We start from the raw sequence: 57,671 nt of genomic DNA, 5'->3' as shown, positions 1-57,671 counted from the left end.
AACGCCTGGTACTTCTAATGCAATTTGCTGCATTTGAGAAAGTACATCTTCAGTACGATCAAGGCTTGATGCATCAGGTAACTGCGCAATAGCCACTAAATACTGTTTATCTTGCTGTGGAATAAAGCCACCCGGTACGGTATCAAATAACTTAATTGTGCCACCAACAAGTGCTATGTAAGCCACCATAACAACAACGGTCATACGAATTAGTTTTTGTACCAGTTTTTCGTAACCTTTAGCACCACGATTAAATACGCGGTTAAATGGTTTAAATAACCAACGACCAAACAATTTATTAAGTAAACGCGTGAACGCATCTGGTTTTGCATCGTGCGATTTTAATAACAATGCAGCAAGCGCAGGCGATAACGTTAATGAGTTAAACGCTGAGATAATAGTCGAAATAGTAATTGTAAGTGCAAATTGCTTATAAAATTGACCTGATAAACCGGTAATAAACGCAGTAGGAATAAATACAGCACTTAGTACTAGCGCAATGGCAATAATAGGGCCTGTTACTTCACTCATTGCAACGCGGGTTGCTTCAAGTGGCGATAAGCCTTTTTCGATATTACGCTCTACGTTTTCAACAACTACAATCGCATCATCTACAACAATACCTATGGCCAATACTAAGCCAAACAACGATAAGGTATTAATTGAGACACCTAACCACTGCATTACGGCAAACGTACCAATAAGTGAAATAGGCACAGCAATTAGCGGAATAATTGATGCACGCCATGTTTGTAAAAATACAATAACAACAATAACTACCAATACAATTGCTTCAAGCAAAGTGGCAATTACCGCGTCAATTGAGCCGCGAACAAATACCGTTGGATCGTACACAATGTCGTATTCAACACCGGTAGGAAAATCTTTAGATAAGCGCGCCATTGTTTCGCGTACTTGATCAGATAGCTCAATAGCGTTAGAACCAGGGCGTTGAAATATTGGCATTGCAAGTGCTGGTTGATTATCAAGCTCTGCTCGAAGTGAGTAAGTGTCTTGACCTAAATCAACACGGGCTATATCAGATAAACGCGTTAACTGACCTTCATCGCCCACTTTAATAATAACTTGTTCAAATTCTTCAATACTGTTTAAACGACCTTTAACGTTTAACAATATTTGAAATTGACTGTCGTTTGAAATTGGTTGCGCGCCTAAGCTACCTGCAGCAACTTGCTGGTTTTGCGAGCGAAGTGCTGTTACTACATCTGTTGCTGTTAATTCGCGTGCAGCAAGTGCATCTGGGTTTAGCCATACTCGCATTGAGTATTTGCCGGCACCAAACATGCGAATATCACCTACACCCGGTAAACGTGCAATTTCATCTTTAATGTTTAAATCGGCATAGTTAGATAAGTACGCTGTGTCGTGCGTTTTTTCAGGTGAATATAAATGCACTACCATGGTTAAATCTGGTGATGACTTTTCAGCTACAACACCTAAACGTTGTACTTCTTCTGGCAAGCGCGGAAGCGCACTGTTTACACGGTTTTGTACTTGTACTTGAGCACGGTCTAAATCGGTACCTAATGCAAATGTCACCGTTAGTGTCATGCGGCCATCACTGGTACCTTGCGAGAACATATATAACATGTTTTCAGTACCGTTAATTTCTTGCTCCAGCGGTGTTGCCACTGTTTGCGCAATAACGGTCGGGTTAGCACCCGGGTAGTTAGCGGTTACAACCACTGTTGGAGGAACTACTTCTGGGTATTCACTTACTGGTAGTTGGAATAGTGATATACCACCAGCAATTAAAATAACCAATGACAGCATGGCCGCAAATATTGGGCGCTGTATAAATAAATGCGAAAATTTCATCAATAAACCTTATTGCTTAGCCACAAGTTGTGCGCTGTCATTTGACAAAGTAAATGCCACACCACTTGTATCAATTGTTACTGTTTGCGGAGAGATTGGCATACCTGGGCCTACGCGAGCGGGGCCATTTACAGCAATAACATCACCTTCATTAAGGCCCGATGTAACCGCACGTAATGCACCGTAACGCTCACCTGTAGTAATTAGTTTGTATTCAAGTACGTTGTTTTCACCAACCGTTAATACGAAGCGGTTTTTTAAATCGGTACCAATTGCACGTTCTGGGATAATAATCGCGTCGCTAATAGAATTTGCAGCCAGCTTTATACGTGCAAACGAGCCTGCGCGTAACTGGTTACTGTCTTCATTAAATACTGCACGTACACGTAATGTACCTGTTGATGAATTAATTTGGTTATCAATAAAGTTAATGTAACCTTTGTATGCAAAATCGCTTTGACCCACTTTTTGCATTACAACAGTTTGTTGACTCGCAGCAGTAACATCATTAAAAGAGTGATTCCATGTGCGTTCATCAACATCAAAATAAGCGTACATAGCTTGGTTTGAAACAATTGACGTTAATACGCTTTGGCCCGCAAGTATGTTATTACCTTTAGTAATATTTGCGCGAGAAATAATGCCATCAATTGGTGATACTACTGACGTAAATTCTAAATCAAGTTCTGCCGATGTAAGCTGTGCTTGAAGTGCAGAAAGCTGTGCTTCGCGTTGGCGTAGTGTTGAAGTACGCGCTTGTGCTTGCTCAGTAGAAATTGCTTTACGGTCTAATAATCGTACCGCACGTTTGTCTTCACTTTTAGCTTGCTCTAAGGCAGCTTGTGCGCTGTTGATTTGCGCTTTTAAACTAGCAACCACAGCAGCAAATGGACGAGAATCTAGTTGAAATAAAACATCGCCTTCTTTAACCACGTCGCCTTCTTTAAATTCAATGCTATCGATTATTCCCGACACACGCGGCATTAAAGCAACTTCTTGTGGAGACTCTAAACGAGTTGTATATGTGTGCCAGCTTTGTACTGGTTTAACAAGCACCTGTGCTACATCAATTGGTTGAAGTTGCTGTGCAGGTGCTGATTGAGCTGTGCTCTCATCGGCACAACCTGCTAGTGTTAAAGATGCCGCAGTAAGTGCTGCAGCAATTAGATGTTTGTTCATGAAGACGCTCCATTATTGATTAGCCTCGCATAATACGGATTTAACCCGTGTGTAAAAACCATAGATTTTTAAATTCATTAATGCCAAAATGGCATCAATGAATTAGTTAAGGTGTAATAATGGATACAACAAGTCGACTTTTAATGTTACTTGAAGTGGTTGAGCAAGGCTCTTTTGCAAAAGCTGCAGAATTACGCAACATAGATCGCTCTGTTATATCCAAGCAAATTAGCCGTTTAGAGGATGAACTAGGCGTTAGGTTACTTAACCGTACCACTCGCTCGTTTTCGCTCACAGCGGCGGGCGCAGAAATGATCAAAAAAGCCGCTGAGCTTAGAGAGTTGCTCGGCGAAACAGTACGCATGGCTGAAAACTACCATTTAGAGCCACGCGGGGTGTTAAAAATCACGTCATCAACATTGATTGGCAGGCGTTATTTGCAACCTGTACTTAATGATTTCCAAAAACGCTTTCCGCAAGTAGAAGTTGAACTGCGCTTAGACGATAGATTAGTAGATATAGTTTCTGAAGGGTTTGATTTAGCATTTAGAGTGGGTGAACCCAAAGATTCATCTCTTATTGCACGTAAAATAGCGCGTAATCGCTTACTCATTGTTGCAGCACCAGAGTATATAGACACTTATGGTATGCCCAAAACAATGGAAGATTTAGCACAATTGCCAGCAGCAAGCTACGCCAGTAACTCTATTCGGATAGATGCAATAGATTACTACAACAGTAAAGGTGAGCCCTGCGAGCAAAAAATAAAAAGTGTGTTTAGAGCAAACGATGCAGAGTCATTACTGATGAAAACATTATCGGGCACCACTTATTTTGTCGCCCCTGCATTTATTATTGGTGATGAAATATCACAGGGTAAACTAGTGCCTTTATTAACTGATGTGAAACTAATGGAGTTTAGTGCGATGTATGCCGTGTATCCGCATCGAGATTTACCGGTAAGAACTCGGTTATTTTTTGATGCTGTACGCGAACATATAGGAAAAGATAAACCAATTTGGGAAAACGGGATCCCTAACTTCGAGCAAATGTACTAGGTAATGTATTAGGTAAGGTAACTTAAGCAACTACCGCCTCACAGTCGTGCTCTTTTTTAAGCTTACAATACACTTTATTACGACCAAATTGTTTTGCTTTGTATAACTGTTTATCCGCTTGGTTTACAAAGCTTTCCAATGAATTAGTACTTTTAAATTTTGCGATTCCAATACTCGTTGTAATATTGATAGCAAGGCCATCAATATCAAAAGTTGTATTTTCAAAACGTGCTCTTATTTGTTCAGCGGCGTCTAGTGCAGCCTCTTCATTTGCAAAAGAGCTAAATAAAGCAAACTCTTCACCGCCAACTCTAAATACGTACCCTCTGCCAAGTGCAACCCTTAGTAAAGTGGCCACTTCGACAAGTACTTGGTCACCCACGCCATGTCCGTGCTCGTCATTTACTTGTTTAAAAAAGTCTAAATCGAGTAAAAACAAATATAACTGTGACTTATCTTGTAGTTCTACTTCAAAGTAGTGGCTCATTGAAAGCCGATTACCTGCACCCGTTAATGGGTCTAGCAACGCTAAGTTTTTAAGTCGCTTTGAAAAATTCGAACGACTCCCTTCAAAAACATGAGATATCGCCCAAATACTAAAATAAGCACAAATTAAATTTAGGGATAAGTTAAAGGTTTCAAAGGGTGAAAGAGTAGATTTACTCCCTAAAATAAACACTTGGATAGCTAATAAAGTTGCAGAGAAAATTACACCATATTGTTTACCTAACAACAGGTAGTACAAAATAGGTAATGCAAACGACCATACAAATACACCGTTACGAGGAGATGCTAAAGCGGTAGCTAAAATAACAATAAACGTTACAAGTGCACACATCACAACGGATTGCCAAAACTGTAGTGGACAACGTGTAAGTGAAATATAAGTAAATATACAATAAATGGAAAAACAGATTTCGATATAGCCAAGCAGTGGAAAGTTATTTACGGTTAAATTAAGCCCCGCAAATCCAGCTGATAAAAAACCAAAACAAAGACACATCCCTCTAAGAACGTCCTTCCTTAATGATTTAGTGCTATTAAGAGCTGCGATATCCATTCTAATCACTTAACAAAAAATAAAAATTAAGTTTAACGGGAAAATATAATTTAACAAGCCTTGTCGATATAAAACCATGTAGATAAACCCTGTTATTACCTTTTTTTAGGATAATGTTATGCATTTTAGGGGCATGTTTGGTATTTTAGCTTCATCAAGCAACCTTAATAACTAGCCACCTAACATTGATAAATTAGTCGTAATACCTGTATTACCTTGATGTAAAAGATGAGTTGGTTTTTTAGTTTTAATATAACGCGATAGCAATGCCATTAACTCACTGTTTGAACTATCGTTCATATATTCTCTTAATGAAATACCCTCTTCAGAGAATAAACATAAATGCAGATTCCCTTTGGCTGTTACTCTTAGCCTATTACAGGTACTACAAAAGTCATTACTGTAAGGCATAATCAAACCAATTCTGCCTTGATAATCAGGATGTGCAAACTCTTGCGCAGGACCTGCTGATGCACTACGCGCAACTTGCTGCCAACCCGTTTGTAATAACTGAGTTTTTAAAACTTGCCCAGAAACATGGTTAGCATCAAAAAAGGCTTTGTTATCGTTTGTTTGCATCAACTCAATAAAGCGAATAGTAACGGGGCGATGTTTAACCCAATTTAAAAATGTATCAAACTCTTTTGCGTTGTATTGCTTCATCAGCACGCTGTTTATTTTTACCGAATCAATCCCTGTTTCAAGCGCGGTATCAATACCTTTCATTACTGAGGTAAATTTATCGTGCCCAGTAATAGTGTTAAACATGCGTGGGTCTAAGGTATCAATGCTTACATTAATTGCATTTAAGCCGGCATCTACCCAGTTGTGAATGTTTTTATGAAGAGAAAAGCCATTGGTGGTCATTGCAATTTTTTTGATACCTGCAATATCTTTTGCGGCGCGAATAACATCTATAAAATCTTTACGTAAGGTGGGCTCTCCGCCAGTGATCCTTACTTTTTCAATACCATGGTGAGCGAATGCTTTAAGCGTATTGCTAATTTCATTCACACTTAAAAAACCACGGTCACTCCCGCCTTGATAACCGTCGGGTAAACAATAAACACACTTAAAATTGCATACGTCAGTAATAGACAAACGCAAGTAACTAAACTCTCGCCCTGTTGGGTCGATTAGCATAAACAAACCTTAACTAATATCAATAAGCCATCGCTACCTAAACTGCTTTAGTTATTAATATATAATAATAATTACAAAAATACGTGTAATAGCTAAAGGAACCTTCTAAAACAGGCCCCTTTAACTATTTTAATTATGCTTTACGCATCCAAGCCTTTTTTAACTGCACTTGGCTTCATTGGTAGATCACGTAAACGCACACCTACAGCATTAAATACGGCATTACCTATGGCTGGTGCAACGCCTATAACCCCAGGCTCACCTAAACCAACCGGAAACTCATCACTTTGTAAAAATTCAATGTCTATATCTGGTACATCTTGCATTCTTAGCGGTAAATAAGTATTAAAGTTAGTAGCCGATACTTGCCCATCTTTATACGTATTTGACTCGTGTAAAGCAAGGCTGCTGCCCCATAATAATGAGCCTTCAATTTGCGCCAATGCCCCATCAGGATGAACAATTAAGCCTGCATCTACAACAACATAAAGCTTTTTAAGCGTTATTTTACCACTATCACGGTTAACATGAACATGTGCTGCGGTTGCAAGCCAAGCTGGCATTGTGCGCTCTTGCCCCGAACTCACTGAAAAACCAATGCCTTCATCTTTCGCTAATTTAACAGAAGCGACTTTATCAGACACTGTTTTAAGTACGTTACGTAAACGTAGCGCTCCGCCAACACTCTCAGGTGCTTTACCTGCTTGCTTGCCTTTACCATCTAACATTTCGATTCTAAATTGAACCGGATCTTTGCCTTGCTTATGGGCAACTTCGTCAATAAACGACTCAAGGCTCCATGCAATCCAACCTGGTCCTACTGAGCGTAACCAGCCTGGAGTAAAGGTGCTTTGTGCAACTTCGTTATTAATAGCACGTGCTCGATGACTACTCATGCTATACCAATGATCGGCGCCCGATGCTGAAAACGCATCAAATTTACCTTTACCATCAACACCTGGAGCTAAAAACCCGGGTGCCATTGCTTTGGTAGGCCAACCTGCCGCAAATGCATGTTCCATTCCTGTGAAAGTGCCGTTTTTATCAAACGATGCTGTCATTTTTGCTGCAGATGCAGAGCGAGACTGATCAAATAAACTATCGTCCGCGCGTGTAAATACTAGCTTTACTGGTTTACCCACTGCTTTTGCAGTTAGGGCTGCCGGTACAGTCCAATCACCAAATAATCGGCGACCAAAGCCACCGCCTAAATAATAAGGGCGAATAATTACTTTCTCTTGAGCTACTTCAAGTGCTTTTGCAATAGCGGGTAACGTAAGAGATTGCCATTGGTTCCCCGTATGAATAATCCAATTACCGTCTTTAAATTCGGCTAACGCATTGAGTGGCTCTAGCTGATAATGACTCGCTGTTGCTGTGGTATACATTGATTCTAACGATTCATTGGCATCGGCTTGGGTTTTCTTTATATCGCCGTCATCAACAAACAAAGTACCGGAGTCGCTTTGCTCGCACAATCGTTTACCTTCATTTTGAATATCAGCTTCAGATATATTTGCCGACTCACCCTTTTTATAACTCACCTTTAAAGCATCTACTGCTTTAATGGCACTTGGGTAGTTGTCCGCAAGTACAACAACCCAGCCTTGCACTGTGTTACTAGGGTCATTTAAAACTTCATAACCTTTGTAGCCTTTAATCGCTTTTGCTGCTGTATCGTCAACATTTGTCACCGTACTGCCATAACGGGTTGGCGGTATTACTGGGCGCGCGTACAGCATGCCCTCTACTTCAACATCAATACCATATACCGCTGTACCGTTAGTTTTTGCTGGTATATCGAGCGCTTTAAAATCTTGTTTAAGACCCGTTAAGTGACGTTTATTAGCTGATTTTAGTGGCAGGTTTGCAACTTCATCACTGGTAAATGTGCGATTAAACTCGCCTTTTTTAACAATGTCAGCATAACTAACCGATTTATCACCCGATACAATATAACCTTTTTCAGCGTGGCATTTATCCGCAGCCATACCTAGCATTTTCGCGCCTGCGTCTATTAACGCAATTCTGCCCGCAGCACCCGCCTGCGACAGTGGCTTAAAGCTTTGGAACACTGACCACGAACCACCGGTAACCATGTAGCCCCATTTTTCGTGAGTATCTACGTAGGTAATTGATACTTTATCCCAATCACATTCAAGTTCATCAGCTACAATGCGCGCAAGAGCAGTACCGATATGTTGACCCATTTCAGCTTTAGCAATACTTACTTCTACGGCGCCATCGCTGCTCATAGTCCACCAAATGGTCGGTGAAAAAGCCTGTTGTGCAATTGATTCTTTTGCACTGAGCGAACCCGAAAACAACGCAGGGGCGAACGCCATAACTAAGCCCGCACTTGCAGTACCAATCATAAACGAGCGACGGTTTAAATTAACGGTTTCGCTATTTTTTTGAAATAATTTTTTCATTATCGGCTCCAGTTAAGCGTCTTGTGCATTTGGATCAAATATATTTACTACACTTTGTGACTCATCTGCAGCGCGTTGAATAGCAGTTTTAATACGCTTGTAAGCCATACAGCGGCAATAGTTGCCATTCATGTGGCTGACTATTTCTTCATCTGACGGGCTAGGGTTTGCAGCAAGTAATGTAGCAGCTTGCATTATTTGCCCCGATTGACAGTAACCGCACTGTGGTACTTGCTCTTCAATCCACGCTTTTTGAAGTGGGTGTTCGTTATTAAGTCCTTCAATTGTGGTAATGCTTTTACCCGCAATAGCGCCAATTGGTAGCACACATGAGCGAGTTGCTTGCCCATCTAAATGCACCGTACATGCACCACACATTGCAATACCGCAACCAAACTTTGTACCTTTTAGTCCAATTTCATCACGAATAACCCATAACAATGGTGTATCTTCACTTGCGTGTGATTCAACCACCTTGCCATTAATTGTAAACGTCACCATAGCTTGCCCCTTGATTAAGCTTTATAACCTCAGTATTAGTTAATACGTTGGCTTTAACCGTTAAAATTGTTGTAACTACTCACTCTAAAAACATCATTTACTGTGTAATACCCATTGTATTCACAGCTAAATACTTTAAACATAATCATAGTTACAACTGATATAATTCAATTACTTTTTGTGTACTTTAATTCATGCTTAGCTATAAAATTACTCAGCTGCTGTTGTGTATCTATATCTACACTCGCACTACTTAAATTAATTGTATTGACGACTTCACTGCTAGAACGCAGTAATTGCTGTGCACCCTTATCTGAAGTTAAGCTTGTAAGCTTTGATAAATCAACCGCTGGGAATATAGCGGGTACACCTAAACGCTCGCCATAGTTTGCACACCAGCGCGTGGATTCACGTGTAAAACCTGTAACTAATGCAGCTAGATCCTGCGTTTTAAGCTCAACCTGATCGGCAAGCATAAATAAAATTCCATTATAAGCAGGATGTTTAGATAGCGCTTGCGAAGCGACAGCAATTGAAACACCTAAGCCGTCATCCCACCGTTTGTTTTCAATAATATATATATTTGAATGCCCGCTGAGTGCTTGTACTACCTCTGCATGCCATTTTCCTGTAACTACATATACGGGTGAATCATCAAGCGCTTGAAGTACTTCAACTGCTCGCTCAATCATTGTTTGCCCTAAGCCCACATCGGCTATTAGTTTACAACCATCAAAACGAGATGATTGACCTGCTGCCAGCACTACTTTTGCAATTAGCACAGCTCTTGACCCCAATTACTTAACGACTGTGCATTTTTATTGCTAAGCACCGCATGTATTTCACTAATGAGCGAAAGCGCTATGCTTTCTGGCGAATCCCCACCTAAATTTAGCCCTACAGGACCAAACACAGGAGCCTTAATTTGTTCACGTGCTGTACTTGCATGCTCTAGTACCTGCTCGCGTCTGTGCTTAGGCCCAAGTAACCCTATATATTTAAAAGCAACATCAGCAAATTGACTGAGCGTAATTGCATCTAGTTCGACACTGTGAGCCATTAAAATAGCAGCATCTACTTTGTTTATTATGCAATATTCTTTTAACTCACTCGGCGTGATGCGCAAAATAGCATCTGCATTTTTAAAATATTGCCTTTTTGCATTTGCAGGGCGTGTGTCCCATACAGTTACACTCCAACCAAGCTGCTTTGCTAGAGCATAAACAGGCACTGCATCAGCGCCTCCACCTACTATTAGTAAATGAGGCGGCGGATAAATAGAGGTTTGCAGGCACGTAGCGCCTTGTAACTCTAGCAACTGCGCTTTGCGGTTCATCGATAAACCATGTGGCTCATCATTTTGCGTAAATACGCCACTACCGGCTGGCAAAATGGGGCTTACTTGTTGAAGGTACCGCCCTGGTTTATTCTCATTAAGTGCTTTAGATACATGATCTAACTGTAAATAGTCATTAGCCTTGTGAATGGGCTGCAGTAAAATGTGTACTATTCCCCCACAACCAATGCCTAGTTGAAATGTTAAATCGTCTTCATCTGTTGCATCATAACTAATGGTTTTACTTGTTAAAGTACTCATTACTTGTTTAGCATGGCGCTGTATGTCAGCTTCTAAACAGCCACCTGAAAGCATCCCTAAGCGCTCGCCTAGGCTAGAAATAAGCATCATAGCGCCTAGTTTTCTGTAGCTAGAGCCTTCTATTTTGTACAAAGTAGCTAAAACCCACTCTTGATTATCTCTTTCGGGATACCACGAGTTTAAGATACTTTTCAAATCTGTAACCATATACTGCCCTTTAAAAGCATTTTTTGCGTTTAAAAAATTAGTCTGAGAAGCTATTTTAAAACTTCTGAATTCAAGACTTAGCGATTCATGCACAATTTAGTTTTCTATTATATCGTTTAAAGTCTCAATTAACTCATCAAATTGATCATTTACGCTTTGGCGTTGCTTTATGCTCAACGTCATATTTAATTCGTACAATAAATTAATGTATAAATTGAGGTTTTCTTCATTTATTTTGAGTAGCTCTTGGCTCATATAAATCTCACGCTCTTTTATTACCGTACTCAATTGATCAATAAATTGGCTTTGCGTTAAGCTTTTATTTTCAAATATTTGTTTAGCAGAATCTAACCTGTTTTGCTTGTACTCTAACCAAAGTGTATTTGAATCTTGATGTTGCTCATTGGCCGTGGTTATTAATGCTTTTTGCCCTTTACTGAGCTTACCCGCCCACTCTTCGTAGTATTCAAATTGTGACTCTAAACGCTCAGTTTTACGCTCATGCGCAGTCTGATCGTTAAACTCTTCTCGCTCTTCATCAATTTGTGATTGAATATTATTTAAAAGTTCATCTCGTTGCTCACCAGATAATGTTGCACCTAGTTCTGCAAGAGGAAGATGTGCGTACTCAAGTAAGTTTTGCCAATGCTTTTTTGCAAAAACGACTTGTTCTTTTAATTGATCGGTTTCGAGTGATTGATTAAAAAGCGTTTTAATATTTTGTATATCTTGCTTATATGCAGGTAACTGAGCGCGTCTATGCCACGTTTGAGTGGTCTTAATTATATCTTTTAGCTGCTCATTTTGTTTTTTATTCAAATCAATATAATCATCAACCCAAAACGATGAAAGCCAACTTAAATTGTTATACGTAAAGGATGCTGAGCAACTACATAAAAACAGCATACTTATAGCGAAGCATGAGCGTATTAGCTTTTTAGTTTTAAGATTATTAAGCATCACTTTCTCCATTTTAAAAATTGTATAGTAAAGATAATAGTCATTTGATAATAATTATCATTTAAGTGTTGACTTGTGCTTTAATCTAATTAATAATCATTCGTACAAACACAGTGTAACGACCTCAGTGCCTACGGAAGAATATTCAGCAAGGATGCTGACACATTAAAAGAAGAGCGTGCCGCTTCGTGTTATTACTTACTCGATTCAAGTTATAACATCAAATATCACATTTACTTGCTACATTGCTACATTGCTCATATTAGTGACGGTTAATATGACCCCAAAAAGCCCTAACGGGCTTTTTTTATTTCTTTAATTTTTCTATAAAATCTGTATCTTACACTTCTAAATTGATGTGCTTGCATTCTACACTCGCTATCTTAAACAGCATCGCCTTGCGTTTATACTAAAGCAGGCGTAAAACATAATAGTAGGCACTCTTAAGCACTTATTTGTCGTTAATTATCAGTATTAAACGCTTGAAACACGCAAATAGTGCAAAAAATTAATAAATTAGCATCTAATTAATACCTATCGTAACTATTACTAATTGGAGACATTGTTATGTCACAGTTTAATTTTAAAGCACTCGTTCTTGCTGGCGCTTTACTTGCCAGCCCTTTTGCTCATGCCACATTAGAAGATGGCATAAGAGCAGCTAACGAAGGTGAATTTGCAGTCGCCCTGAAAGAATTTGAATACCTTGCCGATAAAGGCTTTGCACCAGGGATTTACGAATTAGCCAAATTGTATGAAGGTGGATACGGTGTAACACGCGATTACCGAAAAGCGGCTGCACTTTATCAGCAAGGCGTAAAAAAGAACCACCCGGATTCTATGTTTGCTTTAGCGGTTTTATATGACGAAGGTAAAGGTGTTAAGCTTGATCACCAAATGGCTGTTACCTTATTTGAAAAAGCAGCCAATAAAAACCTACCTGCAGCTCAGTTTAATTTAGGCGTTATGTACTCTAATGGCGTGGGCGTTACACGTGATTACGAAACTGCACGTAACTGGTACGAAAAAGCGGCGGCTAATAACTACTCTTTAGCACAATTTAACCTGGCACTTATGTATTTTGAAGGCCTAGGTATGCCAAAAGATTTAGAAAAGTCATACATTTGGAACACGATTGCTGAGTACAACGGTAACATGGAAGCGAGCCACAGCCGCAAACTTGATGAGCGTAAAATGCTACCTAAAGAAATTGAAGAAGCTAAAGAAAAAGCCGATGCCATTTATGCAAAAATTCAAGTAGGCACGTATGCCGGCGAAGGGCGCTTATTTTAAAGTTTAAGAGTTTAGTTTAAAACTAATCTAAAAAAGGCTGAATTACATAATGTAACTCAGCCTTTTTAATACATATTGATTGAGCAAGTTAAAAATCTATTTAACTTTACAAAATCAACACCCTATTATTTTATGTAAAGCCATTTTAATAACTTAATAATAAGCTTATTTTGTTTAAGTAACAGATTAATACGAGGATTAAACGATCCTGATACTAACGTGTTTTTAGCGTGGCTAAACGTTAAAAACCCTTCAATACCATGATAGTGCCCCATACCTGAATGCCCCACTCCACCAAAAGGGACATCATCGGCAGTCACTTGTACAAGCGTGTCGTTTACTGCCACAGTGCCACTAATAGTTTGCTTCATAATGTATTCTTGAGCGTGCTTATCTTGCCCTAAAATATAAAGCGCTAACGGGTGATGATGTGCTTTAATGTAATCAATTACAGTGTCGAGCTTTTCATAGCTCATTATTGGTAATATTGGACCAAACAACTCGTCTTGCATAAGCTGCATGTCGTCAGTAACTTGAGTAACAATATGAAGCCCCATACGATGCTTTTCTGCATCTTGTTGGTTTTGTTCAAGTGGCTTAATAATGTTTGCGCCAAGCTCTTGTGCTTGCTCTAAGTAACTTGCTAAACGTTGATAGTGCGCATCACTAATAATAGAGGTTAAGTTTTTACCTTCAACACCCTCTTTAAAATGCTTTTTATATAGCTCACATAACTGCTGAATAAGTTGATGCTCAAGCGCTTTGGGTACAAATACGTAGTCGGGTGCAACGCATATTTGCCCTGCGTTGGCCATCTTGCCAAACAGTAAAGCTTGCGCCGCTTTTTTAATATCGGCATTTTGGGTAATAATAACTGGCGATTTACCACCGAGCTCAAGCGTTACGGGTGTTAAATTACGACTTGCCGAAGCCATTACTAATTTACCTACGGCCGTTGAGCCCGTAAATAATAAATGAGCAAATGGGAGCGATGAAAACTGCGCGGCTACGTCGCTACCGCCTTGTATTATTTTGCAATGCGTTTGCATGTCGTCTTTAAATATTTTTTCGATAACGACGTTTGTGTGAGGTGTAAATTCGCTCAATTTAAGCATAACTCTATTACCAGCGGCTATCGCGGTAAGTACAGGTACTAACGCTAGCTGAATTGGGTAATTCCACGGTGCAATAATACCGACTACACCCTTGGGCTGGTAATTAACACTGACTTTAGAAGGCCATAAGCTTAAACCCACAGAGCGATTACTTGGCTTTGCCCACTTTGGTAGCTTTTTCATAATGTGCGCGAGTGTTTGCACTGTAGGTAATATGTCACCAACTAATGTATCGAACGCAGTCCTGTAACCAAAATCTTTTGAAGCAGCATCCACTAGCTCTTGCTCAAGTTCAACAATACGAGTGCGTAGTTTTTTTAATAAAACGAGACGTTTATCAACTGGCAAATAAGGCGTTTCGAGAAAGCTTTTTTGCAATTCATCAAATTGGGGAATTAAAGGCATTGCGTGTGGTGTGTCGGTGCTCAAAATAGATTACTCAATTTTTAAAGTTACCGCAGACTATAACCTTGTTCTGTTTTTCGAGCAATAACACTAACTAATGCGATTAAATAGCAGCCTAAATTAAATTTCAGGCTGCTCATATGGTTGGAACTAATTTAGTGGGTATTTAAAAACCAAATACTTGAGCTGCAATAGTCATTGTTACCAGCGTAATTAATACAATAGCGACAATATTGAGTACAAAACCTGCGCGGATCATGTCGCGCATTTGTATTTGCCCTGAGCCAAACACAATAGCGTTTGGTGGTGTCGCTACCGGCATCATAAACGCACAACTACACGCTATAGCTGCTGGGATAACCCAAACCAATGGCGAACCTGTTATAGACTCTGCAACGGGTCCTAACAAAGGTAAAAAACCAGCTGCGGTGGCTGTGTTACTGGTGATCTCAGTTAAAAAGGTAATTAAGGCAACCACAACAAGTACACTCATAACTAAAGGTATAGCACTCGCGCCTTCAATCATATGCGCTATATACTCAGCTAACCCCGATGACTTTATTTGAGACGCGAGTGTTAATCCGCCTCCAAACAATAGTAATACGCCCCACGGTACATCTGACGCGTGATGCCAATCTAGAATACGTTCCTCTTTGTCTTTATTCGCTGGCATTACAAACAACAGCAATGCCGCTGCAATTGCAATTGTAGTATCTGAAATATTAAGACCCGTTATATCACCTAATAAAGGTCTAAATATCCAACAAAGTGCAGCAAGTACAAATACAAACAACACGCCTTTTTCTGCACGTTGCATTACTCCAAGATTTTTTAACTGCGTTGAAAACACCGCTTTCGTATCAATTTTTTGACCGTTTTTAACATTAGCATCTACTTTATACGCAAATTTAGTAAGCCAAACCCAGCTAATAATTAGCATGCTTAAAGACAGAGGTACACCTACAATCATCCATTGCGCGAAGCCTATTTCAATTTGGTAGCTATCTGACAAATAAGCAGCCATTAAAGCATTAGGCGGTGTGCCAATTAAAGTAGCAATACCACCAATACTTGCGCCATAAGCAATCGACAACAACAATGCTTTGCCAAAACCTTCGTTTTCAGGATCTGACTGTTTAACTAAACTGGTGATCGAAAGTGCAATAGGCAGCATCATTACGGCTGTAGCCGTATTAGACATCCACATAGATAAAAATGCGGTTACCAGCATCATGGCTAAAATTTGCAAACTTGGTTTCTTACCCGCATAGAGCATAGTGCTTAGTGCAATACGTTTATGTAACCCCCAACGCTCCATAGCAATGGAAATTAAAAAACCACCTAGAAATAAAAATATTAATGGATGTGCGTACGGGGCTGCCACGCTTTTAATTGCTGCTATATCAGCAAGTGGTGATATTACCAGTGGTAATAAAGCAGTTGCAGGAATTGGTACTACTTCGCTCACCCACCACGATGCCATCCAGAATGCTAAACCTGCGGTTTTAAATGCGGCTACAGACATACCCGTTGGTGGATCGAGTAAACATGTTAATAGCATTATTAAAGGGCCTAGTATTAAAAAAAGCCATTGAAAATTTCTTTTCTTACCTGGTTCTTGTGTGAGTATATTATCTGTCATGGCAGGCCTCTAAAATTTGTATTTAAGACCAAGCGCAACACTGCTGTCGTCTTGTTCTTCTAAATTAAGATCGGTGTATAAAAGGTAAGCAGTTGTTTGCTTATCGAACACGTAGTCAAGCCCAGTAGTCCATTGTGTGGCATCTGAAGCTTGACGAAGTGCTGAATCATCTTTAGCAAACTGAATTTTTGGTACCCACTTATCAAGTGTATAGCTTAGACTTACAACATAGCCATTGCCTGATTTAATGCCATCTTCCGATTCTGAATGCTGGTACAGAGCGCCTAATTGTAATTGTTCAAACTTATAAGCGCCCGCAATACGACTTGCGGTGATGTTGTTAAGCGATTCTACATGACTCAATGATACATAATATGCTGTATTGCTTAAATTGCGATCACCATAGATAAGCGTAGCAGCAAAACCCGCTTCGTTATCTTTATTGTCATCTTTTGGGGCGTAGGTAAATGAAAACTGTGCATTATGCCAGTATTTAGAGGTATAAGTTAACGTATCACCGAGTCTGTCTTGCCCAGCAATAACTTGTGATATATCGCCTTGGGTTTCGTTAAAGTTATCAACTTTTCCTTCTGAGTATTTAAAACGTGTATCGTTTCTTCCTACTACAACTTCACCAAACGCGCCTTTTAAACCTAAGTAAGTATTACGTGCAGTGAAAGGTTCATCGGTGTCGTCTTCCTCAAAGCCTTTTACTTGTACTTCATATTTAAAAACAACGCTTAGGTATTCGTTAAGTTTGTGGTCGCCTTTAATACCAATACGCGAGAATGGCGCTTCTATTTGTGTGCCTTCATCTGCGTAGCGCATTATACCCGTGTCGGTATTAGCAATTTGTACCTCAGCTTTACCATATACAGCATATTCAGCCGCTTGAGCAGAGTACGAGCAAATAGCGAGGCCACTCATTGAGGTGAGTAAAATATAGGGGTGTGTAAACTTTATCATTGTGTGTCCTGATTATTAGAATCTACTTGTTGTCAGTTCTAATAGAGCAACTTTACTGCCAATGATATAAAGTTATTAAATTTCAGATGGTTGGTTTTATAAATCAACAATAAAAGAAAAAAATGTGCGGTTTTCCACACATTAAAATAATTAGATTGTCACAAATACCGCACACGTTAGTCAGTGAACATATCACGGTTTAAATTGTATTTACTCATTTTATCGTAGAGGGTTTTACGGGCAATTTGCAGTGTTTCCATTGTATTTTTAATGCTGCCATGGTGTCGCTCTAACGCCTCTTCTATTAGGGATTGTTCATAAAATGAGACTTTTTCAGATAGACTTAAATCGGGAGATAGTTCACCTTGAGACTGCGTTTTTGTAACGACAAAAGCCAGCTCAACACCGAGTAAAACGGCGCGCTCAGCTTGGTTTCTGAGCTCCCTTACATTACCTGGCCAATCGTATGCAATTAAGCGCTGCTGTAATTCGCTATTAAGAGGGGCTGGTGGTTTATGGTAACGCGTTGCTGCAATAGAGCTAAAATGCTTAAACAAAAGTAATATGTCGGCTTTTCGGGCGCGCAGTGGCGGTATGTTTACTTTTACTAAGCTGAGTCTGTAGTATAAATCAGCTCTAAACTCGCCTTTTTCAACCAACGAGAGCAAATCAACTTTAGTTGCAGCCACAATTCGTATATCTAAATTAATTGCTTTATTATCACCAACAGGGGTTACTTTGCGCTCCTCTAATACACGCAGTAATTTAACTTGTAGCGACATAGGCGTACTTTCAATTTCATCTAAAAATACGGTGCCGCCTTGCGCAAATTCAAACTTACCTTTGCGAGCATGAGTTGCTCCAGTGTAGGCACCACTTGCTGCGCCAAATAACTCGCTTTCTATTAATTGCTCAGGCACTGCGCCGCAATTAATCGCAACAAAGTTAGAACTAGAACGAATGCTTTGGTCGTGTAAATAACGTGCTACAAGCTCTTTACCCGTACCTGTTTCGCCTTCAATCATCACATCAGCAGGCGTATCAATCACGGTATTTAGCAAATGCATCATGTCTTGCATTTTAGGCGTATCACCCAATATGCGAACGCCGGGTGCTGAGGTTTTTTGTACGGCTAATTTTAATGCGCGGTTTTGAATCACAAGGCTGCGTTTATCGCAGGCCCTGGCTATGCAATCGAGTAGTGTTTCATTGAGTGGCTTTTCAAATAAATCATAGGCCCCTAGTTGCATCGCTTTAACAGCAATTGTTACATCGGCATAACCTGTTAAAAATATAACCGGAAGCTCACTGTCAAAGGCAGTTACTTGCTCAAGCAGTGTTATCCCATCCATTGTGGGCATATTTATATCGCTAAGCACCACGCCCATAAAACGGCGGTTGAGCTTAGTTAAGGCGGCGCTTGCATCGCTAAAACACTCAACTGTATAGCCTTCAAGGGTCAGTAATTGCTTTAATGAATCTCTGATCATAGCTTCATCATCAATAATAATGATGTGCTTACATGCTGATTGTTCAATCATCTGCTTTATCCTGCGTACTCGATAAGCTTATTATAAACTCAGCACCTCCTTCTAATCTATTATGTGCACTTAAAGATCCACTAAACGAATCAATAATTTGCTTTGATATAGATAACCCAAGCCCTAAACCATTACTTGCTTTAGTACTGTAAAATGGTTCAAATAAATTACCAAATGCATGTTGTTCGATACCCGAACCGGTATCTAAAATTGAGAGTTTTACGCGGTTATCAAAGCATTCAACCTTGAAGCTCAATTTACGAACTATTGCGCCATTCATTGCCTGGCTTGCATTAGTAATCAGATTAACCAGCACTTGCTCAAATTTAAGCGAATCTACCCATACAATCAATGCGTCATCTATTTGAGGTGGCTCTACCAGCACGTTATCTTGCTTTAATTGCGAGCTGGCTATCATTAAAGCGTTATTAATTAAACCCGCCAATGGGTGAGGCCGTAACTGAGTTTGTGAGGGTTTGCTAAAATGCTTTAACTGTCCGACTATTTTGTGCACTCGCTCTACAAGCCCTTCAACAACATTAAGGCTCTCAGCTAGAGCGCTATAGTTTTGCTTAGCTAACAATCTTTTAGCACTTGCAAGGTAAGTGTTAATTGCACTTAATGGCTGATTTATTTCATGATTAATGCCTGCACTTAACTGCCCTATTGTGGCCAGCTTAGCAGATTGCACTAGCGCAACTTGTGCTTTTTCAAGCTCTTGTGTTCGCTCAATTACTTTTGTTTCTAGACTGTGTCTTGAATATAAAAGTTTTTTATAGCCAGCAAAACGAGCCAGTAAGCTATAGCCTATAATAGTTATTAAACCGTAAATAACACTAACCCAAAATAATCGAGGTAATTGCGCCGAATTTACAGAGGTTACATCAACAAGCACATACATATTTGCGCTAAAATAACGCAGTGGTTTAGCTGCGCTTACATATAACTTTTTATTTATTTTATAATGCGTTATACCTTCACTAATATATTGAAATTGCTCAACATATGCAGGTTGATGATCTAAATACGCTCTGCGTAATTTAATATCACGACGCTGCGTTATATCAAACTCACTAAAACTATTTAAACGCCAAGCGGGCACATCCGACATAGCAATAACGTCATCAGCAAGCTGCAAGTAAAAATGACTCGCCATTGATGTATTTAAAAGCTCTCTATCATTTTCAAATTTACTTACATTAACCTTTAATACCACAACACCTACCGCTTTGTTGTCGTGATAAACCGCTTGTGAAAAATAAATTCCTCGCTCTTTTGAGCGCATACCTAAGGCAAAATAGGCCACTTTTTCGCCTGCGAAGGCACGTTTAAAATAAGGTCTAAATGCAAAGTTACTACCTAAAAAGGTGTAATCAACTTGCCAATTGCTACTCGCTGTAACCTCGCCTTGAGTATTAAGTACGAATATATCAGAGGAGCCACTTGCCTGTTGAATGTCGGCCAAGTAGTTATTAATAGCGTTGTAATGTTGTTGCTCACCACTTACAAAATCAATCATTAACTGATTGTAAGTGAGCAGTTGTGGAATAGCAGAAAAACGAGCTAGCTCTGTATCAATATAATTATTTAATTGAGTAATTTGGCTTTGTGCTTGCACCGTTGCTTTTTCAATATCGTTAGTGCGGCCTACCCAAAATGTAACAACTAAAATTAATACTAATAATAAACATACTGTAATTATTTTTTTAGAAAACGTAAACATGGCCTGCCCGAGAAATAGCCTAAAAATTTAAGGCAGCTAGTGTAACGACTTATAGGACACAGAGATATAAACTTTTTGTTAACAAAAGCATTTAATTATACTTACTAACTAAATTTAACCCTAAAAGCAAAAAACACCGCAAACAGTTATGTTTGCAGTGCCTAAGATGTAGAACAAAATTAATACTTTATTAATTTGTAGCTAAAGTTGATCTGTTTTTTAAGTATTTGTATAAACCGATTAATGATGCGGCTATCCAAAATATTTCAATCACAAAGCTTGCTAAATTAAAGTTATAGCAAAGGCTAATTAACAATAAAATCGCCCCTGTTAAATTCATCATATTATACGTTAGGCTAGCTGGAGACGTTTTACCTAGCTGCAGTAAGAAAAATGAACCAACTACTAAAAAAGTACCTGTCATGCCTATGATGTCAAATAAGAGTGCTATCACGAAACTATCCTTTATCCATTTTTAAAATAACCCAATAAACTGGCCCAATCCATGGGGAGGGTGTTTTTTCATTCATTGAAACAGCAAACCGAGCGATTCTATCAATATGGTAAATTCTAACAAGGCCATATGTCCGTATGGAGAAGGCTTTACTTCAAAACTTTATTTAAACGTTACTTTTCCGCCGATAATTTTATAGGCTGGTGCACCACGAATAATAGCTTCTCGGGCAAATGGACGGCTACAGTTAGGGCAAATACATGGCTCACTTGTAAAGTCTTGACTAATACGCTCTTTAAAACACTTAACTAATGCCCCTTTCCCTCCTTTTCGGTATTTAAATAACGAAGCTTTACAGGCTGAGCAAAAAATATCGACCGTTTTAGTAGGGCCTTTTTTATTGGGTTTTGCCATTACGTCCTACTGGATTATAAAAAGTAATTAACTATGATATCAGTTTAGATAGGTAAAGGTTACAACAGGAACTTAGAATTTTTATGCGGTATGTTTATTGAGAATAAGCTCATAATAGTTTTGTGGCTATAAATAAATACAGCCTAATCTTTAAAAAAGAAGCGGTTTAATTGAGATGATAATACATTCATATTAAAAGGTTTAATTATAAACCCCGACACTTTAGCTGCAATAACTTGCTTAACTTTATCTGTACCATCTTCACAGGTGACCATCAATACAGGAATATCAGCAAGAGCTTCATCTTTTCTAATATTTGCGAGTAAATCAACACCATTCATTTTTGGCATATGGAGGTCTGTAATAACCAAATCAAAATGCTGATTGTGTAAAAAAGCCAAAGCTTGCAATCCATCAGTGGCTTCAACGATATTGCTATACTCTAGTTTTCTCAACATATTAATTAATACATGACGCATAAGCGGCATATCATCAACAACTAATATTTTCATTAATACCTTTACCAATCATGTAAATGGAGATTATATAAAACTACTCTACTCGTAGATAAGAATCAAATTAGGCGTTAATGGTTATTAAAATTTTACGGCCATAGCCCTAAAATAAGCCCCATTAACGAAAACTGTAAAATGTGATACCCCCCGTTAATTAAAAAAAGCTTTAAAGGACGTTGCTCAAATATATAACTTAATCCTAATGAACTGCCAATCCAAAAAAAGCCGATAATAAAGCCAGTCCCTATACTTTCACCTAAGCTTGCGTCTTTACCTAAAAAAAGAGACAGCATTAAAGCCGCTATAAACACTAAAAAAAAGCTGCCGCCAAATATCAACTTAGGATTAGCCGACTGCAAATCTTGGTCGGTTAAGCCAATACTTTCTAGCCATGCATTTTTAAATAAAGCTTTTGAGTACCATACACCGCCAAGCATAAAAGATGAAAGTGCAGCTACAAGTATTGCAAAATAATCAACATCTAAAAGGTTCATACAAACAGCCGTATACAAAAGTATAATACCGTTTAGTATTAAATATTAACGGTATAAAGATACTCTAAATGTAGCTACAAATAGGGGATTGAGCAAATGGCTTAACTTGAATTAATTACCTGTACAGAAGGTAATTATACAAAATAAAGTCTATAAATCGCCAAATTTAGCGTTAGTCAATACAGCCAAATCAGTTGGTGAGAGTGCAATTTCTAAGCCTCGTTTTCCGGCGCTCACATAAATAGTGCTAAACAGTGAAGCACTACTATGAATAAACGTAGTTAGACGTTTTTTTTGCCCAAGAGGACTTACTCCACCTAAAATATAACCCGTGCTAGTTTGGACTTTTTGTGGGGCAGCCATCACTACTTTTTTAGTACCACATAATTTTGCTAGCTGTTTTAAGTTAACTTGTTGAGAAACAGGGGTGACAGCAACAATTAGTTGGCCTTCGTGCGTTTCAAGAACGAGAGTTTTATATACCTGAGCACTATCTAAATTTAACTTTTCAACGGCTTCAAGCCCATAATGGCTATTACTTGTATCGTGTTCATAGCTGAGCACTTCAAAGGGAATTTTTTGTTTTTTTAATAGTTCGATTGCTGGTGTCATAATCATTTATCATATTGCTGAATTAATATTAAAGTAGCACAATTTTAAGCAAAAAAAACGGCGCTAAAATAGCGCCGTTTTATTAATAACTAAACGTAAATTTATTTAGTTAAGTCATCAAAAAACTTTTTAACACCGTCAAAAAAGCCTTGCTCTTTAGGTCGGTTTTTTGAGCTGTCTGTGCCCATGCTTTCATCTAACTCTGTTAATAGTTCACGTTGACGCTCATTCAAATTAACTGGCGTTTCGATTACTACCTTACAAATTAGATCGCCCTGAGCGCCGCTGCGTACAGACTTAACACCCTTGCCACGCATACGGAACATTTTGCCTGTTTGCGTTTCAGAAGGTATTTTAAGTTTTGCACGGCCATCAAGTGTTGGCACTTGAATTTCGCCACCCAAACCTGCTGTCGTAAAGCTAATTGGTACTTCACAGTATAAATTGTTTGCTTCACGTACAAATATTTCATGCTCGCGAACCGATACTTGCACGTACAAGTCGCCTGATGGCGCGCCGTGCATTCCTGCTTCGCCTTCACCTGTTAAGCGGATACGATCGCCTGTATCAACGCCAGCTGGAATTTTAACTGAAAGCGTTTTAGTTTTTTCTACGCGGCCTTGACCGTGACATTTATTACAAGGATCTGAAATAATCTGACCTTGTCCCTGACACGTTGGACACGTTTGTTGTACAGCAAAGAAACCTTGGCGCATTTGCACTTGGCCAGCACCATGACACGTTGTACATGTTTTAGGTTTAGAACCCGCTTTAGCACCGCTGCCATCACACGGCTCACAGCCAACCCATGTAGGTACTTTAATTTCAACTTCTTTACCACGAACCGCTTCTTCTAAGCTTAAATCCATGTTGTAACGTAAATCAGATCCTCGTTGCTGACGAGATTGACGTCGGCCACCGCCGCCACCAAAAATATCACCAAACACGTCGCCAAATACATCACCAAAGTCGCCATGGCCGCCACCAAAACCACCGTGACCACCGCCGCCACCTTGTTCAAATGCTGCGTGACCATGTTGGTCATACATTTGACGTTTTTGGCTATCAGTTAAAATTTCGTACGCTTCTTTAACTTCTTTAAACTTTGTTTCGAGATCTTTATCGCCTGCGGTACGATCTGGATGATATTTCATCGCTAAGCGTTTATACGCCTTTTTTATGTCTCGCTCACTCGCATCTTTGCTTACGCCGAGGACTTCGTAATAATCGCGTTTTGACATATCTATCACACTACTCTTTTCTGTTTGCAGCATAAGCTGCAGGATAAACCGATAAATCGCATCGATTTATCATTGAATTTTTGAACCTTAAACACATGCAAAAGGCGCGACAAGCTATTGCTCGCGCGCCTCAATTGTTCATCCTAACCTAAACAACTAACGTAGTTAAGTGTTTTTGGTTAGCGAGAAGCGGTAGCAACAATTACTTGTCGTCTTTCACTTCTTCGAACTCTGCATCAACAACGTCGTCGTCTTGCTTAGCTGATTGCTGTTGCTCGCCTGCATCTGCTGAACCTTGCTGTGCTTTCGCTTGGGCAATTTCCATCAGTTTTTGAGACTTTTCAGCAAGAGCTTGAGTTTTAGCTTCAATCTCTTCTTTATTGTCGCTCTTAATTGCAGCTTCTAAATCTACAACAGCAGCTTCAATCGCTTCTTTATCTTCGCTTGGTAATGCATCGCCAGCTTCTTCAATTTGCTTACGAGTACCGTGAACTAAAGCATCAGCTTGGTTACGAGCAGCTACAAGTTCTTCAAACTTTTTATCGTCCTCAGCATGTGCTTCTGCATCACGAACCATTTTTTCAACTTCTTCATCGCTTAAGCCAGAAGATGCTTGAATCGTAATTTTTTGCTCTTTACCTGTATCTTTATCTTTAGCAGATACATGTAAGATACCATCAGCATCAACATCAAATGTTACTTCAATTTGCGGTGTACCACGTTGTGCTGGGCGAATACCTTCTAGGTTAAATTGACCTAAAGATTTATTATCGCTTGAACGTTTACGCTCACCTTGTAACACGTGAATTGTTACAGCAGATTGGTTGTCTTCAGCTGTTGAGAATGTTTGCGATTTCTTAGTAGGAATCGTCGTATTTTTCTCAATCAATGCAGTCATTACTGAACCCATTGTCTCGATACCTAGAGATAATGGAGAAACGTCTAGTAAAAGTACATCTTTAACATCACCCGCTAATACACCACCTTGAATCGCTGCGCCTACTGCAACTGCTTCATCAGGGTTAACATCTTTACGTGGCTCTTTACCGAAGAAATCAGCAACCGTTTTTTGTACTAAAGGCATACGTGTTTGGCCACCAACAAGGATAATGTCGTTGATGTCGCTTACTGATAAATCAGCATCAGCAAGTGCACGTTTAAGCGGCTCTAGAGACTTCATTACTAAATCTTCAACTAGTGACTCAAGCTTAGCGCGTGTTAGTTTCACGTTCATGTGCTTAGGACCAGATGCATCAGCAGTTACATACGGAAGATTTACTTCAGTAGACTGTGCAGATGAAAGTTCTATTTTAGCTTTTTCAGCAGCTTCTTTAACACGTTGCATTGCAAGAGGATCAGTTTTTAAGTCTAAGCCTTGATCTTTCTTGAATTCAGCTACTAAGTAGTTGATTACGCGGTTATCGAAATCTTCACCACCTAAGTGAGTGTCGCCGTTTGTAGCAAGTACTTCAAAAGTGTGCTCGCCTTCAACTTCATCAATCTCAATGATTGATAAATCGAAAGTACCGCCACCTAAGTCATATACTGCAACTACGTTTTCGCCACGGTTTTTATCCATACCGTAAGCAAGTGCCGCAGCAGTTGGCTCATTAATAATACGTTTAACTTCAAGACCCGCAATACGACCCGCATCTTTAGTTGCTTGACGTTGTGAATCGTTAAAGTATGCAGGTACTGTGATTACGGCTTCAGTTACTTCTTCACCTAAGAAGTCTTCAGCTGTTTTCTTCATTTTTTTCAGTACTTCAGCAGAAATTTGTGGTGCAGCGCGTTTTTCGCCGCCCGCTTCTACCCATGCATCGCCGTTGTCAGCTTTAACAATTTTAAACGGCATGATGCCGATATCGCGTTGTACTTCTTCGTCTTCAAAACGACGACCAATTAAACGCTTGATTGCAAATAATGTGTTTGTCGGGTTAGTAACCGCTTGACGTTTAGCTGATTGACCAACTAATGTTTCACCGTCTTGCGTATAAGCAATAATAGACGGGGTTGTGCGATCGCCTTCAGCGTTTTCAATAACACGTGCTTTGCCACCATCAAGTACTGCAACACAAGAGTTTGTAGTACCTAAATCGATTCCGATAATTTTACCCATGAAACTTCTCCAACTTCAATATTCGTTAATACGTTCGATGACTTAGTTAATAGGGATGCTGCAAACTTAATTCAACTGTAAAAATGAAAAAAAATTCATTTTTTGTGATTTATTTACAAAATAACCCTAATAATTGTAAGGAATGGTGATTTTTACACCGCCAGAGAGGTTTTTAATTACTGGTCTGACTAGTTGGGTTGTGTTATAAATTTATTAAATCGCACTTTAAAAGGACATCCACATGCATTTTGAGCAATTACTTCAACAAGCCGCAAATCTTGGAAATTCAGATAATATCGAACAATCAACTAGCACCATGCAATTTCCAGAAAATTGGTGCCAAGGCAGAACCGCGTTTGGTGGCCTTTCTGCTGCATTACTTTATCAAGCAATTAGAGGTAAGGTAACGGATGATCGTCGCTTACTCTCTCTCAGTACTAATTTTGTAGGGCCATTACTGGCCGATACTCCTTTTTCATTGTCGGTTGAAATACTACGCCAAGGTAAAAGTAGTACACAGGTATTAGCCAAAGCGATTCAAAATGAACAAGTATGTGTAATAGTACAAGCGTGTTTTGCAAAAAGCAGAGACTCGGGCATTAATGTGCCTGTTTCAAAGTCATTGGGCTTAAAGCCGGTAGATGCGCGTCATACATTACCTTTTATAAAAGGTCAGATGCCTGAGTTTTTTCAGCATGTTGATTTATGCCCCCAACAAGGTGGTATGCCATTTAGTAGTGCAGAAACGTCTCACCTAGGTGGTTGGATGCGCTTTAAGCATACGCCAGAGCAAATAACAGAGGCACATGTTATTGCACTTACCGATGCATGGCCGCCAACCCTCTTACAAATGTTCAAACAACCTGCGCCGGCAAGTAGCATGTCGTGGTATTTAGAGTTTGTACAAGAGCCGAACTTAACTCCCGGCGAATGGCTAGGCTTTGAAGCAATTACACATCATTCAAAAGATGGTTACGGTTTAGAAGATGGCTGTATATGGTCGCAGTCGGGTGAGTTAATAGCCCTTACACGCCAAACAGTGGCGTTATTTGATTAAAAACACGGCCAAACAATATTAAATTGTTTGGCCATTAAATGCTTATTAGCTGTTCGCGTTGTATTAATGCATTAAATATTGCAAAATTGGAGAAATATTCTTCATGCTTGGTATTAAATTGCAAACTGTATGCCCCTGCTGCGATCTGATCATAGATATACCTCGCATAATCGCAAAACAAATGGCGATATGCCCGCACTGCCACCACAAACTTTGCGAAGCTGATGTTAATCACGACAGCCGAATTGTTGCACTGAGTTTTAGTGCCCTACTCATGCTACTTAGTAGTATGTTTTATCCTTTTATTTCTTTTAGCAGTAGTGGTATTACTCAAACAATTACTCTGCCCGATGCTGCCCGTATTTTATTTAATTACGACAGTGAACTGCTTGGCTTATTTATCGATTTGAGCATTATTGCTCTGCCTATGGGTTTGCTTCTTATTTTAATTCCTTTGCATCTTGGGGTATTAAAAACATTACCAGAAGGGATTGCAAGGCGACTACTAAAGTTCACCCTTGCGTTAGAGCCCTGGATTATGTCGGAAATATTTTTAATCGGTGTACTGGTTAGTATGGTTAAAATCATGTCGCTGGCTGATATTAGTTTTGGTACTAGCTTTTGGGCTTATGTGGGGTTTGTTATTTTATATATAGCGGCGCTTGTTCACTTAAACCGCCCACGCTTGTGGGCTCAAATAAAGCCTGTAAAAATACTCGAAGGCGCAGAGCATGCTAAACGTGCAATAGATGAAAATATTAAAGCCTGCCATGTGTGCCATCAACTTTGTACGGGTAATATTTGTCAGCGTTGTCATACTAAAACACACGTCAGAAACCCTTATAGCGTACAAAAAGCAGCAGCTTGGCTAATTACTTCTGTTGTTTGTTATATCCCTGCTAATATTTTACCTATTATGCACACCACTAGCCTTGGGGATGAATCACCTTCGACTTTAATTGGTGGCGTAATTACACTTTGGAAAAGTGGCTCCTACCCTATTGCTGCTATTATCTTTTTAGCCAGCGTAGTGGTGCCACTTGCTAAAGCTTTTGTGTTGAGCTTTTTATGCTTTATGGTAACCAGGCCTGCAAACAGACACACTAAAAGTTATACACGAATTTATCAACTGACAGAGTTTATTGGCAAATGGTCGATGATAGATGTATTTGTGGTGGCAATTTTAGTTGCCTTAGTTCAATTGGGTAATTTAATGTCAGTAACACCAGGATTAGGCATTGTATTTTTTACAGTTATGGTAATATGCCAAATGATGGCTGCCCATGCCTTTGACCCACGTTTATTGTGGGATTCACCCAAAAATAAAAAATCAGAGAACAAAGCATGACCGAAACTGCCGAAATAACAAAAGAACCGAAAATTTCCGCTATCTGGATTATTCCGGCAATTGCGCTGTTAGTAGGCATGTGGATGCTATACCAATACCAAGCTAATAAAGGCCCTACTATTTTTATCGAAATGCCACAAGCCGAAGGCATTATTGCAGGTAAAACTGAAATAAAAGTACGTAGCGTAAAAATAGGCCAAATTGATCATGTTCGACTATCAGATACCCAAGACAGCGTTATTGCTCGAGCGCAAATAGACAAAAACTACAATAACTTGTTAACTGATGATGCGAAAATTTGGGTCGTAAAACCACGCATTGATGAAACGGGTATTAGCGGAATGAGCACGCTATTGTCTGGTGTATATTTAGAGTTTTCGCCAGGTGAAAGTAAAGAATTAAAAGAGCGCTTTCAATTACAAGATGAACCCGCCCTTATTGGTAAAGATGTAAAAGGCGGCCGTTTTAAATTAATGAGCTACAGCGCTGAAGTACTTGATGTAAGTACCGGTATATTTTTCAAAAACTACAAAATAGGTCAAATAGAAACCGCCACTTTTGATTGGGAAAACCAAGCAATGAAGTACGGCGTATTTATTAAAGAACCATATCAAAACCTCATCACCAAGAACTCTATTTTTTGGGTAAATGCAGGAATAGAAATTGACCTGTCTGCCGATGGCATAAATATTAATACAGGTTCTTTAAGCAAGCTTTTAAAAGGCGGTATTTCGGTTGGCTTACCTGAGCAACAAGCCCCTGGCGATATAGCTGATGATGGGTATAGCTTTTCACTAAGTCAAAGTTACAAAGAAGCACTTGAGGAGCGTTTTTACGATTTTGATTACTACCTAATTGAGTTTGAACAATCAATTAGAGGGTTACGCCCAGGTGCTCCAGTAGAGTATAGAGGTATGCGCGTAGGTACAGTGGTAGAAGCCCCAGCCAATGTAATTATTGACGGTAAACCTGCACACTTTAGAAATAACAGCACCGCTGTGCCAGTATTAATAAAAGTTGAATACGGACGCTTGTATCACGATAGCGCTTCAGCTAAGGAGTATTGGCAAGGCAGTTTAAAAGGCTGGATTGAAAGTGGTATGCGTGCGTCGTTAAAGCCAGGTAATTTATTAACAGGTGCTGTGTATGTTGATTTTGATATATACCCCGATGCACCACAAACGCAACTAGGTAAACTTGTACAGTATGATGTTTTTCCGAGTATTTCTAGCGGCATAACCGTATTGGCAGACCAAGTCTCTGACGTACTTAATAAAGTAAATAACTTAAAAGTTGAAGATAGCTTAGAACAAATGCAAGCCACATTTACCGATTACCGAGCGCTTGCTAATGAAATGCGAGAGTTGCTAAGCCAAAAAGATACACAAAACTTACCGGGTGACTTTAACCGTAACTTTGAAAAGATGACAAAAAGTATGGAGCAATTTGAAGTAACCATGCGCCAATTTGATAAAACCATGGCCAGTTATCAAGCAGGCTCTGAGCTTCATCATCAAATACAGCAAACATTAAAAGAATTTAAACGTTTAAGTGAAGGCCTACAGCCACTTACTCGCGGTTTGAACGAGCAACCTAATATGCTAATTTTTGATAAATCATTACCAGCAGATCCAAAACCAAGGAAGCAATAATGAAATCGTTATTTTTAACTACAAGTTTATTATTACTATTGGCAGGTTGTAGCTCATCAATACAAACTGCCACACAATATTATCAGTTTGAGCAACCTATAGGTGCATCGTCTCGAAACGTTGCTGATACAGATGCGCAACTAAGAATACAAACTGTTGTACTTAGAGGCGCTTTAAATAATTTGGGCATCGCTATGAAAATAGATAGCAACCAAATACATGCTGCTAATTACAACTTGTGGGGCGAATCGCCGGATGTAATGCTCACTGCAACAGCCCAGCAAACACTTTTTAATGCTATGCCTAACTGGATGGTAATAAAGGGCTTACCGGTCATTACTGAACTCGATCAACAAACTTTTTATGAGCTTGAATACGAAATACATCACTTTAATGGCGATATGAAAGGCAATGCCGATATTTCGGGGCTTTGGCGTTTGTATTATACACATCCAGAAACCGGACGACGCCTAATAAGTATTCATAACTTTTCAAACGTAGTAGCTATTGATGATGACGGCTACGATGGTTTAGTTTCAACGCTTGAAGCAACATGGCTCAATATAAACCTAAATGTTGCAAAACAAATAGAACAAGCAAGACTCTAATCATTGAGTAAAAACACAAGCACGGCGGTTTTATCATCAATTACCGCCGTACCTTTCGCTTAAAACTCTTTCTTTAATAATTTTCATCCTGCTCAACACTCCGCGCCACAAAAAAGTGAGCCATATGAATCACACTATTAAAGCCGCCTCTAATAAATTTTATCAATCATGTGTTTTTTTGTTGACTGAAATACAAAAGCAGATTATTTTTGCGCCGATGTTTTTACAGGCACAACAATAGCGGTTTGCACTCCTTGCACCGTCTGGCGCCAAAGCCAACGCGTTTCACTTAAGCTGCTATTTAACATAACTGTTTATGTGTCCCTCCCTCGCGTACAAAAGCAGTGACTTGGAAGATGATTTAACAACAAACTTATCATCTTCTTTGTTTTTGTATAAGCAGCTTAAAATTAATACTTTAATTTTTATGCATGCTTTTAATTTTGTGAATACTTAAATGCTTGAACCTTCTGCGATAAGTTTACTGCCTCCATTAGTGGTGGTTGTATTGGCTGTTGTATTACGCCGCCCTATTTTATCTTTACTTATTGGTGCGTTAGTTGGTTTAGTTATAGCCGACCCTGCACAGGTACTTAATAACTTTGCGAGTACATCGCTAAAAGTGATGACAGACGAAACCATCGGCTGGCTAATACTTGTATGTGGTGGTTTTGGTGCTCTTATCGCGCTATTAGTACGTACAGGTGGCGCGTCGGCTTTTGGTAAGTTAGCCCTTAAATACACCAAAGGTAAGCGTTCATCTTTGTTTATGACCTTTTGCTTGGGTGTGGTTATTTTTATTGATGACTACTTAAATGCGCTTACCGTGGGTGAAACCATGAAACGCATTACCGATAAATTTAAAGTTAGCCGCGAAATGCTTGCCTATGTTGTTGACTCGACTGCTGCACCAATTTGTGTACTTGTCCCTTTATCTACCTGGGCGGTATTTTTTGGTGGCTTATTGGTAGATAACGGTATTGCTGAAGAAGGCAAAGGTATTGCTGTTTATATTCAAGCTATTCCGTACATGTTTTACGCGTGGTTTGCAGTGCTTGTTGTTTTACTTGTTGTGTTGGGTGTTATTCCTGCGATTGGTCCAATGAAAAAAGCAGAACAAATGGCGCAAATTGAGCAAGCTCAAGTCGATCCAGCTCAATACAATGACGTTCAAACAGCAGATGAATACGCAGTAAAAGCAGCTGAAGAAAACTTTGAAGATGCCGATCCTAAAGGTAAATTACGTAATTTTTTAGTGCCTATTATTTTACTCGTCGCATTTACTGTTTACTTTGAAATAGACGTATACAAAGGCTTACTAGCAACAATGGCGGTGACTCTCCCGTTTTATGCGCTACAAAAATTAATGAGCGTAAGTGAAATGATTGAGCGCATGCTTGATGGTTTTAAAAGTATGATCCCCGCTATTGGCACTGTTATAGCGGCGTTTATATTCAAAGACGTATGCGACTTAATTGGTTTGCCTCAGTTTGTTATTGGTAGCTTAAGCCCTTATATGACCGCTGGATACTTACCGGCTGTGGTGTTTATTTCAATGGCTATTTTAGCGTTTGCAACGGGTTCGAGTTGGGGTATTTTTGCTGTATCAATTCCGATTGTTATGCCACTGGCAAATGCGGTTGATGCTAACATCCCCTTGGTAATTGGTGCGCTATTATCAGCTTCTTCTTTTGGTAGCCAAGCGTGCTTTTACTCAGATTCAACGGTGCTCGCAGCGCAAGGTTCTGGTTGTAATTTAATGAGCCATGCCGTTACACAATTGCCATATACACTGATTGCTGCGGCATTAGCTGTTATAGGCTTTTTAATAATGGCTTAAATAAAAACCCCAATGTAGCAATACATTGGGGTTTATTTTTAGCTGTATAAATAAAGCTTACTTTTGTAGTTTGATACCATTGTAATAGGCATCAAGCGTTGTGATTTTTGTTTGATTAGGTAAATCAGCAAAGTCACTTTCTATAAACTTAGTCCCGCGTAACTGCACATTTAAACGTGCTGCATTAGGGTTAAGCATTGTTTGCTTGTAGTAATCTTTTATATCAGCGAGCGTTACTTTTTCAACTTCATCAATCAGCTTTTGCTTAGAATCAAAGGTAAAGTTTTCACGGTACCAATCGCTTATAAGTGGGCTCATTTCGTCGCTTAAGTTTTTAGGCTGCTCTTTGAGTGATACAAGGGTTGAGTTTTTAAGTTGCTCAAACGTCTCTTCACTCATGTTATCAAGCTCAACAGCATATTCTTTTTTAAACTTATCGAAACGATTTTGAATTTCTTTAGGGCCTTTAACTGGTGTTTGTATAAACAAACCAATTGCCGAATAATCTTCAATTGGGCGAGCCAATGCACCTACTGCATAAGCAAGCTGCTCCTCAGTACGCATTTTATCAAACGCAACTGTTCTAAAGTGGCTTTGTAATACTGCCGCCTGTGCTTTTTGTTTATAGCCAGCAATTGGATGAACCGTCATATCAACCACAGCTACGTCAGCTACATCAATATCTTTTTGCAGTACCAGCGTTTCACCTGGTTGTGGTAACCATGCTTTACTACGTGCAAATTCAGTACGTGTATGATTACTTGGTAGTGTTGCGCTTAGCTCTTCTGCAATTGCGTTAATATCTTGTTGGTTGTAGTTACCGTAACTAAATACGCGTAAATCATTTTGTGCAAACGTAGCTGTTTTTAATTGTGCTAAGTCGGCAACACTCAGTGAGTCAGCGGCTTTAATAAGCGCATCTGTATCAAAACCACCTGTACGCGTTAGTTTTGAATATTCACCAAATGCTTGTGCATAAGGAAACTGTTTTTGTTGGTTTAGTAAATTACGTTTAAAGCGATCAACAGCTTGGCTAAATGCTTGTGCTGTTTCATCGGCTTTTAATCCGGTTAAAGCTTGTTTAAGTAATACATCTTGTTTATCTGTAAAACCACTCATAGATAAAACAAGGCCGTTACTCGGTGCAAGGCTTACGCTCATACCAGCGATTGCCGCTTCGGTACTTAACTGACTTTGTTGAATGTTATATAAATCAGCCCAAACAGAGTATAAAACTTCTGCTTTAATGTCGTTCAAACCCGGTTGGGTATTTATATATACTTCAACAAGCCCTTTGGGTTGCTCTGCAAATTTTTGACTCGCTTGGCGCCATACTTTTACACCATTTTTATCGTAAGCAAGCTCAGGGTGTTTTTGCTCTTTAAAAGCTTGGGTTTTTATTGCAAAGTTTTCAGGTAATAAATTGTTTACAGTTGGTAATGCTAGCTTAAACTCGCTTGGCTTTTTCCAGCTGGCAATTTCATCATCGCTAATATCACTAATGCGGTACTTGCCGTCGTAAAAGTGTAGTTGCGAGTCTGTTTCTTCTTGCTGTGACACATACCAAATACGAAGAGTATCGGCATTTAACTGCTCAAGTACATTGTTTACAGCATCTGCATCAAACTTTGCATAATAATAAGGTGCGTTAATAGCGTGATTTAACGGATAGTCTTGCATGCTTTGTGTAAGCGAGCTTACATAATTAAACTCATCACCTTTTTCTAAAAACTTAAACTGGTTATTTAGTGATGTACGAATTTCGTTGAAGTACTTGCTATCAACGCCTTCTTTTTTAATTAAATCGATGTACTGCATAATAGTCGCAACTATTTCGTCACGATTTTTCATGCCTTCATCTGTAAGCTCTGCGTTTACGTTTAATGACCCGTAGTTACCATATTGATTTGGTGCAGCTGAAGCCGAAAGCTGAGACACCCACCCTTTGTCGCGAAGCAGTTGCGCTGGGCTGCCCGGCATTTCATTACTTAGTAAATATGCTACAAACCGATTTGGTTTAAGCGCGAATTCGCTATTATTATTAGCAATGGTGAAATCAAGTTGTAGCTGTTTTACATCTTCATTTGGCGCATAAAACACGCGTTTTCCGCCAGCGTTATCAAAATCAAGTTTTGCAGTTACTGTTGGTTTTTCGATGTTTTTATTTTTTATATCAGCAAAGTATTTTTGCGCTTTTTGCTCCATTTCTGCAATCGATAAATTAGAAATAAGCGCTACTTTCATAATATTTGAAGAGTAATATTTATTATAAAAATCAACCGTTTCTTTGTGAAGAGAACTGTTTTCTTTATCGCCAAGGGTTTCTAGGTTACCAATTAAAAAGCGATTAGCGGGGTGATCGCCCATCATTTTACGTGCTAATTTAAACTGACCAAAAAAGTCCATTTCTCGGCGCATTGACCATTCAGCATTTACAGCATTTTTTTCTTTGTCTGTGTACTCTGGGTATAACTTAGGCGCTTTAAAAAAATCAGAAAAACGATCTAGTCCTTCATCAAACGCGTCGTTATTAATTTTAAACATGTAATTAGTAATATCGAGCCACGTATACGCATTGTGCGCACCACCATTTTTGGTCATAAAATCAGAATACCCTTTTGTGTCTGGGTAACGATCTGTGCCTAAAAACAGCATGTGCTCTAAATAATGCGCCATACCTTGTTGCGACATCGGGTCGTGCAGTAAACCAACACCTACGCTTAATGCCGCTGCTGATTTTTCAGCGCTCGGATCAGACACTAAAATAACTTCAATGTCGTTTGCTAATTTAAGTGTTTTATATTCGCGGTTATCGTTAGGGCTTACAACTAACGTATCTGATAATAAAGAGGCCTGAGGCGCCACAGAAACCGAAGCCGTATTTGAACAACCACTTAAAACTGCAAGTGCAATAGCACTAAAACCAATAATCTTTTTCATTTTTGTTTTCCATTAAAAAGTATTGCGCAAAATAGCATGCGCCAATTCAAAGCAATATAGTTAAGCTAAACTAACATTTTCAATTAATAACTTTCTACAAAATAACGTTATTTTGTGTAACACATTGTGAAAAATGTCTTCATAATCGGATATTAGTTGCGAGTCTACCAACCTTCCGTGATTAAAATTCACTCAATATAAAAATATACACAAACCCTAAATAATAATAAGGAAAAACGATGGAAAAAATCATCATACTTGCCATGTTTGCACAAGTTACCCTTTCACTGATTGTCATGCTCATTATGGGTAAAAGACGCTTTGCAGCAGCTAAAAACAAACAGCTAGATTTAAGCGATTTTAAAACAATGCAGTTAGATAAGGCTGGCGATACTATTAGGGTTGCAGATAGAAATTTTTCGAATCAGTTTGAAATACCTGTACTTTTTTACGCGGGATGTTTGCTTGCACTGCAACTAAATAGCGCCAGTACACTTGTGGCTATACTGGCCTGTTTATTTGTAATAACCCGTATTGTGCATAGTGTTATTCATTTAGGTGAAAATAACGTACGAGCACGTTTTAATGTGTTTTTATTGGGTTGTGTTTGTGTGTTTACAATTTGGCTGGCAATGGTTTGGCGAGTAATGCTTTAAACAGCTCATGCTAAGTAGTAATGTGAAAGGCAATTTACGCCTGCCACATTACTATTGATTAGATTATTTAGCACGTCTCAAGCGAGGAAGCACAAGTAAAAAAGCGCCTAAAAGCCACCCTAGCCCACCGCCAGAACTACTACCTGAGCTTATTGGTGCACCTGAGTCAATTAACGTATTTTCAGTTACAGTAAGGCCAGCAGCAGAATTCGGATCATCATCCATCACGGTTACACTTTGAATAGTTACTAAATTAGCACTGCTGAAGCTTACATCACTGCTTGAGCATTGCTCTGCGGTAATATCAACAACCGGCATATCGTTGCAATGAACCAGCGCCGCAATTTTATCCAAGGTTGACTGACTCGCAGCAGTAATTTGCCCAAACACAGTAAAACCGCCGTTTTGTGTATCTAGCGCTGCACTTCCTGCGCTGTTATTAGCCATATTAAAAAACCACTGGCTTGTAGCGCTATTTTCATTGCCTGATAACTTAGCCATTGCAATGGTGCCCTTAACATTAGAAAAAACGGGTTCATTTTCTACAGCAGGCTTTGTAGTAATCGCATCTAATGAATCAGAGTATGTAAATCCACCACCTTGAATAACAAAGTTACTCACAGAACGGTGAATCACAGTTTCGTTATATGAATCATCTTGAACATAACTTAAAAAATTTGCGACTGTTTTAGGTGTTTGTTGATCAAATAAGTTAATTTCTATGACACCTTGGCTCGTGTTCATTTCGATAATAGTGGCAGTACTTGTAAAACTTGCTGCAGCGAGTACTGAGCCAAGTAAGAGTTTTTTCATGTTACATCCTGTTGTTATATTTATTTAAATAATTGTTAATACAAGTAAGTTAATATTATTCAGTTAAAAAATCGATAATAAAAAGGTGATTGATACAAATTAGACCGCCTTGGTAACATTTAAATTACATTTTATATATTCTTTTTAGTTATAAAAATTAAAACAGCTAAAGCTAAATCATCTTACCTCTGTGTGTACTTTTGCTACTATCAACCAAAATAAAAAACACTGGTAATAATAATGTCAAACACACGACACACAATTTGCGACTTTGGTTTACACAGAGGCGAAGCTTACACAAAGCTACCTGCCAGCTTTTTAACATGGATGATTGCAGCAAACCATGAAAAATCTGAATATGCGAGTAAAGAGTTAAAGCGCAGAGAAACTGCTGCGACAAGCCGTAATTAAGATGAAATGTAAATAAGTACGTTTTTTTCGCATAAAACTAGTTTAAACTAGCCGCTCAATAAATTAAGTGGGCCTTAATAGACAGGTATTTTATGCGAATAATTATTTTATTTTCAGTTTTTTTAAGCGTACTTGGGTGTACATCGGCTACAACCGACTCAAGTGTAAATAACTCTCCTGCAACTCAATATCTTACTGTACTTCATACTAACGATAATCATGGGCGCTTTTGGCACAACGAAAAAGGCGAATACGGTATGGCCGCTCGCAAAACGTTAATTGACTCTTTACGCAATGAAGCTCAAAAGCAAGGTCATGCAGTTTTACTTCTCTCTGGTGGTGATATAAATACAGGCATTCCTGAGTCAGACTTACAAAAAGCAGAACCTGACTTTAAAGGTATGTCTTTGATTGGTTACGATGCAATGGCTTTGGGTAATCATGAATTCGACAACCCTATTGATGTATTGAAGCAACAGCAAAAATGGGTAAACTTTCCTTTTTTATCAGCCAATATATTTGAAAAAGAGTCAGGCGAACACGCGTTTGATAGCTACAAAATATTCAAAAAGAATGGATTAACTATTGCTGTTATTGGTTTAACAACAACCGACACAGCTAAAATTGGTAACCCTCAATATATTGGGCACTTAGAGTTTAAAGACCCTGTTGACGTTACAGCAAAACTAGCTACAAAAATAAAAGCTAAGTACAACCCTGATATTACAATCGCACTAACTCATATGGGTCATTATGTTGATGCTAACTTTGGTATTAATGCACCGGGTGATGTAACACTTGCTCGTTCATTGCCTGCAAACACGCTTGATATGATCATTGGTGGTCACTCTCAAGAACCTGTATGTATGAGTGATACAAATGTAAATGACGACAACTTTAAACCAGGCCTTGCCTGTAAACCAGACCAACAAAACGGTACTTACATTATGCAAGCCCATGAATGGGGTAAGTATGTTGGTAAAGCTGAGTTTAAACTTGAAAACGGTAAATTAACGTTACTTGACTACAAACTTATGCCAGTTAATTTGTATGTTGATAAAGTACAAGCTGATGGTTCTACTAAAGAAGTATTAGCAAACGAGTACATAAAACCAGACTCAAAACTTGAATCTTACTTAGCGGTATACCAAGCAAAAGGCGCTAAACAAATTGAAGGTACCATTGGTGAAGTTGATGCTCGCTTAGAAGGCGACAGAAACAAAGTTCGCTACCAACAAACTAATCTTGCGCGCGTAATTATTCAAGCTCAAATGGATGTAGTAAATGCAGACTTTGGACTAATAAGTGGTGGTGGTATTCGCAGCTCAATAGAAGCGGGTGAAGTAAGCTATAAAGATATTTTAAAGGTGCATCCTTTTAAAAACCGTATTACTTATATGGATTGGCAAGGCAGTGATTTATGGGATTACTTAAATACAGTAACGAGCTTCCCACCGGATGCAGGTGCTTACTTACAGTACCATAAGCTATCGTTTGAACGTAAAAATGGCCAGCTAGTTAATGTGGTTATTAATGGCCAACCTTTGAATAAAAATAAAACGTACCGCATGAGTCTAAATAGCTATAACGCATCAGGCGGTGATGGTTATCCTACGCTTACAAATAAAGAAGGCTTTGTTAGTACAGACGAAACAGATGCCCAAGCGCTACAAGACTTTATATCAAAAAACAGCCCTCTTAAAGCGGCTGAATTTACCCCTAAATAAATGAAGATAATAATAGGAAAGTAACTGTGTTACTTTCCTATTATTTCAATATTGCCTTTTCTAATATTTGCCAGCCCATAACTATGCAGTCGAGAGCGCGACCCTTCTCCATATGCTTTTGGGGGATAATATAATTCTTTCTCTTCAGGACATTCGTTAAGCACTTCATCTAATGCCGCACGTATTTCACTTAAGGTTTTTTCAAGACTATTATTAAAGTTAGGCCTTTTTCTAACCGTGTGACCAAGCTCAATCAACCTATAAAAATACTTATTCGCAAGCTCTAGCAGCTCCTCTGGTACATCTTTATTATGACTAAGCGCTACATCATCGTTATTTGTACAATACTCTACAAGTGCTAAATAAAAGCATAATGGCTTATTAGCTAAACTCATTTTTTGTTCTGGATTACAGCTACTCGATAGTGTTTTATCGTTAAGATCAACAATAAGTACAAGCGGCGTAGGCTCAGTAATTATTTGATGCTCTGTATTAATCAATTGTTTATTACTTTGCTTAATAAACGCAAATTTTATCCAAAAGCTAACCAACACACTTAAAACAAAAAACATTAAATAATAAATAATCTGACTCAACGTAAAGTGAGTGCGCTTAACGCTAAATACAACTAATACAAACCCGCTGTTTGTACTCAAACTACGTATTATTTGGTTGGGCTTTATAGGTGTTACCATCTCGCTTTTGGGCACAATAGTAACAACCCTAAGATCATCCGAATCGATATAGCTATTTAAGGTTTTAATGTAGCTATTAACCGCGTCTTTATTGCCTGAGTGTTTAAGCAGCTCATTTGATAAATCAAGTAAGGGTAGATCTAGTGCTATTTGCTTCTCTATCTGAATTATTTTTTGTTTAACTACTTGCTGGCTTTTTTGGGTTACAGAAATATAAAAAACAGACGATAGAATTAAAAATAAACATATAAAAACAAGTAATTGCTTATATTTACTCATCACTAACTTCCTCTTTTAAGTTTACTGAGCTAGTACCGCAACTCCAAAACGGCTGCACATTTTGATAGTAGTGCAACCTTTGATCTTTAGACATAGCAAGTAAGTTTTCCTGAACTGCACACAACAAATCAGTATTGTTTTGCCGCATTTTTAAATACCACCTTGTTCCAGAAATATTATTACTCAAAGGCGTAATATAATTTTTTGAAAAGCGTTTTTCGTCACTCTCTTTCCAAAATGAAGCAATAATATCGACTTTTCCGTCGGCGAGTAGATCACGTAATTCATTATGAGAACTAGCATAGGTAATTTTCAAATTAGCTAAATTAATATCCAGCTCTTTAAATACCTTCTTTGGTAATATGTGCCCTGAGCGGCTAGTTGGATAATCAAGCAAACCTATACGCTTATCTAAAAAGTACTGTTTTGTAATGCGAGGTTTTTCTTTAGACGATATAAAAAAGGCAGTGTAGTCAGAAAACCCAACAACGGGCTGGTAGTTATAAGTCGACTCTGCTTTGAAGGCGGCCATAATATTATTTTTAGCTAAAATTAAGTCAGCAATTCCTTTACCAACAAACTCAAAGCTTTCTGCGGTTCTATACCCCCAATACCCTTTTACAGAGCCATATTGTTTAGCCACTACGTTATCAGAACACAAATTCTGTGTTAATAACTTGGCTATTTTTTTCGATTGCGTGAAAATAATTAGCTGGTCTTTATTACTTGTTGCAGTTGTTTGACATTCTGTTGAGGTTTCAATCATAACTGGAAAATGCAAATCATCGTTGTATACACTAACTTGACCGCAAATCCACGTAACGACCAATAATAGAAACAAAAATGTAACAATTAACATTTTGTGCAACACGATATTTTTAAAATTCAAAGCAATGCTACTCAAAAAAAGATTATATAGTGCATTTGAACAATTTCGCTTACTTATTACAACAAGTAATTTTACCTGTTAAACATAAGTCATTGATTTATATCAAATCTAAATAAGAAACTATGAATTTTAATAAGTCCTTCCTATCAACACGAAAAGTGAGGACAATTGACCGCATTAGCTTATAGCAACCCCATGAAATATTCATTTAGGAAGTTCTAATGCATAACAGTATAAAGTACTCGATATCCTCTGCACTTTTGGTTAGTGCGATATTCACAAGCACCGACTCACATGCTTGGGGTCAAAATGGCCATCGTATTGTAGGGCAGATTGCACAATCTCATATAAGCGAAACAACTAAAGCAGCAATTAAGCCTTATTTAGATGGCGAGTCACTAGCTCAAATATCAACGTGGCCTGATGAAATGCGATCTGCTCCTGGTGAATTTTGGCAAAAGAAATCATCTCGTTGGCATTATATAAATGCAGCACCGGGTAAGTCTTTCAGCTTCAACCACGAACATACTAAAAACAAAGAATCTGTAAGTAATATCCTTGAAGGTATTCACTACTCAATGCAGACACTTACAGATACCAATAGCACGTTAGACGCTAAGCAATTCAGTTTACGTTTTTTAGTGCATTTAGTAGGTGATAGCCATCAGCCATTTCATGCAGGCAGAGGTGAAGACAGAGGTGGTAATCGTATAAAGGTTTCATTTTTTAATGAAGAAACAAATCTTCATAGCCTTTGGGATACAAAGCTAGTTGAAAACGAAAACTTGTCGTTCACTGAATACGCGCAATTTATCGATACTAATAACAGCGAACTGATTGCACAGTACTTACAAAGCTCACCTAAAACTTGGGTTGAAGAATCGCACAACTTAGCAACAAAAATTTATAAGTACACCAACGACGAAGTTGGATACAGCTACATTTATAACAATACGCCTATCGTAAAAACGCGCTTACAACAGGCGGGTATTCGATTAGCTGGATTATTAAATGCTTTATTTGACCCTTCTGCAAAAGAGTTAGAAACAGCACTAAAAATGACGACTGACAAATAAACTGTATTAAATTTATATAACCTACACACGGGAAATCAACATTATGACTAAGCTTCGCCTTTCGAAATTAACTGGAGCGGTAATTTTAGCGCTAGGTGTTTCTACAAGCGCAATGGCTGCTGATACTTCATCTGCAATGCGTGGTAAAATTACAACGCCTTCAGGTGGCAGTGCTGCAAACGTTAAAATCAAAGTAGTTCACCAACCAACGGGAACTATTAGTGAATTAACTACAAACGAAAGTGGTACGTTTATCGCTAATGGTTTACGTGTAGGTGGCCCTTACATGGTTATCATCGATTCTGATACGTTTAACGATACCACTGTTGAAAATATCTACTTGAACCTGGGTGAAACTTACCGTTTAAGCTCACAGCTTGCTCCGCTAAACATCGAAAAGATTGAAGTGTCTGGTTATAAAATTGTTCAACAATCAGGTGGTTCTAGCAGCACATTTGGTTCTGACACAATTGAAAATATGCCAAGTTTTAACCGTGATATTAAAGATATTGCGCGCTTAAACCCACTTGCCAGTATTAACGGCAATGGCGAACTTACGTTTGCCGGTAGTAACCCTCGGTCGAATGGTTTAACTGTTGACGGTATTGGTCAAAATGATGACTTTGGTTTAAATTTTGGTGGCTACCCTACTTCTCAGCCGCCTGTAGCGCTTGATGCTATTGAACAAGTTTCTGTTGATGTATCTCCGTTTTCAGCTTCTAAAGGTAACTTTGGTGGCGGTACTATTAATGCAGTAACAAAATCTGGTACAAATGAGTTTAAATTTTCTGGCTTTTACGAAATCTCTACTCCTGAGATAGCTGGCGATGTAAAAAGTATTCGTGAAGAAGATGAATTAGACCCACTAACGGGTCATAAAACTTATTCTTTTTATGATGTTGAGCCTATTCAATCAGAAAAGCGTTATGGTTTTAACGTAGGTGGCGCTATCCTTGAAGACGAGCTATTTTATTTTGTAAACTATTCTAAATGGTCAAGCGAACAGGATCTAGATTATGGCTTCGACGGTTCTGGTGCTGCTAATGAATTTAATACTTCTGAAGCTAACTATAATCGTTTCATTTCTATTTTAAATAATGAATACGGCCTGACTGATTCATTAGCAGGTGCGCCTGAAGATACTAACGAAAGCTTATTAGTTAAACTAAGCTGGAATGCTAGCGATGAACATCGCCTAGATTTCACGTATCAGTGGCAAGACGACCAAGACGAGCGCAATAGCAGTAGCGGTGGTAACTCTGTTGTTATGCGATCTAACACTTATGCTTATGTTACTAAGTTTAATAATTTTTCAACTAAATTATATTCAGATTGGAGTGACAACTTCTCTACTGAGGTTGGTATTGCGTATAAAGATGTAACATCAAATAGTAATACCCGCTCAGATTTGGGCAGTGTTAGTGTTTATGAAGAAGAAATAAATGGTCGTGGTACAGGAGCTCAATTTGCTTTTGGTACAGACAGCACCCGTCACGCTAATGTATCTGAAACTAAAAACTTAACGCTTACGTTTGATGCAACCTATTTAATGGATGAGCATGAAATTAACTTTGGTGCGCAGTACGAGTCATTAAAACTTTATAACCTATTTGCCGAAGATTCATTAGGATCGTGGCAGTTTAAAAGCTTAGATGATTTTGAAAATCGCATGGTAAGTTTTGAAGCTGCAGATTGGAAAAAAGATGAAAATGGTAACTACCCATACGCTTTTGAGTACAAAAATGCCTATACCAACAATTCAGCTGATAAAGCTTATGACGTAACGCGTAATCAACTTGCGCTTTATATTGAAGATAAGTTTTATATAGGCGATGATTTAGAAGTGACAGCGGGTATTCGTTACGAGCGCTTATCATCAGATGATAAACCAACGCTTAATGAAAATTTTGCTAATACGTATGGCTTTACCAATCAAGAGAACCTTGATGGTATAGATATTATTTTACCACGTATAGGCTTTAAATATTATGCTACAGAAGCACTTACAATAAGTGGTGGTATTGGTCGTTTCCAAGGTGGCATTCCAAACGTTTGGTATAACAACTCATTCCAAGCCGATGGTATTACAGAGGTAACCGCCCCTTCAACCGTTATTAATGAATATTATGCTAATAACCAAGCTGATATTACTCAAGTCCCAGATGAAATTAAAAACTCATTAGAGAAGGGCAGCGGCAGCGTTGCTTTTATAGACCCTAATTTTAAATTGCCTTCAAGCATTCGTACTCAAATTGGTTTTGAATATGAATTCGACTCTGAATTATTGGGCAACGGTTTTAAGTGGCAAGCAGAAATCGCTTACCATAAAAAAGAAAATGAAGCGGTATGGCACAATGCTTCAATTCAACCAATTGGATTAGCGGCCGATGGTGAGCGAGTTATTAATCAAACTATTTACGACAACTTTGATAATGCCGATATCGTAATGACTAACTCATCTGAAGATGGTCGTTCAATTATTATCTCAACTGGCCTAGCTAAAGAGTGGGACAACGGTTTATTTACCTCTTTTAGTTATGCACATCAAGATGTAACTGAATCTTCTATTGGTTCAGCATCGCAAGCTGAAGGTAACTACAAACATAATGTTACTGTTAACCGTAACGAGGACCTTGCTGCACGAGGCTCTTACGAGGTAGAACACAGCTTTAAAATTAATTTGGGTTACAATACTGAATTTTTCTCAGGCTACGCAACCAAATTTAATGTTTACTTTGAACGTCGTTCAGGTCGTCCATTTAGCTACACGATGAATATGTACCAAGATAGTGATTTAGGCGATACGAGTACGTTATACACTAACGGCGCATACTTACCTTATATTCCTACAGGAGCTGATGATTCTCTCGTAAACTGGAGTGAATCAGGAATGAATTGGAATCAGTTAGAGCTGCTGTTAAATAAAGCAGGTATATCTGAACGAGGGCAAATACTTGGTAAAAACACAGCGACTCAGCCTTGGGTAACAACCATGGATGTGAGCATCAAGCAAGAAATTCCTGGTTTTGCACAAGGCCACAGTGGTGAAATTTACTTCATGATTGATAACTTTGCCAATTTACTTAACAGTGACTGGGGAATCGAAAAACGCTTAAGCTATGCAAACCAAACTATTTATGACTTCGGTGGTTTAGATGATGAAGGTCGTTATATTATCGATTCAGCATACGACGGTGCAGATGTCCGTAATTATTCGCAAATCAGTTCTTCGTCATCAGCTTGGCAGGCTAAAGTTGGTATTAGCTACAAGTTTTAAGTCTTAAAACTGCATCAATAACTTGTTAAGTTATTTGTAAGTTACAATAAACCCATTGCAGATTTGTAATGGGTTTTTTATATTCACCCCTACAATTTCACATGTTTGTCATAAAGCCCACGTAATATATACCCCGATATAGAGTTATTGCTCAAAAAAACACTCAAATAGACAAAAATAGTACTATTTATTAAAAATATATTGCAGTTGTATTTTATTTGTAACGAATAAATAAGGTACACTAGTAACGGATTTTGAATAAATGAACTTCAACTGTTTATTTTACAAAATTTAAAATAAAAATATAAAAATTTAATTAATAACTACACGGGAAAATTAAATGAAAACTCAATTACGCAAAACAGCTCTTTCACTTGCTATTGCAGCATGTGTTGGTGTAAGTGGCGCTGCAATGGCTAACGAAACGACCTCTGCAATTAAAGGTCAAGTAATGGGGCCAAACGGCAACCCAGCAGCCGGCACTAAAGTAACAATTTTACATGTGCCTTCTGGATCAGTAAAAACAACTGAAGTAAATGACGCAGGTTACTTTACAGCTAAAGGCCTGCGTGTTGGCGGTCCTTATAAAGTAGTTGTTGATTCAGATATATATGCAGACCAAGAATTCAATAACATTATTCTTAATATTGGTAACGACTACCCTGTAAATGTTTCTCTTGAGTCACAATCAAGCATGGAACAAATTGTAGTTACTGGCGCGCCAATTAGCGCAATGTCTGGTGGTACTGGTCCGGCGTCTACATTTACGCTAACTGATCTTGAAAATACGCCAGCTATTAACCGTGATTTAAAAGATATTATTCGTATTGACCCGCGTATCACAATTGATGATAGCCGTGGCTCAATTAACTGTGGTGGTGGTAACCCTCGCTTCAACAGCTTAACGCTAGACGGCGTTCGTATGAACGATAACTTCGGCTTAAGCTCAAATGGTTACCCGACTATTCGCGCACCTTTTTCTTTCGATTCAATTGAACAAGTTTCAGCTGAACTTGCACCGTTTGACGTTCAATACGGTGGTTTTACATCATGTAACATTAATGCTGTAACCAAATCTGGTGGCAATGATGTTCATGGCGCTGTTTTCTATGATTACACTAGCGATTCTTTCAAAGGTGATAAAATTGAAGGCGATGACATTGATAACGGTAACTATACTGAAAAACGTTACGGTTTCAACGTAGGTCTTCCACTAATTGAAGATAAACTATTTTTATTCACTTCATATGAAAAACTTGAAGGTGTTCAACAGTTTAACTACGATGGTTTAAGCAGCGGCAGTGTAACTGCTGATGATATCTCGCGTATCACAAGCATTGCCCAAACTGTATATGGTTATGATGTAGGCGGAATGCCTTCAAGTATGCCTGTTGAAGATGAAAAAATCTTAGTTAAACTAGATTGGAACATCAACGAAGATCACCGCGCAAACTTAATCTACAACTACAACGATGGTAATACTGTTTCACAGTCTGATACTGGCTCTAGCCGTGTATCACTATCTAATCACTTTTATGATCAAAGTGCAGAATTCACTTCAATCATTGCATCTGTTTACTCTGATTGGTCAGATGACTTCTCTACTGAAGTTCGTATTGGTAAGTCTGAGCTAGATGCAACAGTACAATCACTAGATGCAGCAAGTAGCTTTGGTGAAATGCAGATCAAAACCGCAAATGGCGGTACAGTTTTCATTGGCCCAGATGATTCTCGTCAATCGAACGATTTAGATTACGATACGACTACATTTAAAGTTGCCGGTACTTACTACCTAGACCAACACACTATTACTGCTGGTTATGAATATGAAAACTTGAGCGTTTTCAATTTATTCGTACAGCACACTGAAGGTGAGTATCGCATTGGTTCAATTGATGAGTTTGAATCAGGCATAGCTGACCGTATTTACTACAACAACTCAGTAAGTACAAACGATCCAACTGATTCAGGTGCTAGCTTTGAGTATGCGCAACACACGTTTTACGTACAAGATGAGTATGCATTTACTGATTTAGATGCAACTATTCAGTTTGGTTTACGTTACGACAAGTACACAAGTGACGATGTACCAAACGCTAATGCAAACTTCGCTAGTCGCTATGGTTTTAACAACCAAGCTACATTTGATGGTATTGACTTACTACAACCACGCGTTGGTTTTCAGTGGTATGCAACAGACGAACTTGAAGTACGTGCTGGCGTAGGCTTATTCTCTGGTGGTAACCCTAACGTATGGCTTTCTAACTCTTACTCGAATGATGGTTTTACACAAATCGCCACAAGAGAGTTTCAATTAAGTAATTATGATTCGGCTTCAAAAACTATTGATTTATTTAATACGCCAAATGTGAATGGCGGCACTCCTGGTTTTGAAGTTCCACAAGAGCTATTCGACATTATTGGTGATACAGAAGTAGGTTCTGGTGATGGTCCAGTTAATGCTGTAGACCCTGATTTTGAAATTCCTTCAGAGTGGAAATACTCAATTGGTGCAACATACACAACTGAAAACGAGTATGTTATTTCACTTGATTACCTATATTCTAAGAAGAAAGATGCTGCAATACTGCGTGATATCTCAATTCAAAATAGCGGTGTGAGCACATTTGATGGTCGCCCGATTTATGAAGAAATTGATGGACGTAACGGCGATCTTTTACTTACGAATGTAAGTGGTGATAACGGCGACTCTTCAGTTATCTCATTAGCTGTTAGCAAAATGTTTGATAATGGTATTAGCATGAACTTCGGTTATGCCTACACAGATTCTGATGATGTCAACCCAATGACTAGCTCTACAGCAAGTTCTAACTTCGGTAACATTGCACTGACTGATCCTAATAATCCAGGTGTTGCATCATCAGATTACGAAATTCCACATCGTTTTACTATGACGCTTGGTTACTCTCATGAGTTTGTAGATGGTTTCGCTACGCGCTTTAACCTATTTGGTGAAGCATACAAAGGTTTACCTTACAGCTTCACATTTAATGGTAGCGACGAAGATACATTCGGTGATTTTAATTCAAATGATTCTCGCCAGCTATTGTATGTTCCACTTGAAAACGATCCTAACGTTGTTTACGACATGAGCGCTGCTGATATCAATGAATTCAATGATTTTATTGCATCAAATGGTTTAGAACGTGGCCAAACTACTAGCCGTAACGCTGAAAACTCTGATTGGTTTGTTAAGTTTAACTTTAAGTTAACACAAGAGCTTCCTGGTTTCATGGACGGACATAAAGGTGAAGCGTTCTTTGTAATTGATAACCTTACAAATCTGTTAAACGATGATTGGGGCGTACTTAAAAAAGGTCCTTTCGTAGGCGCTAGCATGATCAAAACATCAATTGATGATCAAGGTCGCTACGTTTACTCTGACTTTAATGCAAACAATGCTAATACATCAGTTCAAACTGATGCATCTGTATGGCAAATGCGTGTAGGTGTTCGTTACACTTTCTAATTTAGCTTATTAAATTAGTTAATATTTTAAAAGCCCACATTGTGGGCTTTTTTATGCCTTTAATTTGTTATTTAACTTTTCAAAAATACTCACTAACACTTCATATTCTTCGGTGGTTAAAGTGCTCAGTAATTGTTTTTCCCAATTCAATGCATCAGGTGCTATATTTTCATATAAGTTTTGCCCTGCTTGGCTCAGCACTAGTAAGGCTGCGCGCTTATCTTGCTCATTTAACTCACTTCTCACTAAACCTTTATCTATTAAAACTTTTACCGCGCGTGAAACGGTCGATTTATCCATGTTTGCTTGCGTGCATAAATCCTTTGCGTTGCTTTGGCCATACTGCGCTAAGTTAGCAAGTATTCGCCACTGAGGAATATTTAAACCGTATTTAGTTTGATAAACCTCGGCAAAGTCGTTACTTACGCGTGTTGCTATATTTGTTAATTGATAGGGTAAAAACGTTGCTAAATCAATTTTCATTTTTGGTTATCCCCGCTTTGTAAGCTTTACTTTAGTGTCCATTTATATTTACGGACGCGCGCAGTTACACATTTGATATTAGTCTCACTTGAGAGTATCTTAACTGAAATAAAAATAATATTAAACCAACCCTCCTCTCACAGGAGTCAGTAATGACGACACAATTAAGTTATATGACAGGTTTTGGTAATGAATTTGAAACACAAGCGCTACCCGGTGCACTGCCAATAGGACAATTTAGCCCACAAAAGGTTAAATACGATTTATACACTGAGCAATTTAGCTCGACTGCATTTACGGCTCCTCGCGCTTCAAATCGTCGCACTTGGTTTTACCGCCTTCGCCCGTCGGTAGTGCAAGGTGATTACCAAGCAATTGATAACGGCCTAATAAGAACAGCCCCAATCACTGAAGCCGTAACACCACCAACAATGCTACGTTGGAATCCTATTGATATGCCTTCACAACCTACTGACTTTATTGATGGCCTGGTAACAATGGCAGCTAATGGCAGTGCTAATGGGCAATCGGGTATTGGCATTCATGTATATGTCGCTAATCAGTCAATGCAAGGGCGTTACTTTTGCAATGCCGATGGCGAAATGTTGTTTGTCCCTCAGCAAGGTGAGTTATTAATCCACACCGAGTGCGGTAAGTTAAGCATTAAACCAGGTGAAATTGCTGTAATTCCCAGAGGAATTAAGTTCTCTGTTGATTTAATTGATGATACAGCCCGGGGTTATATTTGTGAAAATTATGGCCATGCGTTAGAGCTTGCAGAGCGAGGACCTGTTGGTGCCAATGGTTATGCCAACGACAGAGACTTTCAATACCCCGTTGCTGCCTTTGAAGATAAAGAAGGTGACTTTGAGCTTGTTTCTAAATTTAACGGTAATTTATTTAGCTGTGAAATAAAGCACTCTCCTTTTGATGTAGTTGCATGGACGGGTAATAGCTCACCCTATAAATACGACTTATCGCGTTTTAATGTAATGAATACAGTGAGCTTTGATCACCCCGACCCATCTATATTCACTGTGCTAACCTCTCCTTCTGCTACTGAGGGTATGGCAAATGTCGATTTTGTGATATTTCCACCGCGTTGGATGGTAGCTGAAAATACATTTCGCCCGCCTTATTATCACCGCAATATTATGAGTGAATTTATGGGCTTAATTGAGGGTGTGTATGATGCAAAAGAGCATGGTTTTGTACCTGGTGGCGCAAGTTTACACAATTGTATGTCGCCACATGGACCTGAAGCCGACGTATTTGAAAAAGCCTCAAACGCAGAGCTTACACCACAAAAATACGAAAACACTTTGGCCTTTATGTTTGAGTCGCGCTATATAATTTCACCAACAAAATATGCATTAGAAGGCAAAGATCGCCAACCAAATTACACCGATTGCTGGCGTACTATTAAAAAACAATTTACAGGTTCACAGGATTAATTATGAAATTATACAGCTACTTTCGCTCATCAGCGGCTTATAGAGTCCGTATAGCGCTTAACTTAAAAGCAATCGATCATGAACTTGCTATTGTTAACCTTTTAAAATCGGAGCAACTTGGGGAGGAATACTTAGCAACTAATCCACAAGGCTTACTACCTGCACTTGAAACCGATGATGGTGTTTTAGCACAGTCGCTTGCAATACTGGAATGGCTTGATGAAACTTATCCACAATCGCCATTAATTACAGGAACTGCGTGGCAAAAAGCACAAATAAGAAACTTAAGCTTTGCCATTGCCTGCGATATTCATCCTGTTAATAATTTACGCGTGCTGAAGTATTTATCGAACGAATTAGGTATTGATGACGAGGCTAAAAATAAATGGTATCGACATTGGATAGAAGTGAGTTTTGAAAAAATAGAACTGATGCTAAACAAAAATGATGACTACTGTTTTGGTAACCAACCAACACTTGCTGACATTTGTTTAGTGCCGCAAGTATTTAATGCAATTCGTTTTAACGTAGATATGAGCGCTTACCCAAAAATTGCAGCTATTTACGAACACTGTAATAAATTAGCTGCATTTAATGATGCTGCACCGCAAAATCAACCCGATGCAAATTAAGCTAATTTAGATTAACTTTGTAGCGCGCTATGAATAACCGTAACGTGCTCAATTAAATCTAAGCCCAGATCAGTTAAATACCCGCCATCTGGGCTATCTATAATCCCTTTTTCAAATAAACGTTGCGCTGCACTAAGTAAGCTTGGCTCTGCGTCTGAGTGTAATTTAATACCCTGCATTTTGCTGTCGCGAGGAAACTTTGCTAATAGTGTGAATTCTTCGATCATTGTTTGATTAAATTGCATTGTGTGCACCTTTTTATTTGAATCTAAGTTGTTCTGTGAGTAACTAAGTTTATAATTAAAATCACTTTGTGTACTTTACACTAGCACGTTTTTTAGCTTAATGTATTATTTTTAACCCTCCCTATTTAAAGGCCTCTAATGCGTAACTTTTTAATTCTATGCTTTTGTTTTAGCAGCTTATCGTATTCAATACTTAGTGAAGCTACAACCCTTAAAACCCATTCAATTATTGATGCAAACCAGTTTGTAAATGAAGAATCAAACTGTTGGTACGACAACAAACGCTACAGCGAAGGCGCATTAATACAAATTCACTCATTTACACTTTTGTGCGGTGCTAAAACACCCCAGCACAGTAACAGCCAACTCATTTGGCTTAAAATAGATAAACAAGGTAATGCTATTTACCCAACAGCTCCTAAAACAATCACTGTGAATTAGCGCTAAAAGCTGATTTGAGCTACAATGCACGCAGTTTAAATAAGTAGTATGGCTATGGATAATCAACCTAAAAACCCTTTACATGGGGTAACGTTAGAACAAATACTTGTTGAGTTAGAACAGCGACTTGGCTGGAGAACACTTGGCGAGCAAGTAAAAATTAAATGTTTTACTGATCAACCGAGCATTAAATCGAGTTTAAAGTTTTTGCGTAAAACACCTTGGGCTCGCGATAAAGTGGAAGCACTTTATATTCACACTATAAATAATAGACCTATTCGTAGACCAAAAAGTGCACCAAGAGAAACATCTTCTCAAGCACCGGATACAACAGGGTTTGTTTGGCCATCAATTAAAAAATGATGTAAAAAAAGGAGCTATTTCAGCTCCTTTTTTAATTGTAACAAGTGCGATGTTATTGCTCTTTGCAAATCACATGTAATGAGGCCGGCTCAATAGTAATAACGAGTTTGTGAGCTGTTTTAACTTCCCCATCAAGTACGTACTTAAGCTCTCCTTCGCCTGTAACCTCAACTCTTTTAGCATTTGTATGATGCGAATTTATAGCTAAATGTGTTTGCGTTAAGCTACTAAACATCAGCTCCGCGATACTCAATATTGTCGTAGAATTTTCACTATTTGGTGTTAGCCAATTTACATCCAGAAGCCCGTCACTATGATCTGGCTGCCCACCACCTTGAGCCAATAGCGTTGTAAAAGGCGCGGCATTTGCCACAATAAAGCTATTTGTACATATTTCTTTCGGTTCATTATCATCGAGTTTTACACTAAGTAGCTGTGATTTTTGCTCGCCAAAGGCTTCAAAAAAACCGTTTAAATAGGCAAGCTGCCCCGATTTATTTTTAGACTCTCTATCTGCTTTTTCAATCATTGATTGCTCAAAACCAATACCTGCAAGTAACAGTACTAATTCGTTATTACAATAAGCGGTATCTATTGTGCTTGTTTGACCATCTATAATTAAGTCACATGCTTGCTCTACAGGAATAAATTTAGAGCTAATCCCCATCAATACATGCGCAAGTGCGTTTGCAGTGCCCATTGGTATAATACCTAGCTTACATTGTGTATTTACAAGTACGCTTGCAACTTCGGCCACGGTACCGTCTCCCCCACACGCGATAATTATATCTGGATTTTGCTCAATCGCTTTTTTAGCAAGCTCAATACCGTTAATATCTTGTGAAGTAGTAAGTACTTTTAAATCGTAATAGGCCGATAACCGCGCAACAATTAAGTGCTCTTTTTCTTCCCACAAGCGCGTGCCCGATACTGGATTTGCAATTAACACGGCTTTGTTTTTGATCAGTAATTCGCCTTTTTTATGTCGCTTAGCTAAATGGCGAAGTTGATGCTTATTTAAGTTTGCGGTTTCGCGGGTTTCTTTTATTTGTGCGAGAATTTGATGTACATCTGCATTTTTGTTTTGACTCAATAAGTAAGCTGCCATTACAAATACCGAGCGTCCGCGCCCTAAAGCACAATGAACAACCACACGGCGGTTTTCTTTAATATGGTGATGTATCCAATTAATAGCCTGATTTAACTGCGAATGGGTAGGAATGCTATGATCGAGCACCGGAATGTTTAAGTAATTAATATTCTCTTGTGTTGAACTCCACTCAAGTCCGTCAAACTCACACGTTACGTCTAAAATTGCCGTAATTCCGTTACCTTTTAATGTGTCGATATCTGAGGGAAACAACCTACATGCTAAAAATAGGTTATCGTTTATTTGTTGAATTGGCGGTACTTTATCGCGCTTACGTGACCAGGCATTATAGATTTGCACACCAAATAAAAATGGTACAAACGCCCAACGTATATAAAAAGGGAGCACCCCATTTTCACGCTTTCTGAATATTTTTGCAGCATTAAAAATATAGGCCGCGCTTACAAGTAAAAGAGAAAGCGCTGTCCAATAAAAAACAATAGCAAAATAAACAGAGTTTACTTCCCAACCAATAAAAGTAAGTAATAGCGCTAATAATAAATAACCAATTGCAGCCCACATAGACTCTCCTTTGTGAAAATAATTCCGATTTATAATCTTAATTTAAACGGCTTTATGTAGTCTTTTGCAAATATCACGCCATGTAAATGGCATTTTAAATTCAAATTAAAATCATAGGCTATTGATATATAATGTTAATAATAAAATAAATTTAAGTGCAATCTGCTCTTTGTGCATTTTTTACAAACATGTGAATAAATTATACCTATACGTTTATATTTCAAACACTGATCGGTTATTGTTTGTACTAACGTATAAAGCAGCTAATCTAAAAATCAATTAAATTTTTTGCATCTAAATCACGCCCCAAACCGTTTACTCAATGATAATAAGAAAAACAGGACCCCTATGGATAACGATGATTTACTCCCTCTTTTGTGCGCAACAGCACAAGGAGACAAAAATGCTTTCTCAAGTTTATATCAACAAACTAGCGGCAAACTTTTTGCTATTAGTTTAAATATGCTCACTAACAGAGCTTATGCGGAAGAGGCACTACAAGACGCTTTTATAAAAATTTGGCATAACGCATCTGAATATAACGCCTCTAAAGGCACTGTTATTAGTTGGATGATAAGTATAGTTAGGTATAGAAGTCTTGATTCGCTGCGCTATCACAAGGTACGAAAAGAGCAGTCGCTAGGCGATGATGAATATGAGAATGAAAGCATTGACATTAATTACGATGAAGAAACAAAACTAGTTAATTGTATAGAACAACTTGAGCCGCAACAAAAGCAGGCTATTCACTTAGCTTATTACAAAGGGCTGAGTCATAGCGAGTTAGTGGATCATATAGAAACGCCATTAGGTACAGTTAAAAGCTGGATCAGGCGTGGGCTTATGCAGCTGCAAAGGTGTTTAACATTATGAATTATAATAAACCCGAACTATTAGACGCACTTGCTGGGCAGTATGTGCTTGGCACACTTAGAGGGCTTGCCCGTAAGCGTTTTCAACGTCTGTTGCTTAGTTCAAACCAAGCACGTGAAGCAACAAGTATGTGGGAGCAGAACCTAAATAACTTGGCAAGTGCTATTACACCACAAACGCCACGTGACGATGTATGGATAAATATATTACAGCGAATTGAAAACCAGCAACCCACCAAAACGGTGATACATACTAAGCCCTCTATTTGGCGTACATGGTCTTTTGTGGCAACTGCCGCATGTATTGTTTTAGCCTTTTTGGTTATTCAACCCTCTACTAATGTTGTTCAAACGCAACAAATTGCCTTGGTTCAAAACCAAGATAAGCAATCATTGTGGTTTATTGATGTTAACGAGCAAGGGCTTTCAATTAAAGCCAGTAGCCAATTGGTTGCTCAATCAAATAAAGATTACGAGCTGTGGATGATTTTAAAGGGGCAGGATACGCCTATTTCATTGGGTTTACTTCCAAAACAAGGCAATAAAATACTTTTCAAAGATAGCCGCTTTAAAGCAACCGACATAGCGTTGCTTGCAGTAAGCTTAGAGCCTATTGGTGGCTCGCCAAATGGATTACCGACTGAGGTGTTATACACCACAGAGCTGGTACTTTTATAACCTTGCTATTATGACCAATGTTGGCTGCTTGTATAAAGTAGCCAACCCTTAATTCAATTTTTTTAACAAAATATAAATTTAATTTAACTTTTTTGCATCCAATTTAAATCCTGCCCCGTTATTAGCTATGACTTCAATCAAAACTAAAGGACAAAGTCATGAAAGCTTTAACTCCATCAATACTCGCAGTAGTAATATGTAGTACGTTTGTAAGTGCACCAAGTGAAGCATCTAGCCACAGAGAAGCGCCAAATATAAGCCGTTTCCCGACTTTAGATTCAACCGATTTTTATGTATTTAATAGTTACGAGCAAGGCCGTGGCGATTTTGTAACACTAATAGCTAACTACATCCCGCTACAAGACGCATACGGCGGCCCTAATTACTTTGCAATGGATCCGGATGCAACTTACAGCATTCATATCGATAACGATGGCGATGCTGTTGAAGATATTACATTTGCGTTTAACTTTAAAAGCATGCTCCCTAACGATAATCAAGGCGTGCAATTAACGGTTGGACCTGAAGGAAATCAACGTACAGTTTCGGTACCACTTAAAAATGTTGGCGGCGTGGCTGCAGGTGATGACAGCGCAGCTAACTTTAGCGAATCATACACAATGAGCATGATAAGCGGCGCACAGCGTACTGGCGAAGCTACTGTGTTAAATAATACAGCATCAAACTCAAGTACATTCTCTAAACCACTTGATTATGTAGGTAATAAAACATTTGGATCGATGAGTGATTACCAAACTTATGCGGATCAATTTGTTTATCAGGTTTTAATTCCTAACTGTGAAAGCATGGCACAAGTTTTTGTAGGGCTGCGTAAAGACCCGTTTGTAGTTAACCTAGGTAAAACATTTGATTTAGTTAACTATGTACCTGTAGAGGGTGACAGCGCCCCAGGTGCTGGTGACGGCGGTGGTTTTCCAGGTGGTATAACGCAATCTGCTGATAACGACGATCTTGCAGATAAAAACGTCACATCAATCGCTATCGAAATACCAAAGAGTTGTATTGTTGGTGAAGGTAACGGTGTAATTGGCTCGTGGACAACGGCAAGCTTACCTCAAGCACGTGTATTAAACCCAAATGCTAAATTTGCTAATAATGCGGTAAACGGTGGTGCATTAACTCAGGTTTCACGCCTAGGTAGCCCGCTTGTAAATGAGCTTGTAATTGGTATTAAAGACAAAGATACATTCTCAACAGCGCACCCTAAAGATGATGCACAATTTTTAGATTATGTATCTCACCCTGCACTACCAGAGTTATTAAATATTTTATTTAAAGATGCTGTTAATACAACACTAGATACCAACTTTGAAACTCTGGCACCCACTAACTTCCCGCGTACTGATTTAATCACTGCATTTTTAACGGGTTTTGCAGACGTTAATCAGCAAGCAACGGTAACACCTTCAGAAATGCTGCGTTTAAACACAGCCATTGCTGCAACAGCGCAAGCTGATCAATCTGCATTTGGTGTAGCTGGCAATGATTTAGCGGGTTTCCCAAATGGTCGTCGCCCGGGTGATGATGTGGTTGATATTGCAC

At 38.7% G+C, this 57,671-nt stretch carries 48 protein-coding genes (2 of these 48 cut by a window edge); 20 read left to right on the top strand and 28 right to left on the bottom strand.

Translation table 11 applies throughout. From position 1 onward, the window contains the following. Positions 1 to 1,839 carry the 5' portion of an efflux RND transporter permease subunit gene (locus tag I6F49_RS10260; RefSeq protein ID WP_197180247.1) on the bottom strand. It extends 1,314 nt beyond the left edge of the window, so 1,839 of the gene's 3,153 nt are visible here — the first part of the coding sequence; it begins with the start codon at positions 1,837 to 1,839; the stop codon falls past the left edge of the window. A 9-nt stretch (positions 1,840 to 1,848) separates the two neighbouring features. Next, the gene (locus tag I6F49_RS10255) at positions 1,849 to 3,018 is read right to left on the bottom strand and encodes an efflux RND transporter periplasmic adaptor subunit (protein ID WP_197180245.1); all 1,170 of its coding nucleotides are present in this window, start codon (positions 3,016 to 3,018) and stop codon (positions 1,849 to 1,851) included. Between the two features lie 119 nt (positions 3,019 to 3,137). Here I6F49_RS10255 and I6F49_RS10250 point away from each other — a divergent pair, with 119 nt between their 5' ends. Next, positions 3,138 to 4,076, top strand: coding sequence for a LysR family transcriptional regulator (locus tag I6F49_RS10250; protein ID WP_165729475.1), 939 nt, complete (start codon positions 3,138 to 3,140; stop codon positions 4,074 to 4,076). A gap of 22 nt (positions 4,077 to 4,098) precedes the next feature. Here I6F49_RS10250 and I6F49_RS10245 read toward each other — a convergent pair whose 3' ends face one another. The 7 genes from I6F49_RS10245 to I6F49_RS10215 all read right to left on the bottom strand — a co-directional run bounded on the left by I6F49_RS10245 (position 4,099) and on the right by I6F49_RS10215 (position 11,976). Then, a complete protein-coding gene (locus tag I6F49_RS10245; RefSeq protein ID WP_197180243.1) occupies positions 4,099 to 5,136 on the bottom strand; it encodes a GGDEF domain-containing protein in 1,038 nt (345 codons plus the stop codon). A 171-nt stretch (positions 5,137 to 5,307) separates the two neighbouring features. Continuing rightward, entirely contained in the window at positions 5,308 to 6,279 is a 972-nt protein-coding gene (moaA, locus tag I6F49_RS10240; RefSeq protein ID WP_197180241.1) for a GTP 3',8-cyclase MoaA, read from the bottom strand. 140 nt (positions 6,280 to 6,419) lie between these two features. Beyond that, positions 6,420 to 8,711, bottom strand: coding sequence for a xanthine dehydrogenase family protein molybdopterin-binding subunit (locus tag I6F49_RS10235; RefSeq protein WP_197180239.1), 2,292 nt, complete (start codon positions 8,709 to 8,711; stop codon positions 6,420 to 6,422). A gap of 12 nt (positions 8,712 to 8,723) precedes the next feature. Beyond that, positions 8,724 to 9,212, bottom strand: coding sequence for a (2Fe-2S)-binding protein (locus tag I6F49_RS10230; RefSeq protein ID WP_166420059.1), 489 nt, complete (start codon positions 9,210 to 9,212; stop codon positions 8,724 to 8,726). Positions 9,213 to 9,379: 167 nt separating this feature from the next. Continuing rightward, positions 9,380 to 9,994 (bottom strand): nucleotidyltransferase family protein, encoded by a 615-nt coding sequence (locus I6F49_RS10225; RefSeq protein WP_197180237.1) that lies wholly within the window; start codon positions 9,992 to 9,994, stop codon positions 9,380 to 9,382. Then, positions 9,988 to 11,016 carry an XdhC family protein gene (locus tag I6F49_RS10220; RefSeq protein ID WP_197180235.1) on the bottom strand — a complete coding sequence of 343 codons (1,029 nt, stop codon included), beginning with the start codon at positions 11,014 to 11,016 and terminating at the stop codon, positions 9,988 to 9,990. Before I6F49_RS10220 ends, I6F49_RS10225 begins: the two co-directional genes overlap by 7 nt. 96 nt (positions 11,017 to 11,112) lie before the next feature. Further along, positions 11,113 to 11,976 carry a DUF6279 family lipoprotein gene (locus I6F49_RS10215; RefSeq protein WP_197180233.1) on the bottom strand — a complete coding sequence of 288 codons (864 nt, stop codon included), beginning with the start codon at positions 11,974 to 11,976 and terminating at the stop codon, positions 11,113 to 11,115. A gap of 567 nt (positions 11,977 to 12,543) precedes the next feature. Between I6F49_RS10215 and I6F49_RS10210 the strand changes: the two genes are divergently transcribed. Beyond that, positions 12,544 to 13,269 (top strand): tetratricopeptide repeat protein, encoded by a 726-nt coding sequence (locus I6F49_RS10210; RefSeq protein ID WP_197180231.1) that lies wholly within the window; start codon positions 12,544 to 12,546, stop codon positions 13,267 to 13,269. Positions 13,270 to 13,394: 125 nt separating this feature from the next. Here the strand turns inward: I6F49_RS10210 and I6F49_RS10205 are convergent, their stop codons facing one another. From I6F49_RS10205 to dnaK, 12 genes are all read right to left on the bottom strand, one after another. Further along, on the bottom strand, positions 13,395 to 14,789 hold the full coding sequence (locus I6F49_RS10205; RefSeq protein WP_166420075.1) for a coniferyl aldehyde dehydrogenase: 1,395 nt from the start codon (positions 14,787 to 14,789) through the stop codon (positions 13,395 to 13,397). 166 nt (positions 14,790 to 14,955) lie between these two features. Next, complete coding sequence (locus I6F49_RS10200) at positions 14,956 to 16,431, bottom strand: SLC13 family permease (RefSeq protein ID WP_197180229.1); 1,476 nt, start codon at positions 16,429 to 16,431, stop codon at positions 14,956 to 14,958. Positions 16,432 to 16,440: 9 nt separating this feature from the next. Beyond that, entirely contained in the window at positions 16,441 to 17,397 is a 957-nt protein-coding gene (locus I6F49_RS10195; protein WP_197180227.1) for a porin, read from the bottom strand. 176 nt (positions 17,398 to 17,573) lie between these two features. After that, complete coding sequence (locus I6F49_RS10190) at positions 17,574 to 18,938, bottom strand: sigma-54-dependent transcriptional regulator (RefSeq protein ID WP_197180226.1); 1,365 nt, start codon at positions 18,936 to 18,938, stop codon at positions 17,574 to 17,576. Beyond that, complete coding sequence (locus I6F49_RS10185) at positions 18,931 to 20,661, bottom strand: sensor histidine kinase (RefSeq protein WP_197180225.1); 1,731 nt, start codon at positions 20,659 to 20,661, stop codon at positions 18,931 to 18,933. Before I6F49_RS10185 ends, I6F49_RS10190 begins: the two co-directional genes overlap by 8 nt. A 190-nt stretch (positions 20,662 to 20,851) precedes the next feature. Continuing rightward, on the bottom strand, positions 20,852 to 21,115 hold the full coding sequence (locus I6F49_RS10180) for a CBU_0592 family membrane protein (protein WP_166420050.1): 264 nt from the start codon (positions 21,113 to 21,115) through the stop codon (positions 20,852 to 20,854). A 162-nt stretch (positions 21,116 to 21,277) separates the two neighbouring features. After that, positions 21,278 to 21,529: a hypothetical protein gene (locus I6F49_RS10175; protein WP_024598562.1), complete on the bottom strand. Its 252-nt coding sequence runs from the start codon at positions 21,527 to 21,529 to the stop codon at positions 21,278 to 21,280. 143 nt (positions 21,530 to 21,672) lie between these two features. Then, on the bottom strand, positions 21,673 to 22,041 hold the full coding sequence (locus I6F49_RS10170) for a response regulator (RefSeq protein ID WP_166420049.1): 369 nt from the start codon (positions 22,039 to 22,041) through the stop codon (positions 21,673 to 21,675). Positions 22,042 to 22,133: 92 nt separating this feature from the next. Next, a complete protein-coding gene (locus I6F49_RS10165) occupies positions 22,134 to 22,538 on the bottom strand; it encodes a DUF1761 domain-containing protein (RefSeq protein WP_166420048.1) in 405 nt (134 codons plus the stop codon). Positions 22,539 to 22,688: 150 nt separating this feature from the next. Beyond that, the gene (ybaK, locus tag I6F49_RS10160; protein ID WP_197180224.1) at positions 22,689 to 23,150 is read right to left on the bottom strand and encodes a Cys-tRNA(Pro) deacylase; all 462 of its coding nucleotides are present in this window, start codon (positions 23,148 to 23,150) and stop codon (positions 22,689 to 22,691) included. Positions 23,151 to 23,251: 101 nt separating this feature from the next. After that, positions 23,252 to 24,391, bottom strand: coding sequence for a molecular chaperone DnaJ (dnaJ, locus tag I6F49_RS10155; RefSeq protein ID WP_166420074.1), 1,140 nt, complete (start codon positions 24,389 to 24,391; stop codon positions 23,252 to 23,254). Between the two features lie 202 nt (positions 24,392 to 24,593). Next, a complete protein-coding gene (dnaK, locus tag I6F49_RS10150; RefSeq protein ID WP_166420046.1) occupies positions 24,594 to 26,510 on the bottom strand; it encodes a molecular chaperone DnaK in 1,917 nt (638 codons plus the stop codon). 241 nt (positions 26,511 to 26,751) lie between these two features. Between dnaK and I6F49_RS10145 the strand changes: the two genes are divergently transcribed. The 5 genes from I6F49_RS10145 to I6F49_RS10125 all read left to right on the top strand — a co-directional run bounded on the left by I6F49_RS10145 (position 26,752) and on the right by I6F49_RS10125 (position 33,015). Further along, complete coding sequence (locus I6F49_RS10145) at positions 26,752 to 27,567, top strand: thioesterase family protein (RefSeq protein WP_197180223.1); 816 nt, start codon at positions 26,752 to 26,754, stop codon at positions 27,565 to 27,567. Positions 27,568 to 27,748: 181 nt separating this feature from the next. After that, positions 27,749 to 28,915, top strand: a complete 1,167-nt coding sequence (locus I6F49_RS10140) for a paraquat-inducible protein A (RefSeq protein WP_231615073.1) — start codon at positions 27,749 to 27,751, stop codon at positions 28,913 to 28,915. Then, positions 28,912 to 30,567 carry an intermembrane transport protein PqiB gene (gene pqiB, locus I6F49_RS10135; protein ID WP_197180222.1) on the top strand — a complete coding sequence of 552 codons (1,656 nt, stop codon included), beginning with the start codon at positions 28,912 to 28,914 and terminating at the stop codon, positions 30,565 to 30,567. The genes I6F49_RS10140 and pqiB overlap by 4 nt, the downstream gene beginning before the upstream one ends. Then, positions 30,567 to 31,175 (top strand): PqiC family protein, encoded by a 609-nt coding sequence (locus I6F49_RS10130; protein WP_197180221.1) that lies wholly within the window; start codon positions 30,567 to 30,569, stop codon positions 31,173 to 31,175. The genes pqiB and I6F49_RS10130 overlap by 1 nt, the downstream gene beginning before the upstream one ends. 457 nt (positions 31,176 to 31,632) lie before the next feature. Next, positions 31,633 to 33,015 (top strand): Na+/H+ antiporter NhaC family protein, encoded by a 1,383-nt coding sequence (locus I6F49_RS10125; protein WP_197180220.1) that lies wholly within the window; start codon positions 31,633 to 31,635, stop codon positions 33,013 to 33,015. Positions 33,016 to 33,072: 57 nt separating this feature from the next. Here the strand turns inward: I6F49_RS10125 and I6F49_RS10120 are convergent, their stop codons facing one another. Beyond that, entirely contained in the window at positions 33,073 to 35,955 is a 2,883-nt protein-coding gene (locus tag I6F49_RS10120; RefSeq protein WP_197180219.1) for an insulinase family protein, read from the bottom strand. A 239-nt stretch (positions 35,956 to 36,194) separates the two neighbouring features. Here I6F49_RS10120 and I6F49_RS10115 point away from each other — a divergent pair, with 239 nt between their 5' ends. Further along, entirely contained in the window at positions 36,195 to 36,611 is a 417-nt protein-coding gene (locus tag I6F49_RS10115) for an MAPEG family protein (RefSeq protein WP_197180216.1), read from the top strand. Between the two features lie 63 nt (positions 36,612 to 36,674). On the opposite strand, the gene I6F49_RS10110 is transcribed toward I6F49_RS10115, so the two are convergent. Further along, positions 36,675 to 37,424 carry a peptidylprolyl isomerase gene (locus tag I6F49_RS10110; RefSeq protein ID WP_197180214.1) on the bottom strand — a complete coding sequence of 250 codons (750 nt, stop codon included), beginning with the start codon at positions 37,422 to 37,424 and terminating at the stop codon, positions 36,675 to 36,677. Between the two features lie 240 nt (positions 37,425 to 37,664). Between I6F49_RS10110 and I6F49_RS10105 the strand changes: the two genes are divergently transcribed. Together I6F49_RS10105 and ushA are read left to right on the top strand one after the other, a co-directional pair. Next, positions 37,665 to 37,835 (top strand): hypothetical protein, encoded by a 171-nt coding sequence (locus I6F49_RS10105; protein WP_165741117.1) that lies wholly within the window; start codon positions 37,665 to 37,667, stop codon positions 37,833 to 37,835. A gap of 92 nt (positions 37,836 to 37,927) precedes the next feature. After that, a complete protein-coding gene (ushA, locus tag I6F49_RS10100) occupies positions 37,928 to 39,562 on the top strand; it encodes a bifunctional UDP-sugar hydrolase/5'-nucleotidase UshA (protein ID WP_197180212.1) in 1,635 nt (544 codons plus the stop codon). A gap of 29 nt (positions 39,563 to 39,591) precedes the next feature. Here the strand turns inward: ushA and I6F49_RS10095 are convergent, their stop codons facing one another. After that, positions 39,592 to 40,536: a hypothetical protein gene (locus I6F49_RS10095; RefSeq protein ID WP_197180209.1), complete on the bottom strand. Its 945-nt coding sequence runs from the start codon at positions 40,534 to 40,536 to the stop codon at positions 39,592 to 39,594. Then, positions 40,529 to 41,395 (bottom strand): hypothetical protein, encoded by an 867-nt coding sequence (locus tag I6F49_RS10090; protein ID WP_197180260.1) that lies wholly within the window; start codon positions 41,393 to 41,395, stop codon positions 40,529 to 40,531. The genes I6F49_RS10095 and I6F49_RS10090 overlap by 8 nt, the downstream gene beginning before the upstream one ends. 251 nt (positions 41,396 to 41,646) lie before the next feature. Between I6F49_RS10090 and I6F49_RS10085 the strand changes: the two genes are divergently transcribed. The 3 genes from I6F49_RS10085 to I6F49_RS10075 all read left to right on the top strand — a co-directional run bounded on the left by I6F49_RS10085 (position 41,647) and on the right by I6F49_RS10075 (position 49,268). Continuing rightward, positions 41,647 to 42,501, top strand: coding sequence for a S1/P1 nuclease (locus I6F49_RS10085; RefSeq protein ID WP_166420036.1), 855 nt, complete (start codon positions 41,647 to 41,649; stop codon positions 42,499 to 42,501). A 43-nt stretch (positions 42,502 to 42,544) separates the two neighbouring features. Further along, positions 42,545 to 45,778, top strand: a complete 3,234-nt coding sequence (locus tag I6F49_RS10080) for a TonB-dependent receptor (protein ID WP_197180207.1) — start codon at positions 42,545 to 42,547, stop codon at positions 45,776 to 45,778. Positions 45,779 to 46,118: 340 nt separating this feature from the next. Beyond that, complete coding sequence (locus I6F49_RS10075) at positions 46,119 to 49,268, top strand: TonB-dependent receptor (protein WP_197180205.1); 3,150 nt, start codon at positions 46,119 to 46,121, stop codon at positions 49,266 to 49,268. A gap of 51 nt (positions 49,269 to 49,319) precedes the next feature. Here I6F49_RS10075 and I6F49_RS10070 read toward each other — a convergent pair whose 3' ends face one another. After that, positions 49,320 to 49,751, bottom strand: a complete 432-nt coding sequence (locus tag I6F49_RS10070; RefSeq protein WP_197180202.1) for a MarR family winged helix-turn-helix transcriptional regulator — start codon at positions 49,749 to 49,751, stop codon at positions 49,320 to 49,322. A gap of 152 nt (positions 49,752 to 49,903) precedes the next feature. On the opposite strand from I6F49_RS10070, the gene hmgA reads away from it, so the two are divergent. Together hmgA and maiA are read left to right on the top strand one after the other, a co-directional pair. Then, on the top strand, positions 49,904 to 51,205 hold the full coding sequence (gene hmgA / locus I6F49_RS10065; protein WP_197180199.1) for a homogentisate 1,2-dioxygenase: 1,302 nt from the start codon (positions 49,904 to 49,906) through the stop codon (positions 51,203 to 51,205). A gap of 2 nt (positions 51,206 to 51,207) precedes the next feature. Continuing rightward, positions 51,208 to 51,837: a maleylacetoacetate isomerase gene (gene maiA / locus I6F49_RS10060; protein ID WP_197180197.1), complete on the top strand. Its 630-nt coding sequence runs from the start codon at positions 51,208 to 51,210 to the stop codon at positions 51,835 to 51,837. Between the two features lie 11 nt (positions 51,838 to 51,848). On the opposite strand, the gene I6F49_RS10055 is transcribed toward maiA, so the two are convergent. Further along, complete coding sequence (locus tag I6F49_RS10055) at positions 51,849 to 52,082, bottom strand: TIGR02647 family protein (RefSeq protein ID WP_007375551.1); 234 nt, start codon at positions 52,080 to 52,082, stop codon at positions 51,849 to 51,851. 138 nt (positions 52,083 to 52,220) lie between these two features. Between I6F49_RS10055 and I6F49_RS10050 the strand changes: the two genes are divergently transcribed. Both I6F49_RS10050 and I6F49_RS10045 read left to right on the top strand, forming a co-directional pair. After that, positions 52,221 to 52,523, top strand: coding sequence for a DUF1496 domain-containing protein (locus tag I6F49_RS10050; RefSeq protein ID WP_008134362.1), 303 nt, complete (start codon positions 52,221 to 52,223; stop codon positions 52,521 to 52,523). A gap of 54 nt (positions 52,524 to 52,577) precedes the next feature. Continuing rightward, entirely contained in the window at positions 52,578 to 52,886 is a 309-nt protein-coding gene (locus I6F49_RS10045) for a VF530 family DNA-binding protein (RefSeq protein WP_197180195.1), read from the top strand. 52 nt (positions 52,887 to 52,938) lie between these two features. On the opposite strand, the gene I6F49_RS10040 is transcribed toward I6F49_RS10045, so the two are convergent. Further along, a complete protein-coding gene (locus tag I6F49_RS10040; RefSeq protein ID WP_197180193.1) occupies positions 52,939 to 54,558 on the bottom strand; it encodes a diacylglycerol kinase family protein in 1,620 nt (539 codons plus the stop codon). Between the two features lie 348 nt (positions 54,559 to 54,906). On the opposite strand from I6F49_RS10040, the gene I6F49_RS10035 reads away from it, so the two are divergent. From I6F49_RS10035 to I6F49_RS10025, 3 genes are all read left to right on the top strand, one after another. After that, on the top strand, positions 54,907 to 55,431 hold the full coding sequence (locus I6F49_RS10035) for a sigma-70 family RNA polymerase sigma factor (RefSeq protein ID WP_165728357.1): 525 nt from the start codon (positions 54,907 to 54,909) through the stop codon (positions 55,429 to 55,431). After that, a complete protein-coding gene (locus I6F49_RS10030; RefSeq protein ID WP_197119934.1) occupies positions 55,428 to 56,108 on the top strand; it encodes an anti-sigma factor in 681 nt (226 codons plus the stop codon). Before I6F49_RS10035 ends, I6F49_RS10030 begins: the two co-directional genes overlap by 4 nt. A gap of 158 nt (positions 56,109 to 56,266) precedes the next feature. Beyond that, positions 56,267 to 57,671 carry the 5' portion of a DUF4331 domain-containing protein gene (locus I6F49_RS10025; RefSeq protein WP_197180191.1) on the top strand. 188 nt of this gene lie beyond the right edge of the window, so 1,405 of the gene's 1,593 nt are visible here — the first part of the coding sequence; its start codon is at positions 56,267 to 56,269; its stop codon lies off the right edge, out of view.

The sequence above is a fragment of the Pseudoalteromonas sp. SWN166 genome, assembly GCF_015864485.1.
GTDB lineage: Bacteria > Pseudomonadota > Gammaproteobacteria > Enterobacterales > Alteromonadaceae > Pseudoalteromonas.
The sequence above is the reverse complement of the archived record's forward strand: the minus strand, read 5'-3'. Positions and strand labels throughout refer to the sequence as shown.

Bases quoted from the DNA above. Each gene is read 5' to 3' on its own strand.
- I6F49_RS10255 (WP_197180245.1), bottom strand. From the start codon at position 3,018: ATGAACAAACATCTAATTGCTGCAGCACTTACTGCGGCATCTTTAACA.
- I6F49_RS10250 (WP_165729475.1), top strand. From the start codon at position 3,138: ATGGATACAACAAGTCGACTTTTAATGTTACTTGAAGTGGTTGAGCAA.
- I6F49_RS10245 (WP_197180243.1), bottom strand. From the start codon at position 5,136: ATGGATATCGCAGCTCTTAATAGCACTAAATCATTAAGGAAGGACGTT.
- moaA (WP_197180241.1), bottom strand. From the start codon at position 6,279: ATGCTAATCGACCCAACAGGGCGAGAGTTTAGTTACTTGCGTTTGTCT.
- I6F49_RS10235 (WP_197180239.1), bottom strand. From the start codon at position 8,711: ATGAAAAAATTATTTCAAAAAAATAGCGAAACCGTTAATTTAAACCGT.
- I6F49_RS10230 (WP_166420059.1), bottom strand. From the start codon at position 9,212: ATGGTGACGTTTACAATTAATGGCAAGGTGGTTGAATCACACGCAAGT.
- I6F49_RS10220 (WP_197180235.1), bottom strand. From the start codon at position 11,016: ATGGTTACAGATTTGAAAAGTATCTTAAACTCGTGGTATCCCGAAAGA.
- I6F49_RS10215 (WP_197180233.1), bottom strand. From the start codon at position 11,976: ATGCTTAATAATCTTAAAACTAAAAAGCTAATACGCTCATGCTTCGCT.
- I6F49_RS10210 (WP_197180231.1), top strand. From the start codon at position 12,544: ATGTCACAGTTTAATTTTAAAGCACTCGTTCTTGCTGGCGCTTTACTT.
- I6F49_RS10205 (WP_166420075.1), bottom strand. From the start codon at position 14,789: ATGCCTTTAATTCCCCAATTTGATGAATTGCAAAAAAGCTTTCTCGAA.
- I6F49_RS10200 (WP_197180229.1), bottom strand. From the start codon at position 16,431: ATGACAGATAATATACTCACACAAGAACCAGGTAAGAAAAGAAATTTT.
- I6F49_RS10195 (WP_197180227.1), bottom strand. From the start codon at position 17,397: ATGATAAAGTTTACACACCCCTATATTTTACTCACCTCAATGAGTGGC.
- I6F49_RS10190 (WP_197180226.1), bottom strand. From the start codon at position 18,938: ATGATTGAACAATCAGCATGTAAGCACATCATTATTATTGATGATGAA.
- I6F49_RS10185 (WP_197180225.1), bottom strand. From the start codon at position 20,661: ATGTTTACGTTTTCTAAAAAAATAATTACAGTATGTTTATTATTAGTA.
- I6F49_RS10175 (WP_024598562.1), bottom strand. From the start codon at position 21,529: ATGGCAAAACCCAATAAAAAAGGCCCTACTAAAACGGTCGATATTTTT.
- I6F49_RS10170 (WP_166420049.1), bottom strand. From the start codon at position 22,041: ATGAAAATATTAGTTGTTGATGATATGCCGCTTATGCGTCATGTATTA.
- I6F49_RS10165 (WP_166420048.1), bottom strand. From the start codon at position 22,538: ATGAACCTTTTAGATGTTGATTATTTTGCAATACTTGTAGCTGCACTT.
- ybaK (WP_197180224.1), bottom strand. From the start codon at position 23,150: ATGACACCAGCAATCGAACTATTAAAAAAACAAAAAATTCCCTTTGAA.
- dnaJ (WP_166420074.1), bottom strand. From the start codon at position 24,391: ATGTCAAAACGCGATTATTACGAAGTCCTCGGCGTAAGCAAAGATGCG.
- dnaK (WP_166420046.1), bottom strand. From the start codon at position 26,510: ATGGGTAAAATTATCGGAATCGATTTAGGTACTACAAACTCTTGTGTT.
- I6F49_RS10145 (WP_197180223.1), top strand. From the start codon at position 26,752: ATGCATTTTGAGCAATTACTTCAACAAGCCGCAAATCTTGGAAATTCA.
- I6F49_RS10140 (WP_231615073.1), top strand. From the start codon at position 27,749: ATGGCGATATGCCCGCACTGCCACCACAAACTTTGCGAAGCTGATGTT.
- pqiB (WP_197180222.1), top strand. From the start codon at position 28,912: ATGACCGAAACTGCCGAAATAACAAAAGAACCGAAAATTTCCGCTATC.
- I6F49_RS10130 (WP_197180221.1), top strand. From the start codon at position 30,567: ATGAAATCGTTATTTTTAACTACAAGTTTATTATTACTATTGGCAGGT.
- I6F49_RS10125 (WP_197180220.1), top strand. From the start codon at position 31,633: ATGCTTGAACCTTCTGCGATAAGTTTACTGCCTCCATTAGTGGTGGTT.
- I6F49_RS10120 (WP_197180219.1), bottom strand. From the start codon at position 35,955: ATGAAAAAGATTATTGGTTTTAGTGCTATTGCACTTGCAGTTTTAAGT.
- I6F49_RS10115 (WP_197180216.1), top strand. From the start codon at position 36,195: ATGGAAAAAATCATCATACTTGCCATGTTTGCACAAGTTACCCTTTCA.
- I6F49_RS10110 (WP_197180214.1), bottom strand. From the start codon at position 37,424: ATGAAAAAACTCTTACTTGGCTCAGTACTCGCTGCAGCAAGTTTTACA.
- I6F49_RS10105 (WP_165741117.1), top strand. From the start codon at position 37,665: ATGTCAAACACACGACACACAATTTGCGACTTTGGTTTACACAGAGGC.
- ushA (WP_197180212.1), top strand. From the start codon at position 37,928: ATGCGAATAATTATTTTATTTTCAGTTTTTTTAAGCGTACTTGGGTGT.
- I6F49_RS10095 (WP_197180209.1), bottom strand. From the start codon at position 40,536: ATGAGTAAATATAAGCAATTACTTGTTTTTATATGTTTATTTTTAATT.
- I6F49_RS10090 (WP_197180260.1), bottom strand. From the start codon at position 41,395: ATGTTAATTGTTACATTTTTGTTTCTATTATTGGTCGTTACGTGGATT.
- I6F49_RS10085 (WP_166420036.1), top strand. From the start codon at position 41,647: ATGCATAACAGTATAAAGTACTCGATATCCTCTGCACTTTTGGTTAGT.
- I6F49_RS10080 (WP_197180207.1), top strand. From the start codon at position 42,545: ATGACTAAGCTTCGCCTTTCGAAATTAACTGGAGCGGTAATTTTAGCG.
- I6F49_RS10075 (WP_197180205.1), top strand. From the start codon at position 46,119: ATGAAAACTCAATTACGCAAAACAGCTCTTTCACTTGCTATTGCAGCA.
- I6F49_RS10070 (WP_197180202.1), bottom strand. From the start codon at position 49,751: ATGAAAATTGATTTAGCAACGTTTTTACCCTATCAATTAACAAATATA.
- hmgA (WP_197180199.1), top strand. From the start codon at position 49,904: ATGACGACACAATTAAGTTATATGACAGGTTTTGGTAATGAATTTGAA.
- maiA (WP_197180197.1), top strand. From the start codon at position 51,208: ATGAAATTATACAGCTACTTTCGCTCATCAGCGGCTTATAGAGTCCGT.
- I6F49_RS10055 (WP_007375551.1), bottom strand. From the start codon at position 52,082: ATGCAATTTAATCAAACAATGATCGAAGAATTCACACTATTAGCAAAG.
- I6F49_RS10050 (WP_008134362.1), top strand. From the start codon at position 52,221: ATGCGTAACTTTTTAATTCTATGCTTTTGTTTTAGCAGCTTATCGTAT.
- I6F49_RS10045 (WP_197180195.1), top strand. From the start codon at position 52,578: ATGGATAATCAACCTAAAAACCCTTTACATGGGGTAACGTTAGAACAA.
- I6F49_RS10040 (WP_197180193.1), bottom strand. From the start codon at position 54,558: ATGTGGGCTGCAATTGGTTATTTATTATTAGCGCTATTACTTACTTTT.
- I6F49_RS10035 (WP_165728357.1), top strand. From the start codon at position 54,907: ATGGATAACGATGATTTACTCCCTCTTTTGTGCGCAACAGCACAAGGA.
- I6F49_RS10030 (WP_197119934.1), top strand. From the start codon at position 55,428: ATGAATTATAATAAACCCGAACTATTAGACGCACTTGCTGGGCAGTAT.